The 53,278-nt window shown below is 70.6% G+C and carries 62 protein-coding genes and 1 pseudogene (1 of these 63 only partly in view); 28 read left to right on the top strand and 35 right to left on the bottom strand.

Annotated features, from left to right (window positions below):
- From AC07BS_RS01550 to AC07BS_RS01535, 4 genes are all read right to left on the bottom strand, one after another.
- On the bottom strand, positions 1 to 699 hold the beginning of the coding sequence (locus tag AC07BS_RS01550) for a pyridoxal phosphate-dependent aminotransferase (protein WP_478929332.1). 726 nt of this gene lie to the left of the window's left edge; the window shows 699 of its 1,425 coding nt (coding positions 1-699); its start codon is at positions 697 to 699; its stop codon lies off the left edge, out of view.
- Positions 700 to 982: 283 nt separating this feature from the next.
- The gene (locus AC07BS_RS01545) at positions 983 to 1,411 is read right to left on the bottom strand and encodes an arsenate reductase ArsC (RefSeq protein WP_478638699.1); all 429 of its coding nucleotides are present in this window, start codon (positions 1,409 to 1,411) and stop codon (positions 983 to 985) included.
- A gap of 20 nt (positions 1,412 to 1,431) precedes the next feature.
- Complete coding sequence (locus AC07BS_RS01540) at positions 1,432 to 2,175, bottom strand: aquaporin (protein WP_478929329.1); 744 nt, start codon at positions 2,173 to 2,175, stop codon at positions 1,432 to 1,434.
- Positions 2,172 to 2,549, bottom strand: coding sequence for an ArsR/SmtB family transcription factor (locus AC07BS_RS01535; protein WP_478638703.1), 378 nt, complete (start codon positions 2,547 to 2,549; stop codon positions 2,172 to 2,174). Before AC07BS_RS01535 ends, AC07BS_RS01540 begins: the two co-directional genes overlap by 4 nt.
- 79 nt (positions 2,550 to 2,628) lie before the next feature.
- On the opposite strand from AC07BS_RS01535, the gene AC07BS_RS01530 reads away from it, so the two are divergent.
- Positions 2,629 to 3,069, top strand: coding sequence for an ArsI/CadI family heavy metal resistance metalloenzyme (locus AC07BS_RS01530; protein WP_478929327.1), 441 nt, complete (start codon positions 2,629 to 2,631; stop codon positions 3,067 to 3,069).
- A gap of 32 nt (positions 3,070 to 3,101) precedes the next feature.
- On the opposite strand, the gene AC07BS_RS01525 is transcribed toward AC07BS_RS01530, so the two are convergent.
- Positions 3,102 to 4,277 carry a serine hydrolase domain-containing protein gene (locus AC07BS_RS01525; RefSeq protein WP_478929325.1) on the bottom strand — a complete coding sequence of 392 codons (1,176 nt, stop codon included), beginning with the start codon at positions 4,275 to 4,277 and terminating at the stop codon, positions 3,102 to 3,104.
- Between the two features lie 368 nt (positions 4,278 to 4,645).
- Here AC07BS_RS01525 and AC07BS_RS01520 point away from each other — a divergent pair, with 368 nt between their 5' ends.
- Positions 4,646 to 4,891, top strand: coding sequence for a hypothetical protein (locus AC07BS_RS01520; RefSeq protein WP_478929323.1), 246 nt, complete (start codon positions 4,646 to 4,648; stop codon positions 4,889 to 4,891).
- Here AC07BS_RS01520 and AC07BS_RS01515 read toward each other — a convergent pair.
- From AC07BS_RS01515 to AC07BS_RS01505, 3 genes and pseudogenes are all read right to left on the bottom strand, one after another.
- Positions 4,875 to 5,129, bottom strand: coding sequence for a tellurite resistance TerB family protein (locus AC07BS_RS01515; protein ID WP_478929321.1), 255 nt, complete (start codon positions 5,127 to 5,129; stop codon positions 4,875 to 4,877). The two genes, AC07BS_RS01520 and AC07BS_RS01515, sit on opposite strands and share 17 nt — an antisense overlap.
- A 54-nt stretch (positions 5,130 to 5,183) precedes the next feature.
- Entirely contained in the window at positions 5,184 to 5,618 is a 435-nt protein-coding gene (locus AC07BS_RS01510) for an aromatic amino acid lyase (protein ID WP_478929319.1), read from the bottom strand.
- A 27-nt stretch (positions 5,619 to 5,645) separates the two neighbouring features.
- A pseudogene (locus tag AC07BS_RS01505) lies at positions 5,646 to 5,745 on the bottom strand (hypothetical protein); the annotation flags it as partial.
- 217 nt (positions 5,746 to 5,962) lie between these two features.
- On the opposite strand from AC07BS_RS01505, the gene AC07BS_RS01500 reads away from it, so the two are divergent.
- A complete protein-coding gene (locus tag AC07BS_RS01500) occupies positions 5,963 to 7,774 on the top strand; it encodes a hydroxysqualene dehydroxylase (protein ID WP_478929317.1) in 1,812 nt (603 codons plus the stop codon).
- Positions 7,775 to 7,786: 12 nt separating this feature from the next.
- Here AC07BS_RS01500 and AC07BS_RS01495 read toward each other — a convergent pair whose 3' ends face one another.
- Both AC07BS_RS01495 and AC07BS_RS01490 read right to left on the bottom strand, forming a co-directional pair.
- On the bottom strand, positions 7,787 to 8,221 hold the full coding sequence (locus AC07BS_RS01495) for a VOC family protein (RefSeq protein WP_478929315.1): 435 nt from the start codon (positions 8,219 to 8,221) through the stop codon (positions 7,787 to 7,789).
- 34 nt (positions 8,222 to 8,255) lie between these two features.
- Entirely contained in the window at positions 8,256 to 8,657 is a 402-nt protein-coding gene (locus AC07BS_RS01490) for a VOC family protein (RefSeq protein ID WP_478929313.1), read from the bottom strand.
- A gap of 405 nt (positions 8,658 to 9,062) precedes the next feature.
- On the opposite strand from AC07BS_RS01490, the gene AC07BS_RS01485 reads away from it, so the two are divergent.
- Complete coding sequence (locus tag AC07BS_RS01485) at positions 9,063 to 9,581, top strand: GNAT family N-acetyltransferase (protein ID WP_478929311.1); 519 nt, start codon at positions 9,063 to 9,065, stop codon at positions 9,579 to 9,581.
- A 46-nt stretch (positions 9,582 to 9,627) separates the two neighbouring features.
- Here AC07BS_RS01485 and AC07BS_RS01480 read toward each other — a convergent pair whose 3' ends face one another.
- Complete coding sequence (locus AC07BS_RS01480; protein ID WP_478638719.1) at positions 9,628 to 10,398, bottom strand: dienelactone hydrolase family protein; 771 nt, start codon at positions 10,396 to 10,398, stop codon at positions 9,628 to 9,630.
- 152 nt (positions 10,399 to 10,550) lie between these two features.
- Here AC07BS_RS01480 and AC07BS_RS01475 point away from each other — a divergent pair, with 152 nt between their 5' ends.
- Both AC07BS_RS01475 and AC07BS_RS01470 read left to right on the top strand, forming a co-directional pair.
- The gene (locus AC07BS_RS01475) at positions 10,551 to 10,802 is read left to right on the top strand and encodes a hypothetical protein (RefSeq protein ID WP_478929308.1); all 252 of its coding nucleotides are present in this window, start codon (positions 10,551 to 10,553) and stop codon (positions 10,800 to 10,802) included.
- A gap of 101 nt (positions 10,803 to 10,903) precedes the next feature.
- Positions 10,904 to 13,975, top strand: a complete 3,072-nt coding sequence (locus AC07BS_RS01470) for an NACHT N-terminal helical domain 7-containing protein (RefSeq protein WP_478929306.1) — start codon at positions 10,904 to 10,906, stop codon at positions 13,973 to 13,975.
- Between the two features lie 149 nt (positions 13,976 to 14,124).
- Here AC07BS_RS01470 and AC07BS_RS01465 read toward each other — a convergent pair whose 3' ends face one another.
- The gene (locus AC07BS_RS01465) at positions 14,125 to 14,661 is read right to left on the bottom strand and encodes a hypothetical protein (protein ID WP_478929304.1); all 537 of its coding nucleotides are present in this window, start codon (positions 14,659 to 14,661) and stop codon (positions 14,125 to 14,127) included.
- Positions 14,662 to 14,906: 245 nt separating this feature from the next.
- Here AC07BS_RS01465 and AC07BS_RS01460 point away from each other — a divergent pair, with 245 nt between their 5' ends.
- From AC07BS_RS01460 to AC07BS_RS01450, 3 genes are all read left to right on the top strand, one after another.
- A complete protein-coding gene (locus AC07BS_RS01460) occupies positions 14,907 to 15,422 on the top strand; it encodes an EF-hand domain-containing protein (protein WP_478638728.1) in 516 nt (171 codons plus the stop codon).
- 157 nt (positions 15,423 to 15,579) lie between these two features.
- Positions 15,580 to 16,098 carry a secondary thiamine-phosphate synthase enzyme YjbQ gene (locus tag AC07BS_RS01455; RefSeq protein ID WP_478929302.1) on the top strand — a complete coding sequence of 173 codons (519 nt, stop codon included), beginning with the start codon at positions 15,580 to 15,582 and terminating at the stop codon, positions 16,096 to 16,098.
- Positions 16,099 to 16,195: 97 nt separating this feature from the next.
- The gene (locus tag AC07BS_RS01450) at positions 16,196 to 17,485 is read left to right on the top strand and encodes an MFS transporter (RefSeq protein ID WP_478929301.1); all 1,290 of its coding nucleotides are present in this window, start codon (positions 16,196 to 16,198) and stop codon (positions 17,483 to 17,485) included.
- Between the two features lie 77 nt (positions 17,486 to 17,562).
- Here AC07BS_RS01450 and AC07BS_RS01445 read toward each other — a convergent pair whose 3' ends face one another.
- Positions 17,563 to 18,114, bottom strand: coding sequence for a GNAT family N-acetyltransferase (locus AC07BS_RS01445; RefSeq protein ID WP_478929299.1), 552 nt, complete (start codon positions 18,112 to 18,114; stop codon positions 17,563 to 17,565).
- Positions 18,115 to 18,162: 48 nt separating this feature from the next.
- Here AC07BS_RS01445 and AC07BS_RS01440 point away from each other — a divergent pair, with 48 nt between their 5' ends.
- Positions 18,163 to 18,765 (top strand): TetR/AcrR family transcriptional regulator, encoded by a 603-nt coding sequence (locus tag AC07BS_RS01440; RefSeq protein WP_478929297.1) that lies wholly within the window; start codon positions 18,163 to 18,165, stop codon positions 18,763 to 18,765.
- Positions 18,766 to 18,778: 13 nt separating this feature from the next.
- Here the strand turns inward: AC07BS_RS01440 and AC07BS_RS01435 are convergent, their stop codons facing one another.
- Positions 18,779 to 19,249: a MarR family winged helix-turn-helix transcriptional regulator gene (locus tag AC07BS_RS01435; protein ID WP_478929295.1), complete on the bottom strand. Its 471-nt coding sequence runs from the start codon at positions 19,247 to 19,249 to the stop codon at positions 18,779 to 18,781.
- Between the two features lie 149 nt (positions 19,250 to 19,398).
- Positions 19,399 to 19,872, bottom strand: a complete 474-nt coding sequence (locus tag AC07BS_RS01430) for an SgcJ/EcaC family oxidoreductase (RefSeq protein WP_478929294.1) — start codon at positions 19,870 to 19,872, stop codon at positions 19,399 to 19,401.
- A 95-nt stretch (positions 19,873 to 19,967) separates the two neighbouring features.
- On the opposite strand from AC07BS_RS01430, the gene AC07BS_RS01425 reads away from it, so the two are divergent.
- Together AC07BS_RS01425 and AC07BS_RS01420 are read left to right on the top strand one after the other, a co-directional pair.
- The gene (locus AC07BS_RS01425; RefSeq protein ID WP_478929292.1) at positions 19,968 to 20,471 is read left to right on the top strand and encodes a MarR family winged helix-turn-helix transcriptional regulator; all 504 of its coding nucleotides are present in this window, start codon (positions 19,968 to 19,970) and stop codon (positions 20,469 to 20,471) included.
- A gap of 8 nt (positions 20,472 to 20,479) precedes the next feature.
- A complete protein-coding gene (locus tag AC07BS_RS01420; RefSeq protein ID WP_478929290.1) occupies positions 20,480 to 20,968 on the top strand; it encodes a hypothetical protein in 489 nt (162 codons plus the stop codon).
- Between the two features lie 79 nt (positions 20,969 to 21,047).
- On the opposite strand, the gene AC07BS_RS01415 is transcribed toward AC07BS_RS01420, so the two are convergent.
- Complete coding sequence (locus AC07BS_RS01415) at positions 21,048 to 21,458, bottom strand: GNAT family N-acetyltransferase (RefSeq protein WP_478929288.1); 411 nt, start codon at positions 21,456 to 21,458, stop codon at positions 21,048 to 21,050.
- 601 nt (positions 21,459 to 22,059) lie between these two features.
- On the opposite strand from AC07BS_RS01415, the gene AC07BS_RS01410 reads away from it, so the two are divergent.
- The 3 genes from AC07BS_RS01410 (at position 22,060) to AC07BS_RS01400 (ending at position 23,994) form a co-directional block, all read left to right on the top strand.
- Complete coding sequence (locus AC07BS_RS01410; RefSeq protein ID WP_478929286.1) at positions 22,060 to 22,635, top strand: GNAT family N-acetyltransferase; 576 nt, start codon at positions 22,060 to 22,062, stop codon at positions 22,633 to 22,635.
- Positions 22,632 to 23,054 (top strand): hypothetical protein, encoded by a 423-nt coding sequence (locus tag AC07BS_RS01405; RefSeq protein WP_478638749.1) that lies wholly within the window; start codon positions 22,632 to 22,634, stop codon positions 23,052 to 23,054. Before AC07BS_RS01410 ends, AC07BS_RS01405 begins: the two co-directional genes overlap by 4 nt.
- A gap of 103 nt (positions 23,055 to 23,157) precedes the next feature.
- On the top strand, positions 23,158 to 23,994 hold the full coding sequence (locus AC07BS_RS01400) for a hypothetical protein (RefSeq protein WP_478929284.1): 837 nt from the start codon (positions 23,158 to 23,160) through the stop codon (positions 23,992 to 23,994).
- Between the two features lie 59 nt (positions 23,995 to 24,053).
- On the opposite strand, the gene AC07BS_RS01395 is transcribed toward AC07BS_RS01400, so the two are convergent.
- The 5 genes from AC07BS_RS01395 to AC07BS_RS01375 all read right to left on the bottom strand — a co-directional run bounded on the left by AC07BS_RS01395 (position 24,054) and on the right by AC07BS_RS01375 (position 28,061).
- On the bottom strand, positions 24,054 to 24,548 hold the full coding sequence (locus AC07BS_RS01395; protein WP_478929282.1) for a S26 family signal peptidase: 495 nt from the start codon (positions 24,546 to 24,548) through the stop codon (positions 24,054 to 24,056).
- Positions 24,545 to 26,350 carry an ABC transporter ATP-binding protein gene (locus AC07BS_RS01390; RefSeq protein ID WP_478929280.1) on the bottom strand — a complete coding sequence of 602 codons (1,806 nt, stop codon included), beginning with the start codon at positions 26,348 to 26,350 and terminating at the stop codon, positions 24,545 to 24,547. The genes AC07BS_RS01395 and AC07BS_RS01390 overlap by 4 nt, the downstream gene beginning before the upstream one ends.
- A gap of 206 nt (positions 26,351 to 26,556) precedes the next feature.
- Entirely contained in the window at positions 26,557 to 27,114 is a 558-nt protein-coding gene (locus AC07BS_RS01385) for a TlpA family protein disulfide reductase (RefSeq protein WP_478638757.1), read from the bottom strand.
- Between the two features lie 34 nt (positions 27,115 to 27,148).
- Positions 27,149 to 27,691 (bottom strand): MauE/DoxX family redox-associated membrane protein, encoded by a 543-nt coding sequence (locus AC07BS_RS01380; protein ID WP_478638758.1) that lies wholly within the window; start codon positions 27,689 to 27,691, stop codon positions 27,149 to 27,151.
- Positions 27,692 to 27,863: 172 nt separating this feature from the next.
- Positions 27,864 to 28,061, bottom strand: a complete 198-nt coding sequence (locus tag AC07BS_RS01375; protein ID WP_368432979.1) for a hypothetical protein — start codon at positions 28,059 to 28,061, stop codon at positions 27,864 to 27,866.
- 858 nt (positions 28,062 to 28,919) lie between these two features.
- Between AC07BS_RS01375 and AC07BS_RS01370 the strand changes: the two genes are divergently transcribed.
- Positions 28,920 to 29,564, top strand: a complete 645-nt coding sequence (locus AC07BS_RS01370; RefSeq protein WP_478929278.1) for a hypothetical protein — start codon at positions 28,920 to 28,922, stop codon at positions 29,562 to 29,564.
- Between the two features lie 69 nt (positions 29,565 to 29,633).
- Here AC07BS_RS01370 and AC07BS_RS01365 read toward each other — a convergent pair whose 3' ends face one another.
- The 5 genes from AC07BS_RS01365 to AC07BS_RS01345 form a co-directional block, all read right to left on the bottom strand.
- Positions 29,634 to 30,290, bottom strand: coding sequence for an HAD-IA family hydrolase (locus AC07BS_RS01365; protein ID WP_478929276.1), 657 nt, complete (start codon positions 30,288 to 30,290; stop codon positions 29,634 to 29,636).
- Between the two features lie 44 nt (positions 30,291 to 30,334).
- Positions 30,335 to 31,564 (bottom strand): GNAT family N-acetyltransferase, encoded by a 1,230-nt coding sequence (locus tag AC07BS_RS01360; protein ID WP_478929274.1) that lies wholly within the window; start codon positions 31,562 to 31,564, stop codon positions 30,335 to 30,337.
- Positions 31,565 to 31,726: 162 nt separating this feature from the next.
- Positions 31,727 to 34,114, bottom strand: a complete 2,388-nt coding sequence (locus AC07BS_RS01355; protein WP_478929272.1) for an ATP-binding cassette domain-containing protein — start codon at positions 34,112 to 34,114, stop codon at positions 31,727 to 31,729.
- 117 nt (positions 34,115 to 34,231) lie between these two features.
- Positions 34,232 to 34,642: a VOC family protein gene (locus AC07BS_RS01350; RefSeq protein ID WP_478638768.1), complete on the bottom strand. Its 411-nt coding sequence runs from the start codon at positions 34,640 to 34,642 to the stop codon at positions 34,232 to 34,234.
- Between the two features lie 53 nt (positions 34,643 to 34,695).
- Positions 34,696 to 35,097, bottom strand: coding sequence for a helix-turn-helix transcriptional regulator (locus AC07BS_RS01345; protein WP_478638771.1), 402 nt, complete (start codon positions 35,095 to 35,097; stop codon positions 34,696 to 34,698).
- Positions 35,098 to 35,476: 379 nt separating this feature from the next.
- On the opposite strand from AC07BS_RS01345, the gene AC07BS_RS01340 reads away from it, so the two are divergent.
- Positions 35,477 to 35,935, top strand: a complete 459-nt coding sequence (locus AC07BS_RS01340) for a phage tail protein (RefSeq protein ID WP_478929269.1) — start codon at positions 35,477 to 35,479, stop codon at positions 35,933 to 35,935.
- Between the two features lie 28 nt (positions 35,936 to 35,963).
- Here the strand turns inward: AC07BS_RS01340 and AC07BS_RS01335 are convergent, their stop codons facing one another.
- Positions 35,964 to 36,926: a helix-turn-helix transcriptional regulator gene (locus tag AC07BS_RS01335; RefSeq protein ID WP_478929267.1), complete on the bottom strand. Its 963-nt coding sequence runs from the start codon at positions 36,924 to 36,926 to the stop codon at positions 35,964 to 35,966.
- A 92-nt stretch (positions 36,927 to 37,018) separates the two neighbouring features.
- Between AC07BS_RS01335 and AC07BS_RS01330 the strand changes: the two genes are divergently transcribed.
- The 8 genes from AC07BS_RS01330 to AC07BS_RS01295 all read left to right on the top strand — a co-directional run bounded on the left by AC07BS_RS01330 (position 37,019) and on the right by AC07BS_RS01295 (position 43,557).
- Positions 37,019 to 37,738, top strand: a complete 720-nt coding sequence (locus AC07BS_RS01330) for an NADPH-dependent F420 reductase (protein ID WP_478929265.1) — start codon at positions 37,019 to 37,021, stop codon at positions 37,736 to 37,738.
- Between the two features lie 2 nt (positions 37,739 to 37,740).
- Positions 37,741 to 37,899 (top strand): hypothetical protein, encoded by a 159-nt coding sequence (locus AC07BS_RS01325; protein ID WP_478929263.1) that lies wholly within the window; start codon positions 37,741 to 37,743, stop codon positions 37,897 to 37,899.
- Positions 37,900 to 37,906: 7 nt separating this feature from the next.
- Positions 37,907 to 39,088 carry a winged helix DNA-binding domain-containing protein gene (locus AC07BS_RS01320; protein WP_478929261.1) on the top strand — a complete coding sequence of 394 codons (1,182 nt, stop codon included), beginning with the start codon at positions 37,907 to 37,909 and terminating at the stop codon, positions 39,086 to 39,088.
- A gap of 139 nt (positions 39,089 to 39,227) precedes the next feature.
- On the top strand, positions 39,228 to 39,953 hold the full coding sequence (locus AC07BS_RS01315; RefSeq protein ID WP_478929259.1) for an FAD-dependent oxidoreductase: 726 nt from the start codon (positions 39,228 to 39,230) through the stop codon (positions 39,951 to 39,953).
- A gap of 32 nt (positions 39,954 to 39,985) precedes the next feature.
- The gene (locus AC07BS_RS01310) at positions 39,986 to 40,621 is read left to right on the top strand and encodes an FAD-dependent oxidoreductase (protein WP_478929257.1); all 636 of its coding nucleotides are present in this window, start codon (positions 39,986 to 39,988) and stop codon (positions 40,619 to 40,621) included.
- A 25-nt stretch (positions 40,622 to 40,646) separates the two neighbouring features.
- On the top strand, positions 40,647 to 41,663 hold the full coding sequence (locus tag AC07BS_RS01305) for a terpene synthase family protein (RefSeq protein ID WP_478929255.1): 1,017 nt from the start codon (positions 40,647 to 40,649) through the stop codon (positions 41,661 to 41,663).
- Between the two features lie 77 nt (positions 41,664 to 41,740).
- Entirely contained in the window at positions 41,741 to 42,832 is a 1,092-nt protein-coding gene (locus tag AC07BS_RS01300; RefSeq protein ID WP_478929253.1) for a Rieske 2Fe-2S domain-containing protein, read from the top strand.
- A gap of 272 nt (positions 42,833 to 43,104) precedes the next feature.
- Entirely contained in the window at positions 43,105 to 43,557 is a 453-nt protein-coding gene (locus AC07BS_RS01295; protein ID WP_478929251.1) for a hypothetical protein, read from the top strand.
- Positions 43,558 to 43,576: 19 nt separating this feature from the next.
- Here AC07BS_RS01295 and AC07BS_RS01290 read toward each other — a convergent pair whose 3' ends face one another.
- The 3 genes from AC07BS_RS01290 to AC07BS_RS01280 are packed head-to-tail and all read right to left on the bottom strand — an operon-like array spanning position 43,577 to position 45,674.
- On the bottom strand, positions 43,577 to 44,644 hold the full coding sequence (locus AC07BS_RS01290; RefSeq protein WP_478929249.1) for an FUSC family protein: 1,068 nt from the start codon (positions 44,642 to 44,644) through the stop codon (positions 43,577 to 43,579).
- The gene (locus AC07BS_RS01285) at positions 44,641 to 45,216 is read right to left on the bottom strand and encodes a cysteine hydrolase family protein (protein WP_478929247.1); all 576 of its coding nucleotides are present in this window, start codon (positions 45,214 to 45,216) and stop codon (positions 44,641 to 44,643) included. The genes AC07BS_RS01290 and AC07BS_RS01285 overlap by 4 nt, the downstream gene beginning before the upstream one ends.
- A gap of 32 nt (positions 45,217 to 45,248) precedes the next feature.
- Positions 45,249 to 45,674 (bottom strand): MarR family winged helix-turn-helix transcriptional regulator, encoded by a 426-nt coding sequence (locus AC07BS_RS01280; protein WP_478929245.1) that lies wholly within the window; start codon positions 45,672 to 45,674, stop codon positions 45,249 to 45,251.
- A 157-nt stretch (positions 45,675 to 45,831) separates the two neighbouring features.
- Here AC07BS_RS01280 and AC07BS_RS01275 point away from each other — a divergent pair, with 157 nt between their 5' ends.
- A complete protein-coding gene (locus AC07BS_RS01275) occupies positions 45,832 to 46,971 on the top strand; it encodes an ABC transporter substrate-binding protein (RefSeq protein ID WP_478929243.1) in 1,140 nt (379 codons plus the stop codon).
- Positions 46,972 to 47,024: 53 nt separating this feature from the next.
- A complete protein-coding gene (locus AC07BS_RS01270) occupies positions 47,025 to 47,438 on the top strand; it encodes a VOC family protein (protein ID WP_478638794.1) in 414 nt (137 codons plus the stop codon).
- A gap of 2 nt (positions 47,439 to 47,440) precedes the next feature.
- Here the strand turns inward: AC07BS_RS01270 and cobF are convergent, their stop codons facing one another.
- The 4 genes from cobF to aceA all read right to left on the bottom strand — a co-directional run bounded on the left by cobF (position 47,441) and on the right by aceA (position 51,907).
- Entirely contained in the window at positions 47,441 to 48,244 is an 804-nt protein-coding gene (gene cobF, locus AC07BS_RS01265) for a precorrin-6A synthase (deacetylating) (protein ID WP_478638796.1), read from the bottom strand.
- Entirely contained in the window at positions 48,241 to 49,521 is a 1,281-nt protein-coding gene (gene thiI, locus AC07BS_RS01260; RefSeq protein WP_478929241.1) for a tRNA uracil 4-sulfurtransferase ThiI, read from the bottom strand. Before thiI ends, cobF begins: the two co-directional genes overlap by 4 nt.
- A gap of 116 nt (positions 49,522 to 49,637) precedes the next feature.
- Entirely contained in the window at positions 49,638 to 50,513 is an 876-nt protein-coding gene (locus tag AC07BS_RS01255) for a 3-hydroxybutyryl-CoA dehydrogenase (protein WP_478929239.1), read from the bottom strand.
- A gap of 59 nt (positions 50,514 to 50,572) precedes the next feature.
- Positions 50,573 to 51,907 carry an isocitrate lyase gene (aceA, locus tag AC07BS_RS01250; RefSeq protein ID WP_478929237.1) on the bottom strand — a complete coding sequence of 445 codons (1,335 nt, stop codon included), beginning with the start codon at positions 51,905 to 51,907 and terminating at the stop codon, positions 50,573 to 50,575.
- Between the two features lie 310 nt (positions 51,908 to 52,217).
- On the opposite strand from aceA, the gene AC07BS_RS01245 reads away from it, so the two are divergent.
- The gene (locus AC07BS_RS01245; RefSeq protein WP_478638805.1) at positions 52,218 to 52,556 is read left to right on the top strand and encodes a thioredoxin family protein; all 339 of its coding nucleotides are present in this window, start codon (positions 52,218 to 52,220) and stop codon (positions 52,554 to 52,556) included.
- Positions 52,557 to 52,586: 30 nt separating this feature from the next.
- On the opposite strand, the gene AC07BS_RS01240 is transcribed toward AC07BS_RS01245, so the two are convergent.
- On the bottom strand, positions 52,587 to 53,135 hold the full coding sequence (locus AC07BS_RS01240; RefSeq protein WP_478929234.1) for a nucleoside deaminase: 549 nt from the start codon (positions 53,133 to 53,135) through the stop codon (positions 52,587 to 52,589).
- Positions 53,136 to 53,278 lie beyond the last annotated feature (143 nt).

The following is a 53,278-nucleotide window of genomic DNA, read 5'->3' as shown; positions in this document are numbered from 1 at the left end:
GGAGCTCCGGAGCTGGGAGTGCGCGTACATCTCGTCCGAGATGACGTGCATGTCCGTCTGTGTCAGGGCCCAGGTGTAGATCTTCTCCAGCAGGTCCTTGTCGTAGTTGACGCCCAGCGGGTTGTGGGGGTTGGTGAGGATGAGCAGCTTGGGCCGCACCGGCTGCCCGTAGTAGGCCCGCTGCAGGACGTCGAGGGTGAGTTCGAAGTCGGAGCCGAGGTACGCGGGGGCGCACTCCAGGCCGGGCCTCTGCTCGAAGCACCACTTGAAGCCCTGCCAGAAGGGGGCCGGGAGCAGCACCCGGTCGCCGGTGCCCAGGACGCCGGTCTTCTTCAGCGCGAAGGCCAGGCACTCCAGGGCCGCCGAGACGCCCGACGTGCCGAAGACGTCGTCGGGGCCGAGGTCGGCGCCGAAGTGAGGGCGCAGGAACGCCGCGATGTCCTCGCGCATCCGCTCCGTGCCGTAGATGGGCACGGGGTAGCGGAGGTCCTGCTCGGTCAGGCCCCTGAGCTTGCTGAACACCTTCTCGTTCAGCTGGCGGTAGAGCAGGACGTTCTCGGCCGTGCCCAGGTTGAGGAGATCGGGGAACAGCTGCTGCTCGACGGACAGGCGGCGCTCGGGATCGGCGGTACGGGCCAGCAGCGCGATCACCTCGGCCGGCGTCCGGCCGCTGATGTCACGGGAAGGCGTCGAAGGCATGGCCGTCTCCTGTCGGATCGATGGGATGGGTGCCGGGTGGGTGGCGCCGTCACGCATCGGACGCGGCTCGCCCGGCAAGCGGCTCCTATGCGGGTGCGGGAACAGTGCCGGGGCTGCGCGGGCGGGGCCTCACAGGAAGGTCGACGTCGTCATGCGAAAGACCTCCGGTCGTCGGGTCGGTCATGTCGTGACGAACAACCACAAGGTACGGGACGCTCGCTTACGACCACATGGGCGCGAACCAGCCATCCCTACGGAAGGGAGGGGCGAGCCTCGCGACAGGTCAGTTCGCGGTGGCCTCGACACCGAGCTCGGCGAGCAGGCCACGGACGCGCCGCTCGATCTCGTCGCGGATCGGGCGCACGGCGTCGACGCCCTGGCCGGCGGGGTCGTCGAGCTTCCAGTCGAGGTAGCGCTTGCCGGGGAAGACGGGGCAGGCGTCGCCGCAGCCCATGGTGATGACGACGTCGGACGCCTGGACCGCCTCGGTGGTCAGCAGCTTCGGCTTCTGGGCGGCGATGTCGATGCCGGCCTCGCGCATCGCCTCGACGACGGCAGGGTTGACGGTCTCGGCCGGGGCGGAGCCGGCGGAGCGGACCTCGACGCGGTCGCCGCCGAGGTGGGCGAGGAAGGCGGCGCCCATCTGTGAGCGTCCGGCGTTGTGGACGCAGACGAACAGCACGGACGGACGCTGGGTGGAGTTGTTGTTCACAGTGATGTCTCCTGGGGCGGTCAGGGGGTGGGGGTGGCGGCCAGGTGCGGCTCGCCGGCGGGGGCGGGCACGGGGGCCGGGGCCGGGCGCCCGAAGACGAGCCCGGTCAGAGCCAGCCCCAGAGCGGCACCGGCCAGCTGGGCGGCGACGAAGGGGGCCACGGAGGCGGGGGCGATGCCGGCGAAGGTGTCGGTGAAGGCCCGGCCGATGGTCACCGCCGGGTTGGCGAAGCTGGTCGAGGAGGTGAACCAGTACGCGGAGCCGATGAACGCGGCCACCGCGGCCGGCGCCAGGTTCGCACGGCCGGCGCGGGCCAGGCCGAGGACCAGCAGGACGAGCCCGGCAGTGGCCACGACCTCGCCGAGCCACAGGTGACCGGCGGAGCGGTCGTGGGTGGAGAAGCGGACGAGCGGGCGGCCGAACATCGCGTCCGCCAGCACCGCGCCGGTCACGGCTCCACCGACCTGGGCGGCGACGTACGCTGCGACGTCGCGCGGGCCGAGACCCCGGCCCCGGGCACCACGGCGGTCGGCGAGGTGGGCGGCGAGGGTGACCACGGGGTTGAAGTGGGCGCCGGAGACGGGGCCGAGCAAGGTGATCAGCACTCCGAGCCCGAAGACGGTCGCGAGCGAGTTGGCCAGCAACTGGAGACCGACGTCGCGAGTCAGTTCGGTGGCCTGGATTCCGGAGCCGACCACCACGGCGACCAGCAGGCAGGTTCCCAGGGCCTCGGCGGTGGCGCGGCGGGCGAGCGGGGCGGTCATGGCGCCGCTCCGGTGCTCCGCGGGGTGCGCAGGACGGAGGCCAGCCGGTCCATGGTGCCGGGCACGACCCGGTAGTACACCCACGTCCCGCGCCGCTCGCCGTCGATGAGACCGGCCTGGCGGAGCAGCTTGAGGTGGTGGGAGATCGTCGGCTGGGACAGCTCGAAGGCCGGGGTCAGCTCGCACACGCACACTTCCCCGCCCTCCCGCGAGGCGATCATCGACAGCAGCCGCAGCCGTACCGGATCACCGAGGGCCTTGAAGACTCCCGCCAGCTCCTCGGCCCGGTCTTCGGCCAGGGGCGCGGCCAGCAGCGCCGGGCAGCAGCCGCCAGGGCCGTCCTGTCCGAGGGCCACTCCATCTTGTTTCGACATGTTTCTATCTTGACGTTCTTCGATGCAAGGCGCAACATTGAATCGAAAGATATCGATACAGAAGCTTCAGGAGGCCGTCATGCCCCGTGCTCAGCTTGCCCTCAACGTCGCCGACCTCGAAGCGTCGGTGGCCTTCTACACGAAGCTCTTCGGCATCGAGCCCGCCAAGCGGCGGCCCGGCTACGCGAACTTCGCGATCACCGAGCCCCCGCTGAAGCTCGTCCTCATCGAGGGCGAGCCCGGCCAGGACACCCGCCTCGATCACCTCGGCGTCGAGGTCGAGAGCACCGAGCAGGTCACGGCCGCGACCGAGCGGCTGAAGGAGGCCGGCCTGGCGACGCTCGAGGAGAACGACACCTCCTGCTGCTACGCCGTCCAGGACAAGGTCTGGGTCCACGGCCCCGGCCGCGAGCCGTGGGAGGTCTACGTGGTCAAGACCGACGCCGACACCCTCGGCGAGAGCCCCGCGCAGAGCGGTGGCGACGCGTGCTGTTCGGACACCCTCGGCGCTACGGTCTGACGCGCCCATGACCGGCCGGCGCTCCTTGGCGATCAGCTGGTACTTGAGAAGGCCGAGTTGACGACCGCCATGACATAGGGCCGCTCGGAGGCGGTGCCGGTGGGGTTGAGGGAGTAGACCACGCGCCGCTTCAGGTCACGGGTGACGAAGACGCCGTTGGTCCACCCGGGGAGGGAACCGGTCTTGCCCCACACCGTGACGCCGTTGTCGAGTGTGATCCGCATCAGGCCGCCGGCGCTGAAGCAACTCGTTCCGTTGATGCAGTTCGTGTTGGTCCGCGCGTTGTCCGCCTTGGGCACGGTGAACACCAGCTCCTGCTGGGCGGGCGGGAGGAGGCGGCCGCGGAACAGAGCGGTCATGAACCGGTCCAGATCAGCGGCAGTGGAGATCATTCCGCCCTCGGCCCATGCCCAGGGGCTCTGCTCGGTCACCTCGTCACCACCGATGTACACGCGAGCGTGCGGTGCGGGCATGGACATGTCTTCCGGCGAGGGGAGGCTGGTGTTCCGCAGTCCCAGCGGCCGGATGATGCGGCGGGTGAGTTCGTCCTTGAAGCTTCGGCCGGTCACCTTTTCGACCAGCAGGCCGGCGACGAAGGTGTTGACCCCGTTGTACTGCTGCACCTTGCCGGGATCGGGCAGGTGCCCCGTCCCCCGGCTCGCGGCGGCGGCTGCGAACGCACGACGCACCACGTCCTGCGGCGATACGCCCTTCCGCCACCAACCGGGTCCGTCGGCCGGCCCGGGTATCCCGGCCGGGGCCGGCAGGTCGCTGGTGTGGTCCAGGAGCTCGCGCACAGTGACTTCGCCGTACGCGGCCGGGATGAGTTCGGGCAGGTAGTGCCGGACAGGCGCGTCGATGGCGATCCGGCGCTCGGCCGCCAGCTGGAGCACGACCGTGCTGGTGAAGATCTTCGTCACGCTCCCGATGCGGAAGTGGGCGCCCGAGGACACCTCCCCCGCGGTTTCGGTCCACGGCAGCGCCGGGCCGTTCGTCTCCACCCTGACCAGCGCACCGGCGACGACGGTATCGGGAAGACGGGCGAGCAGATCCCGCATCGGTGCGGGATCGAACGAGGCGGCGGCAGCGGACCGCTGCGGAACCGCGGCGGACGCCATCCCGGCGGGAACGCACGCGCCTGCTGTGAGCGCGGCGACGGTAACGCCGGCCACGGCCAGGCGGCGCGGAACGGAAGAGCGGTGGTACATCGGGCTGCTCCCAAGGGTGGGGCCACAGGGGCGGGAAGAGGTGAACCGCCGGCAACTCTGCCCGGGCGGACGCCAGATGCCGCCAGTGATCACCCTGAGCCGTCCCGGAGACGAACCCCTGAGGGCCTCCCCATCCATCCAAGGTCGCCGGGCGCTTCGCATCCTCCCCGCGGCCCGTCATGTGCATCCCCCTCTCACCTTCCAGGACCGTGCCTATGTCACAGGAATCCACCCCGGTCATCCCCGTGAGGGAGCCGGAGCCCCAGGTGAGCCCTCGGGCCGTCTGGCAGCTTCCCGCCGGAGCGTGCCGTGTCTCCGGCTTTCTCGGGCCGGACGTCCCCGCGGGCCTTCTCGACCGTGTCCTGGCCGTGCCGGCCGGCAAGCCGGCACCTTCCGTCGTGGGATCCGGAGAGCTCCGCCCGGACACCCGCCGATCCCTGTCGCACGACGAATTCCCGGCGCCCGAACTGTTCGGCGCGTCCGAAAGCGTCAGGGACGTCGTCGAAAGCGTCCTGGGTGTGCAGTGCCGCGGAATGGCCGCCGAGTACGTGCCGGCGGTCCACTACGACGGCGATTTCTTCGCCCCGCACCACGACGTCACGCCCGGCCTCTGATCGCCGCGAGCTCGCCGGCGTTCAGATCGTCATCGGCCGCACATACGCGGATGGCATCGTGGACCAGTGCGCGTGCCGAGACCGCGACCGCCTCGCTGCGCTCCAGCACGGATTCGAGCGGTTCGTCGCCTTCGTAGGTCTCCAGGAGGTCGAACAGCTCGTCGGAGCAGCCGAAGGCGGCGAAATAGCCCTTGGCCCAGTCCCGTTCCGGACGGGAAGTTGCCGCTGTCGTGGACACGGGTGGTGGCGGCGTCGAAGAGCGGGTTGTCGTTGGACGAGTTGATCTCGATGGTCAGCCAGCGGCCGGGACGTGGGGTGCGCAGCGGATGGAGTACGGGTCCCGGATGTGGCGGTCGAGTTCGGCGCAGCCGTCGCGGGTGGTGTCGGCGCCCGTCGGGGTGGCTGTGAGGCCGGAGCCGTTGATCAGGTGGTGGATACGGGCGGCGCTGGTCGCCTGGCCCGGGTGGGGTTTGTGGTCGTGGGGGAAGGGAGCGAACTGCGCGGCCGGGCCGCGGCGCGGTTCGGTGGTCAGGGCCGTGCACAACTCTGCGGCCCAGGCCAGTTCACGGGCCTCGGCGTGGGCCAGGACGGCGTAGGCGGCCATGAAGGAGGTGCCGTTGACCAGGGCCAGGCCCTCCTTGGTCTGGAGGCGTACGGGGTGGAGGCCGTGCGGTCGCAGTACTCCGGCCGCGGGCGGCGCAGTTGGCGCGGAGGAGCATGGTGCCACGGACGATGTCCGCAGGGGCGTGGGGGCCGACACCGACGCGCAGGAAGCGCAGCAGATTGCGCTGGAGTTCCTCCGCTTTGGCCGCCGGGACCTGCCGGTCGCTGCTGTCCTCGAACCCGGTCGTCACGCCGTACAGGGCGGCACCCGGGGCGATCAGGTCCTCCTTGGCTCACCCGGCGTCCCTGTTCGCAGCCGGACCATCAGGTCCTCGAAGCGGCGGAGGGCCCTGGTGCATACAGGTCCGGGTCCGAGGCAGGCAGCCGAAAGGCGCCCGATTCACCCGATGACATGGCCGGCCGCCCGCTGCCCATGCCCCGGAGCTTCGGCGGCTCGTTGTCCCGGGCGTGCCTCATTCCCCGGGATCACCGACGCGGCGTACGTTCCTGACTACGACGGGCGGCCTCGGCGGCGGCGTCGTCCTGGCAGCCGGCGCGGGGCGCGCGAACGCCGCCCCCTCCGGTCGCGGGGCCCGGCGCGTGGCCGTCCTCGGCGGGGGCGTCTCCGGGCTGAGTGCCGCCCACGAGCTCGCCGAGCGCGGCTACCGCGTCACGGTCTACGAGCGCAACGACATCCTCGGCGGCAAGGCCCGCAGCATGGACGTGCCCGGCACCGCCACCGGCGGGCGCCTTCCCCTCCCCGGCGAACACGGCTTCCGCTTCTTCCCCGGCTTCTACCGCAACCTCCCCGACACCCTGCGCCGCATCCCCCTGGCGGGCGGCCGGGGCAGCGTCCACGGCAACCTCGTCAACGCCACCGAGGAACTGACCGTCCGCGACGGAGGCCGCCCCGACCTGCGGCTGCCCTTCCGTACCGTGACCGCCCTCCCCCACACGGACCTCCTCCGACCCGACGCGCTCCTGCAGACACTCACCGGCACGCTCGACACGCTCGTCCACCTGCCGGCCACCGAGGCCGCCTACTTCGCCAACCGGATGCTGGTCCACCTCACCAGCTGCGAGCGACGCCGCACCGAGCAGTGGGAACGCGTCCCGTGGTGGACGTTCATCAAGGCCGACCGCATGTCACGCGACTACCAGCACATCCTCGGTACCGGCTCGACCCGCAACATCGTCGCCACCCGGGCCGAGCAGGCGAGCACCCGCACGGTCGCCCGCATCATCCAGGCCTTCGTCTACAACGCCCTCGGCCGCGGCAACGACGGCGAGCCGGACCGCGTGCTCAACGCCCCCACCAACGAGGCGTGGATCCGCCCCTGGGAAGCCCACCTGCGCTCCCTGGGCGTGAGCTTCGAACTCGGCGCGGAGGTGCGGGAGCTGATCTACCGCGGCGGCCGCCTCACCGGCGTCCGCCTGGCCACGCCCGGGTCCGGGTCCGGCTCCGGCTCCGGCAGGTCACGCACGATCACGGCCGACCACTACGTCAGCGCCATGCCGGTCGAACACGCCCGCGCCACCTGGGGGCCCGAACTGCGCGGCGCCGACCCGCAGCTGGCCCGTTGCGACCGGCTGCGGACCGACTGGATGGTGGGCATCCAGTTCTACCTCCACAAGCGAACGCCGATCGTCCATGGGCATGTGAACCACGTCGACACACCATGGGCCCTGACATCCATCAGCCAGGCCCAGTTCTGGCCGCGTCGCGACCTGCCCGCCCAGTACGGCGACGGGCGTGCCGCGGACTGCCTGTCGGTCATCGCCTCGCAGTGGGACACGCCCGGAATCCTCTACGGCAAGCCGGCCATCGCCTGTACCAAGCGGCAAGTGGTCGAGGAGGTATGGGCCCAGCTCAAGGCCGGCCTCAACGACACCGGCCGGCGCGTCATCGACGACGCCGACCTCCATTCGTGGTTCATGGACCCCGCCGTCACCGGCCTCGGCGGCCCGTCCCCCGCCAACCGCGAACAGCTCCTGATCCACCCGGTGGGCACCCTCTACAACCGTCCCTCAAGCCGTACGGCCGTCCCCAACCTCTTCCTGGCCGGCGACTACGTCGCCACCGACATCGACCTCGCCACCATGGAAGGCGCCAACGAATCGGCCCGCCGGGCCGTGAACGCCCTCCTCGACGCGGACGGCTCGACGGCTCCCCGCTGCCGGGTCTGGCCCCTCTACCGGCCGCCCGAGCTGCGCCCCTTCCACGACCAGGACGAGGCCCGCTACCGCGCGGGCCTGCCCAACCTCTTCGACCACGGCTGAGGTCAGCTCAGATCAGTCGAGACAGAACTCGTTGCCCTCGATGTCCTGCATCACGATGCACGACTCATTGACACCATCGGCGAGCAGCACTTGCACCCGCACCGCACCGAGCGCGACCAGTCGAGCACACTCGGCCTCGAGTACGGCGAGGCGCTCCGCACCCACGAGCCCGGTGCCGACCCGCACATCAAGATGCACCCTGTTCTTGACGACCTTGCCCTCGGGAACGCGCTGGAAGTACATGCGCGGCCCTACCCCCGACGGATCCATGCAGACGAACGCCGCACCCTGACGCTCGGGCGGCAGCGAATGACGGTGATCGTCCCACGTAGCGAAACCCTCCGGCGGTGGCGGTACGACGTACCCCAACACCTCGCACCAGAAACGAGCGACACGCTCAGGTTCCGCGCAGTCGAAGGTGACTTGGAACTGCTTGATCGATGACATCGACGCACCATAACAGGGGGCGAACCGATGTCACCTACGTCTGGTTGAACGGTGCCAGGGTGCGCAGGACGCAGAACTCGTTGCCCTCGGGGTCGGCCATGACCACCCAGCTCCGGCCGGGCCCCTGGCCCACGTCCACCGTGGTGGCACCGAGACCGAGCAGCCTGGCCACCTCGTCGTCGGTACTGCTGTCGATCGGGCTGACGTCGAGATGGAGCCGGTTCTTCACGGTCTTGCCCTCGGGCACGCGGATGAACAGGAGGGTGGGCGGCATCTGGCGGGCCCGGACCTCCTCGACGGTCGGCTCCCAGGAGCTGATCTCCACCTCGCCCTCGCTCCGGTCGATCACCGCGAAGTCCAGGACCGCGCACCAGAAGGCCGCGAGCCGCTCCGGATCGTGACAGTCGACGACCAACTCGGTGAACCTACTGGTCATGACTCCCCCACCAGACAGTGCGGACGGGGGATCAGCCTACGCCGCCAAGACAGCGCCCCGCGCCGAACGGATCGGCCGCCGGCGTACACCCGCGTCGGCGTCGGGATTGCCGGGAAGCGCAGTCTGCTGCCTATCCGAGTTGGGTAGGAATACCGGCTGCGCGCATCGCGGCTCGGTTGGATGGGCGGCGCGGCCTACTGCGACGGGCAGCCGTTTGAGCAACGAGGCCGTAATGGGCGCCGCGCCGGCGCGGCCATACCCTGCTTCGGGCGGTCCATCGGAACGTCTCCCGCGGTCGAGCTGAGAGGAAGAACCAGGCATGTTCGCAGTGATCTATCGGTGGCGGCTCCAGCCGGGCAAGGAGGGCCAGTTCACCGGCGCCCCTTCCCGCAAGACGACCGAAGCATGATGACAGGCTGCGAGGTCCGGCCGAGGACCGATGGAGACGTCGAAGCGTGTGTGCGGGCCCTTGCCGAAGTCCATCGATCCGACGGCTACCCGGTGAACTGGCCCGACCGGCCTGATGAGTGGCTGTCGCACCCCTCACCACTGGGGACCTGGGTCGCCGAACTCGATGGCCGAGTCGTGGGCCACGTGGGCTTGTCCCGTAGCGGCGAAGGCGATACGGCACCCGGCCTGTGGAGCGAGCGGAACGGGACGAGCAGGGACCTGACCGCCGTGGTCAGCAGGCTGTTCGTCGACCCGCAGGCCAGGGGGCATGGGATCGGGGCCCTGCTGATCGGCCGGGCGGTGGAGGCGGCACGACGTCATGGCCTCCACCCCGTGCTCGACGTCGTGGCGTCCGATACCGCCGCGGCAGCCCTGTACGAGCGACTGGGCTGGGAGCGGTTGGCCACGGTCGAGCAACGGTGGAGCCCCTCCCAGCTGGTGGCCGTGCACTGTTACGCGGCAGCGGCGGCTTGACGTGCCTGCGGGGCCGCCCGGGGTGAACCGGGCGGCCCCGCCGCTTTCAGCTGGCGGTGAGGTTACGGGCGAACAGGCTCAGCATGGTGTCCCAGTGACGGTCGTGCCCCGCCTTGTCGAAGGCCGCCGTGTCCGTCATGGTGAAGCCGTGCACGGTGCCGGGGTAGACCTCGCAGCTGTTGCGGACGCCGGCCTCGTCCAGGGCGGCGCGCATCCGTTCGACGGCCTCGGGGTCCGCGGCCGCGTCGTGTTCGGCGATCCCGAAGTGGACCTCCGCGCTCACCTCGGGCGTGAGCAGGTGCGGGCTGTCGGGCGCGTCCGTGGCCAGGGGGCCGGGGTGGAAGCCGGCCACAGCGGCGACCTGCCCCGGGTGAGCCGCGGCCGTCCGCAGGGCCAGCACCGCGCCCATGCAGTAGCCGACGCTGCCCACCGGACCGGGACCGACCTCCGGCTGCGCCGTGAGGAAGTCCAGGTAGGCACGGGCATCGCTCAGGGCACGCTCCGTGGTGTGCTCCTGGTACAGCGGCATGAGCTGCTTGAAGAAGGGCTCCCGGTTCTCCGCCTTCGTCAGGTCGGGGAGCTCGACCACGGGGGCGGGGCCGGTGCGGTAGAAGACGTTGGGGACGAGGACGCTGTAGCCGTGCGCCGCCAGCTGCTCGGCCATCTCCTGGAGAACGGGACGCAGCCCGATCGCGTCCATGTAGAGGAGGACCCCGGGATGGCGGCCGCCGTCGTCGGGGTGGACGAAGAAGGCATCGGCCGTACCGTCGGGGGTGGGGATTTCAAGCGTCCGCGTCGTCGTGGTCCTGTTGGGCATCAAGTATGTGGCTCCTTGTCACATCACACTGTTGGACGAGGCCACGCTAGCGGGTGTGTCCAAGTGCCGGTCCCCCGGTCCGTGGACCCGTTGCGACGTGCCGACAGCGCGCACGTCCGACGAATCACCGGACAGCGATCTACCGTCGAGGCATGAGGGAAGTCTTCGTCGTGTACGAGCTCGACAGATCACCGGCGACTCCAGTGGTCCATTTGGTGCACGCGGCCCCTGCCGCCCCGGGAACGGCGTCGCTGGGGCCGCGGACGTTCTGCGGCAAGGACACCTTCGCCATGGAAGCGGCCCCACAGAAGCCAGCGGAGCAGCCGGGCTCCCCGTGGTACGCCCCGGAGTACGCCGACCGGGTCTGCGGTACGTGCGACACCGCGATGAGTGACGAGGCCTGACGGTCGATCGCTTCTTGCTCCGAACCGCCCGCCCACCGAACACGTCCGTGCGAGTGTGTGCCTGTGCGCCGAATCGGTGGTCGGGTTCCATGGGGGGCAGGGTGAGCGTGCGCAGGCTGTTGTCGTTCTCGGACGCGTTGGTGCTGCTGGGGAGTGATCCGCCCGCGGTGGCCGCGCTGGACCGGGCTCTGGGCGGGGCGCTGAACGTGGCGACGGGTGGCGTCGGGGACGGGCTGTTGCGCATGGTCGACGCCCGGGGGCGCGTGGTCGGCCTGGGGCGCGACGCGGTACGGGGTCTGGGGCGGCGCCTGGGCCGTGCGGAGGGGCGGGCCGAGCGCACGGAGCTGTTGCACGCCGCCCACACGGTGATCGTGGTCGTCGCGTGGTTCCAGGCCCTGGAGGGTGCCGAGCTGCCCTTCGACATCGACGAGCTGGAGCTGACCCGCGGCGAACAACTCGCCCTCGCGGGAGCCTCGGAACCGGCCGACCGGGGTATGGCGTTCGCCCGTGCGCTGGCGGCGGTCCACGCACCCCGGCCCGCGCCCCACCGCCCCTTCGAAGAAATGACGGCGGAGCTGGAAGGCTGGTACGAGGAGCTGTCGGGGCGGTTCGTCGTCTTCGTCGCAGGGCTGCGTGTCTGGAGCAGTTTGGCGACGTCCGACCTCAATGCGGCACGCCAGGTGCTGGTCGACGAGCTGCCCCGCGCGGCAGTCCAGCAGTACGAGGCCCTGTACGTCCAGCTGGCCCAGCAGGCACCCGAGTTCGGGTTCTGGGTGGCACAGGTGGAGCATCAGGCCACCCGCGAGCAAGTACGGGTCGCGCTGGCCGGTGTCGAGGAGCTGCTGTCCGAGGTGGCGCGGACGTTACGTCCGCCGACCGATGTCGCGGCCGCTCTCGCCCGCTCCCACGAGGCCGCGCTCACGCGGCCGGTACTGGATGCCTCGACCACGCCTGACGGCATCCGCGTGCCGACCCTGCGGGAGATGTACCTCGACCCCGACTTCCGGGTACGCGCGGCGACCAGCACCGGTCAAGGCCCGGCGAACGAGTCCTGGTGGGAGGAGGTGCCCGTACGCCGCGACCTGACGAGCTATCTGGCCGGCGTACTCACCTCGCCCGGTGCGGCAGAGACCCCGCTGCTGGTACTGGGCCAGCCCGGCGCCGGCAAGTCCGTACTGACCCGGGTCCTGGCCGCCCGGCTGCCGTCCGCCGGTTTCCTGCCGGTCCGGGTGCCGCTGCGCGACGTACGTACCGAGGACGACCTCCAGGAGCAGCTGGAGCAGGCGGTACGGACGGCCACCGGGGAGCGGGTGTCCTGGCCGGAGCTGGTCCGCTCGGCCGGCGGCGCGGTCCCGGTGCTGCTGCTCGACGGCTTCGACGAACTCCTCCAGACCACCGGAGTCCACCACAGCGACTTCCTCGTCCGGGTCGCCCGTTTCCAGGAGCGCGAGGCCGAGCAGGGACGGCCGGTGAAGGCGGTGGTCACCAGCCGTACCGCCGTCGCCGACCGCACCCGCTACCCGGAAGGCCTCATCACCCTGCGTCTGGAACCGTTCCGGCCCGCCCAGATCCGCCACTGGCTCGGGCTGTGGAACGAGGCCAACGCGAGCCGATTCGCGGAGCGGGGGCTGCAACCACTGCCGTGGGACGCCGTCGCCCGGCACGAGTCGCTGGCCGCGCAGCCGCTGCTGTTGCTGATGCTGGCGTTGTACGACGCCACGGACAACGGCCTGCGGCGCGACGATGACGGCCCTCTCGACGAGGCCGAGCTGTACGAGGAGCTGCTCACGTCGTTCGCCCGCCGGGAGGTCGACAAGACCGCTCCGGATCTCCTGCCGGGGGACGGACTGGCGGAGGAGCGCGCGGAACAGGAGTTGGAGCGGCTTTCCCTGGTCGCCTTCGCCGTGCTCAACCGGCGCCGGCAGTGGGTGTCGGCCGCCGAGCTCGAGGAAGACCTCACGGCGCTGCTGGGCCATCGCTCCACGGAGACGTCCGGCTTCCGTGCCCCGCTGGGGGCGGCCGAGAAGGCTCTGGGCCGCTTCTTCTTCGTTCAGCGCGCCCAGTCCGTGCGCGACGGCCGGATGCTGGCCACGTACGAGTTCCTGCACGCTACTTTCGGCGAATACCTGGTCGTACGGCTGGCGCTGCACGTGCTCGGTCGCCTGCTCATGGACCGTCCGGCCCTGTCGCTCGGTGCCCGCCACGTCGACGACTCCCTGGCGTACGCACTGCTGTCGTACGCCCCGCTCTCCTCCCGGCAGATCCTGCGGTTCGGGCAGTCGTTGGCGCGGCGGATGCCCGACGGTGAACGTGAACGGCTGGCAGGCCTGCTGATGCGCGTCCTCGACCAGCACACGACACGGACGGACGACCCGCATCCGGCGTATCGGCCTGCCCGTATGCGCACGTCGTCGCGGCACGGCGTCTACGGCGCCAATCTGGTCCTGGTCGTGCTGCTGCTGAAGGGGAGCATCACGGCGAACGAGCTGTTTCCCGGCTCACCGAACCCGGCTGAGGCCTGGCACCGGCATGTCATGCTCTGGCGGTCGTCGTTCGATGAGGAGCAGTGGACCGACTTCGCGCTGTCGGTGTCGGTGCGGCGGGGCTGGACGGATACCGGACGGAGTCTGGAAATTCACCTGCGGTCGGGGGAGCTGTCTCCTCCGGAACCGTTGGACATGCACTGGCTGTACCGCTACTCGCAGGGCCTCAACGGGTGGAACCGCACCTACTGGGACGAGGTCTGGCACAAGATGGACGTGTCGGCAGGCACGAACGACTCTGTGGTGCGGCACGCTCTGGATCCGGTGATGGAGTGGCTGGGGCCGGCGGTGACCACCTTCACCGCGCCCGGCCTGGACCAGCCAGCGACGTCACTGGCCCACGATCTGCTGCGGTTGGTGATCGGCGGCAGCACGGGACTGGCGGCGGAAGAGCTGGCCGCGCTGTATCTGCGGGTGCACCGGGCCCTGGCTCTTCTGCCTGAGGACTCCCCCTTGCAGGACCCGGTGGTCGGCCTACTGGCCGACATGCTCGACAGGGATGGTTCGACGCTGCCCCGCGACACGCTTCGCCGCCTCGCCCGGCGCCCGCGGAACGTACCCGGTCCCCTCCAGGAGCGGCTGCTGCGCGCCGTCCGCGCGCACTATCCGGATCTGCCGGCAGACGCCTGATGCACGGGCCGCTCGGACTGCGTCCTGGGATCGAATTGTTCCGCCGCATCGTCCGGCGACATCGCGCTTCGGTATCGACCGCCACGTCACGCGGCAGGCGTTGTGGGTCGCGGCCGGGTCAGGTGCGTGGAACGCGCGGACGGTCGGCGTTACGGAAGGATCTCCAGCTGAACAGCGCTTCGGCGGCCTCGGAGAGTGGAGGTGAGGCAGTCCGCGGGAAGGTGCTGTGGCTCGGCGGTGACAGTCCGTCGTACCGGGTGCCCCGCGCCGCGGCCTTCGGTGACCCGGCCCGACTGCAGGACGGTCAGAACACCCGCGACGCGGACCGTGGTGGCTCGGTCGATGGCGATCAGGGACCGTCCTCCGTCGGCGTACCGGACGGTCTCCACGCCGCTTCCCTCGGCGAGGGAAACGCATGCGGCCGGGGCAGGGGACGTGTCGAAGGAGCCGGTGGCGGCGACAGTGCGGCCGGGGCCGACGGTGCACGCGTACCGCACGTCCGCGTGGTTGCGGGTCCGCCGAGGCAGGAGGGTGAGCGGTGGTTCGTAGCGGCTCGTGGCGTGGCCTGTGCACGTGACGGCCTCGTAGCCACCGTTCCCGGCCTGACCGGCCGGCGCCCACGCCAGCGACGTGAACATCAGGACCAGGGTTCCCAGGGTCACCGCCGTGCCACGCACTCCCGGCATATGTCCTCCCATGTGTTCGCACCGCTACCGCCCCTCGACTACCCCTGGCCGCAGTCCGCTACCCCGGTGCCTCGGAGCGTGCTCCCCGCGCGTACCCCACCCGGACGCGCGGTTCCGCGCGCCATCGCTGCCGCCGGATGCCACCGGTTGCCACGACCGCACAAGGCGCCGAAGCGGGACGGGTAGGAAGGGCGGGACGGCGGGACGAGTCCCCGTCGAGCTTGAAGCGAGCAGGAGGATCCCGAGTGGACCGTACGACCACCACAGCCGCCACCACCCCGACGCGGCGCGTCTTCGCCATGATGGATGCGGACGGGGACAGCGTCATCTCGGCGCACGACTATCTGTCCCGCATCGAACGGGTGGTCGCGGCGACGGGGCGCGCGGAGGACGACCCGCTCGTCGCCATCGCGCGTGGGGAGGGACTCAAGGCCTGGGGGGTCATGGACGCCGACGGGGACGGCCGGCTGACCTTCGAGGAATACGACGCGTGGGTGGACGGCGACAAGTTCGACAACGTCTGTCAGTTCGCGCTCGGCTCGCTGTTCGATCTCGTCGACACCGACGGGGACGGCGCCCTGGACCGGAGCGAGTTCACCGTCCTGCGCACCGCGCTGAACAATGCGCCCGGCAACGCCGAGGCCGCGTTCGACGCGCTGGATGCCGATGGCGACGGCCGGGTCGCCCGCGACGCGTATCTCGCGGCGATCCGCGCTTATGTCGTCGGCGACAGCTCTCCGATGGGCGAAGCCCTGTACTAGGTTCTGGACCGGCCGTCGCTGTTCCGCGGGAAGTCGCGGTAAGGGCGGCCGGAGGTTTTTCTTCTCCTCGGCCGGAACCGTCGTTGCCGGGACCGGCTTCGCGCGGGCATGGTGCTGGTGCTCTCACCGACGTTGCCCCGTTCGCGATGGAGGTTTGATGACCACCGTCTCACCCACCGGCATCGACGTCCTCTCCCGCCAGGTCATGCCGCCCGGCAACCGCCTCGCTCTCACCGCCCGGCTGCGCGTGATCACCCAGTGCCCCGAGGAGACGGTGGACCTGACCAGGGACCTCCACCGTCTCGTCGCGGCGGCCGGCGTGACCGAGGCGACCGTGCATCTGTACTGCGCGCACACCACCTGCGGCCTGCTCGTCAACGAGCTCGACGCCGGGCTGGAGGCCGACGCGGGTCAGGCCCTGGAGCGGCTCCTCCCCCACAGCAGCCACCACCCCTACGTCCACGACAAGGACCGCACCCCCGAGGAACGGGCCCACCACAGCGAGCGGGACAACGGCCACGCCCACCTGCGCACCGTGATCGCCACCCACCCCGAGCTCCACATCCCCGTCACCGACGGCACCCTCTACCTCGGCCAGTGGCAGGCGGTCATGCTCGCCGAACACGACGGGCCCCGCAGCCGCGAAGTCCTCATGCGCATCCACAACGACCTGTAACAACCCGCCTGACCGGGCACCATCGCCTCAAGTGGCCCACACACAAGGCGCTCAAGTGGCCTGCCGCACCGAGCCACTGTCCGCGTACTGTCAAGGCATGCCCAATCCGCTCCTCCCCGCCGGTCCGCAACGCACCCTCGCTCTCGCACAGTTCAGCAATTCCGTGGGTGACGGCGCCTACTACGTCACCTCGGCCCTCTACTTCACCCACGTCGTCGGCCTGGCACCTGCCAGGATCGGTCTCGGCCTCACCGTGGCCTGGGCGGTGGGCTCGGTCGTCGGGGTGCCGCTCGGCCGGGTCGCGGACCGGCGCGGGCCGCGTGGCACGGCGGTGCTGCTCGCCCTCGCCACGGCCTCCGCCGTCGCGTCCTTCCTGGTCGTACGCGACTTCCTGCCGTTCCTCGTCGCGGCCTGCCTCTACGCCACCGCGCAGTCGGGCCTGGCCGCCGCCCGGCAGGCGCTGCTGGCGGGCCTGGTCACCAAGGAAGAGCGCACCGGCGTGCTCGCCCACCTCCAGTCAACGCTGAACGGGGGGCTCGCCGTGGGCGCCGCGCTCGGTGGGCTCGCGTTGTCCGACGGGAGCAGGCCGGCGTACCTCGGGGTCTTCACGATCGACGCGCTGAGCTTTCTCCTCTGCGCGCTGCTGCTGTCGCGCCTGCCGGTGGTCGTGCCGGTGCCCGCCGTCCCGGATGGCCCGGACGCCCCGGACGGTCCGGACGGTCCGGACGCCCCGGGATCGAAGCTCGCGGTCCTACGGGACCGTCCGTACGTCGTCGTCACGCTCCTCAACGCCGTGCTGCTGCTCCGGATGCCGCTGCTCAGCCTGGGTCTGCCCCTGTGGATCACCGAGCGTACGGACGCTCCCGCGTGGCTGGTGTCCGCGCTGTTCCTGCTCAACACCACTGGTGTGGTGCTGTTCCAGGTCCGTACCGCCCGCTCGGTCCGCGGCCTGGGGACGGCGGCACGGGCCGTGCGCCGGTCCGGCGTTCTCGCGCTCGCGACCTGCGGTGTCTTCGCTCTCTCGGCCGAGCGTTCAGCGCCGGTCGCCGTCGGCGTACTGGTGGCCGGCTCGGTGCTTCTGGTCGTCGCGGAGATGCTGCAGTCAGCCGGTTCCTGGCAGATCGGCTTCGATCTGGCGCCGGATGGGCGGGTGGGTGAGTACCAGGGCTTCTTCGGTACCGGCACCACGATCGCCCGCACGCTCGGACCTCTGGTGCTCACGGGGCTGCTGATGGGGGCGGGGGCGTTGGGCTGGCTGCTGCTCGGCGGGCTGTTCCTGGCGGCGTCGTACGCGCTGACGCCGGTCACGCGGTGGGCGGCGGCCACGCGGGGTGGCGGTGTCTCCGGTGCGCCCCTCACCGTTCAGGACGCCCGGACCGCCGCCTGAACGCAGGAGGCCGCCTCCTCTCACCCCGTACGGAACGCCTGCCGGCAGGACAGCTGACCCGTCGCGTGAGGGGGTGATCAGCGCTGGTCGGCTCGCCATTCGGAGCCGAGGATCGCCCACATCTGCTTGTCGTGGCGGGCGCCTCCGTAGGGCCAGTACTCGCGCCGTACGCCCTCGAGGGTCATGCCGAGGCGCTTGGCCACCGCCGCGCTGCGGTCGTTGTCGGCGCGGCAGTGCCACTCGGCGCGGTGCATCCCGCGGGTGGTGAACGCCCAGTCCAGCAGGGTGCGGCAGGCCTGGGTGACCAGGCCGTGGCCCTCACCGGCCGGCTCGGTCCAGCAGCCGACCTCGCAGGATCCCAGGGCGGCGTTGAAGTCCGTGAACATCACGCCGCCGACGAGGGTGCCGTCGAGCCATATGCCGTAGAGGCGGGCGCCGTCCGCCGCCTGCCCCTCGGCGTACTTGCGGAGTGTGCCCCGGGCCCCGTCGAGGTCGTCGGTGACGAACGCGGGCCCGACCCACGGCCGGATGTGGTCGCGGGCCCGGTCCATGTGGGCGGCGAACTCCTCGGCGTGCGCTGTCTCGAGCGGAGCGAGGTGGGCGTTGTCCCGGAGCGGGAGGGAGAACATGATGACCCCATTCACATAACAAGCGTTACGGTTATGTACCGTAGCAGCATGCCACGCACCAAGGGGAACCACGAAGCCCGTCGCCGCGACGTCTCGGAAGCGGTCTGGCGGGTGCTGGCCGCACACGGCTTCGGCGGACTGACCCTGCGCGCCGTCGCCACCGAACTCGGCGCGACCACCGGCCTGCTCACCCACTACTTCCCGGCCAAGCGGGACCTGATCGCGCACGCCCTCGACCTGCTCGAACAGCACAGCGCCGCCCGCCCCCGGCGCGCCGCCGGGAAGGGCCTGCCCGCCGTACGGGCCGCCCTGCTCGACATCCTGCCGCTGACCGCCGAGGCCACCGACGCCAACCGGATCTGGGTCTCCTCCTGGGACGCCGCACTCGCCGACCCCGCCTTGAGCGGCGATCACGCCCGCCGATACGCGCAGAGCCGCGACAAGCTGCGCGACCTGGTCGCCACGGCCCAGGAGCTCGGCGAACTCCCGGCCGGGGACCCGGCGCGCATGGCGGCCGGCGCCCAGGCTTTCGTACTGGGGCTCGTGGTGCAGGCCCTGTTCGACCCGGCGGCGTTCCCGCCCGCGCGCCAGGCCGAGCTCGTCGACGATTACGTGGCGAAGCTGGCGTCCGCGCCGCCCCACCCGGGATAGGTGGTCGTGCGTGTCAGCGGGGGGTCGCCGTACCGCCGACATTGCGGATCATGCGCTGGAGGGCGGTGAGGACGGCCGCGTACTCCTCGTCGGTGATGCCCTCGTGGATCTCCGAGCGCAGTTCGGCGACGAGGCTGGCGATCCGGGCCTTGGCCTCGCGCCCGGTATGCGTGAGCGCGAGGCGGCCGTCGCCGTCGGCGGTGAGCCACCCGCGGTGAAGGAGACTGTCGACGGCGGCGCCCATGTCCTCGGGGCTCACCTCGTCGACGAACGCGTCCAGCAGTGCGCAGACCTGCGTACGGGTCAGTCCGTCGTCAGCGGCATCGACGTAGTTGAGGGCCCACCATTGCGGCTGACTCACGTCCGCCTGGGCCAGTGAACCGCGGACGCGCTGGAGAATCGCCCGGGTGGCGGACCAGGTCCAATAGGCGATGGGTTGGGTGGCGAGAGCGGAGACATCGAGATTTTCGAACTCTGTCGTCATGCCGGGAACGCTAAAAGGCTCAACTCAAGTTGAGGTCGACTGGGCGGCGCCCGCAACCGTCAGGACGCACTTCGAAGGCAAGATCATCGCTTCACCTTCATAACGAAGACGTCAGGGCGCGGCGGCACCTTCGATTACGTTCGCACTGGCTACCGGTCGGCCGCCGGGATGAGGCCGGGGGCGAACCTGTACGACACCGCTTCCATCAGCCGCTTGCGCCGGGTGTTCTGGAACGCGGCGACGCGCCATCGCCGGTCGCCACCCCGGACCAGCGTGTACGTCTGAACCTTGCTGAGCTTGTCCGGCCGCCGCTGCCCCTTGTAGGTGTCGCCGCGTCCGTTGACGACGGCCACGTCCGGTCCGCAGAAGCGGATGTCGAGGACCTCGTCGGCGAGCCTGGTGCCCTTGAGGAACTTCGCGAAGAGTGTGCGGTGGCTCTCCACGATGTCGCCCCTCCCCCGGTAGAAGGTGCCGAGGTAGGTGACGTAGGTGGCGTCCTCGGTGAACAGCGCGCCATACGCGTCGGCGTCGTTGCTGCCCCAGGCGGCGACCAGGCCGTCCAGCACCGCCTTCACCGCCGCGACGTCCTGCTCCCGCCCCTGCTGCTCCTGCTGTCCCTGCATGACGGATCACTCCCCCGCTCGCTAGAATCAAGCAGATACTTGAACGGAAGCAGTATCTGCATCCATGCAGCTAAATGTAGGAGGTGGTCCCGGCGATGGCAAGCACCGCAGGTGGCAAGGACGAGCACGTGATCTTCCGCCAGTACCTGGACGCGGTGGGCCTGCAGGGCCTGGCCAGCGCGGAGGCCGCGGGGCTGCACACCTCGGAGTGGTACGCGCTGAGCCTCATCGACTTCCACGGTGGCCTGGCCTCGGGCGAGCTCGCGGCCAGGACCGGGCTCACCACCGGCGCCACCACCCGCCTGATCGACCGCCTGGAGAAGGCCGGCTTCGCCCGCCGGGCGGCCGACCCGAACGACCGCAGGCGCGTAATCGTCGAACCCGTACCGGACGCCCTGCGGCGCATCGAGGACGTGGTCGGCCCCGCCCGCCGCCACCTCGCCGACGTCCTCGCGCACTACACCGCCGAGCAGCGAGCCCTCCTCTTCGACTACTTCACCCGAGCCGCACCCGCCTTCCGCGCGGCAACGGAGGAGATCCGCGCGAACGCCCCCGCCCGCCGCGGCCGGGCCCGCACCACGACACCGCCACAGAAGTGAGCGCGTCCATGGGGACCCTGAGCGAGTTGGAAGCCGGCATGGCGGGCCTGTCCACGCCGGTGCGGGTGTACGTGGCGACCGGGCGATTCACGGAACCGGACCCCGACCTGCCGGAGCTGGCGGCCCGGATCCGTACGCTGCTGGCCGTGGTCACGGCGGACGAGGCCTGGCGGCGCTTCCTGCCCGGGTACGCCCCGCCGTCCGTTCCCGAGATCTGCACCGCGCTGGAACCAGTGGAAACGCACGAGGCCGCCGCGTTCCTGGCCCGGCTCGCGGGCGTCGACCTGCTCTGGCCGAGCCACCGGCACCTACCTGTCGAGACCGCCGAGCGCGCGGCGGACCGAGTGGTGTCCCTGCTCGGCCCGGAAGCCAGCTGGTGGACCAACCACGACACCGAATGCGGCGCCGTGAACGGGCTGACCCCACTGTTCGACAGCCTGCTGGCGGGCATGGACGGCGAACACTTCGCGCTGGCCCTGCAGATCGCGGACGACTGAGCGCGGCGGGCGCTCTCCGTTGTTCGCGCGAATCGGTCCCGCCCGGGAATCCTCTCAGCCGGGACGGGTGTGCGGTTCGTCAGGCGGAGAGAGGCAGATCGGCGAGCATGACGGCGTACACCGGGGAGTCGGGGAACGGCTGGCGCTCGCCGACCTTCCGGTACCCCCAGGATTCGTTTGGCCGCACCATCAGCTCGGATACGTGGAACGTCCTGGACTTCGTGGGCGCGGGGGCCAGGTGCTCCCGCCACCATTCGCGGTCCGGGTTGGCGGCGGCCCCGTACGCGTAGCCGATCGGCTCGGAGCCGTCGTAGCCGATGACGCACGAGAAGCCCGGATGGCTGGGCCAGTGGTGCACGAACCAGGGGAAGCGCTGGACGAACGGGTCGTCGGCGCGGTCGGCGTAGGCGTCGGCGTGTACGTCGAGGAGAGTCTGGCGGATCTCGGCCGCGTCGTCGTGGGTGAAGTGCCGGACGTCGATGGTGGTCAAGCTCGGCTCCATTCGCTGCGGAAGTGGTCGCCCCACGCTCCCGCGATGGCGGTGTCCGGCGCGAGGGTGATGAGGTCGCGGTAGAAGTCGCCGAGCAGGGACCGCATCCGTCCGGCTGATCACCGCGCCGCCGACCTCCACCACGGGCCCGGCTACGAGGCCTGGGCCGCGTCCATGGCCCAGGCCACGAGCGGCTATCCGCGCTCCTGACCCAGCGTCTACGGGAATGGTCCCTCTTCCGGGCCATCAGCCTCGGCCTGCCGTGGCAGCCGGAGGCCCTGCTCGACTCATCCGACTGGCTCCAGCTCAAGGCAGCCGCCACGTCGCACGCCGTCGCCGTCGCCGTCGCCGTCGCCGTCGCCGTCACGATGCTCGCCGAGAGCGGTCGCACCAAGCGCATCCGCACCCTCGCCGGAAACAGCCTTCGCCGGCCGGTCTGAGTGGAAGCGCTCAAGAGCCCGGCGGACATCGACGTAGCAGCGCCGGGCCAAGGGCATGTGGTCTGAACAGCGCAGGGGCGCGCGGGCGGTGGGCTGAGTACCGTCCGTTCGGCAATGCGCTGTTGGTCTCCCGGCTCGCCGAGCGGATCCCGTCCCTCAGCATGGTCGACGCGTTCTACTGGATGGAGACCCGCTCCTCGGCCGTCATCCGCCAGCCGGGTGTGCGGTGGCTGGATGAGCGTATGGAACGGCAGGCGGCGCTGCTCTTCGACCGCTGCTTCCCGCATTCGTATGCGCGACCGGGGGTGCAGGGCGGCGCGGCCCGGTGGGCCGGGACCGTCGACGGGGCCGGGTTGCCCGTGGCGATGGCTGCTGACGCGTGGTCGGGCGTGGGATGCGGCTTCGTCGCCGGTATGGTCACCGCGCCGGAGGTACGTGGCCGCGGGCCGGCCCGGGCGGTGTGCGGGTTCGTGGTGACGGAGTTGGTGCGCCGGTACGGCCGCGCGGCGCTCATGATGGACGCCGACAACTCACCCGCCGTCGCCCTGCACGAACACCTCGGGATGACCAAGCGGCTCTTCCGCGCGGCCTGCACGGCTTCTGTGTGGCGACATCCCGCCGCCCACTCAGCGGCTCTCCAGCGCCGCTCAGCCCGTCCATGTCTCTGCTACGCAAAACCGCCCACACCGGACGACATGCCGCCGTGTCAGTCCCACCGTGCACAATGCGCACCGTGAGTCTGCACTACGAAGTCGTCTTCACCTGCTTCCTCCGCCACGACACCCCGGAGCCGGTCCTGGCCGCCCTGCGCTGGCATCTCGGGCTCGACGACGAGCGTCCGGTCGGCCTGGACCCCGAGGAACACGCCTATCCCCTGCTGGTCCCGGACCCGGACAGCCGCCTGCCCGGAGGAGACGTCGCCGCCCTGCGGCTCGAGTCCCGTGGCCTCGAGGCCGGCAGGGAACTCCGTTCCTGGGGGCTGCTCAGCCGCAACTACTGGCTCGATGACGCGATGGGTGAGATCGCCACCGTCCTGGACCTGCTCGCACCCCACGTCGAAGAGCCCGGATACGGCGGCTATTTCCGTGAGGAGTACGACGCCGAGCCGACCATCTTCGCCTTCCGGGACGGCACCTACGGGCCGATCACCTCCTGAGCGGCGAAGCGACTCCCGATCTTGACAAGGTCATGATCGGTTAAAGTGTCGCGCATCGCCGTGCGGCGTACGCACGGATGTACGCCTCTCGGGGGAATCTCAAGTGAACACACGTCAGCAACGGTTGGCGTCCTCTATCCGTTCCGTACCGAATCCGGTCACCGTCGCTTCCTCCCTGACCGCCCCCGGCCGGCCCGACCGCATCGTCGATCCGGTCGTCAGCGCGCTCCAGGTGGCCCGGACGGTGCTGGGGCTCGTGGCCACCGTGTGGTTGGTCATGGCGTTTCCGCTCAAGAAGGGGCGGGAGGATTTCATAGTCGGCAAGCTGGAGGACCTGGTCGTCGGCTGTGGCATCCTGCTCGCCGCCGGGTTCGTCGGAATCCTGTTCTTCATCCTCGCGGCACGCCCGCCCCTCAGCCGCGTGTACGCCAGCCGCCTCGGCGGACCTCTGCTCTCGCTCGGCGCGATCGTGCTCGGGGTGGGCGTGTGCTGGCTGATGATCGCCGCGCTCAGCGGCGACCTCATCTCCACCGCCGACGTCGGGTCGCACGACTTCCTGTTCGGGTTCTTCGGCGATGCTCTGGGGCGGATCATCACGGGGATCGTGATCGCGCTCCTCTTCATCGCGGGCGGCATCGCCTGCGCGCTCATCCTGGTCGCCGCCGTCTGCTTCACGCTCGTCGCCGCGTTCATGGCCTCGAACTCGTGCTTCCGTACCGGCGACGTGCACGAGCTGCTTCCGGCCCTCCTCTCCCCGCTGCTGGTCTGGTCGCTCTTCGCCCTCAGCCTCTTCGACGGCCCCGACGTGGCGGCCCCGCCCTCGGTGCTGTACACCTTCCTCCTCGGTGGGCCGCTGTCGGTCACGGCGATGTCCATCTGGGAGATACGGCGCCTGCGCGTACGGCACGGGGTGACCCTGCGGTCGGCGCTGGGCCGCTGAGCGGCGCCGACCACGGACAGCGTCAGTACGCGAACATCGGATGACCGGCGCCCGGCCCTCTATCGCCTCACCTGCCGGGTCAACCTGCGCATCACCGTTCCGAGGACGCGCTCCAAGGGGAAGTAGCCCACCTCCCGCGAGTCGTAGCTGATCCTGCTGTTGTCACCGAGGAGGACGAGCCGGCCCGGCGGTACACGGCCTTCCGGAGTGGTGGCCAGGGAGCGTACGTGGTGGCGGGGAACCGGATCGCCGGGCCCCGCGGCCACGCGCTTGATGAGCCAAGCCCGTCCGTGCACGGCCGTCGCGTCGGCCCCGGGCGGGACGGGCGGGCCCGGCCAGGTACCGCCGGGTGCCGGGTGCTCGGCCACCACCACCTGGCCCACGGCCGGCCGGCTGCCGCGCCGTAAGAGCACCCGGTCCCCGTCCTCGAACGCCGGGGACATGCTCGCACCGCGTACCGTCACCACGACCAGTCCGCGCGTGACCACCAGCGTGGCGGCGACGAGCGCCACGCCGCCCGCCGCCGCCAGGGCGGTCGTCGTCATGGTCTTCATCTGGACTCCTTCACGACCTCGGTCCCCTCCCCCTCCCCCTCCGCCGCCCGGTAGCCCGCCGCCTGGAGGGCGAACAGGCGGGCGTAGCGGCCTCCGGAGGCGACCAGTTCCGCGTGCGGGCCCTGTTCCACGACGCGGCCGTCCTCGAGGACGGCGATGACGTCGGCGTCCCGTACCGCGCCGAGCCGGTGGGAGATGAGCAGGCTGGTGCGTTCGCCGCGGTGGCGGCGCAGCGCGGTGTGGATCTCGTGCTCGGCCTCGGCGTCGAGGCCGGCCGACGGCTCGTCGAGGATCATCAGGTCGCGCTGGTCGCGGAGGAACGCGCGGGCGAGCGCGAGCCGTTGGAGCTGGCCGCCGGAGAGGACCACGCCCGTCTCCGGGTCGTCCTTGTCCGACTCCATGAAGAACCTCCGTGACAGCAGCGTGTCGTACCCGTAGGGCAGGGCGGCCAGCCGGGGGTGGATGCCGGCGCGGCGTGCGGCCGCCTCGATGCGCGGGCGGTCGTCGAGCGCCGTGAGGTCGCCGAGGGCGATGCTCTCCGTGGCGGTCATGTCGTAGTGCATGAAGTCCTGGAACACCGCGCCGATACGTCGCCGCAGGTCGGCCGGGTCGGCGGTGCGGATGTCCACGCCGTCCCACAGGACCGCGCCGCGTTCGGGGTCGTAGAAGCGGCACAGGAGTTTGACAAGGGTGGACTTGCCGGCGCCGTTGAGTCCGACGAGAGCCAGGACCCGGCCGTGTTCGAGGCGGAGGTTCGCCCCGCGCAGCACCCATGGGTGCTCCTCCGAGTAGCGGAACCACACGTCCCGCAGTTCGATGCCGCGGGAGAGGGGCGGGAGGGGTTCGGGCGTGGTGGGGACGGGGAGGTCGGGTCCGGCCTTCGTGACCGTCAGGTAGTGGTCGAACATCAGCAGTGCCTGGTGGGAGCGGGCCACTTCGCTGGCGAGGGTGGAGAGCGCGCCCTGGATTCCGGCCACGGCCGCCACGAACATCACCACGTCGCCGGCCGTCAGGGTGCCGGCGTGCGCGGCGGACACCGCCCAGAGCAGGCCGCCACCGGAGACGAGCGCGGCCAGCAGCTGGAGCCCCGCCATGACGAGAGCCTCGCGCCGGTCCACCGTCCGTTTGGCGGCGTCGGCGGTGCGCCGGTCGGTGAGCATGCGTTCGCGCAGGAATCCGCCGATGCCGAACAGACGGATCTCCTTGGCCGCCTCGACGCTGGACAGCAGTTCGCCGTAGAACATCTGCCGTCGCTCGACCGGGCCGATCTCCCAGAGGACGCGCGCCTTGCGCCGTGCCATGGAGACCTCGGAGAGCAGGCTGGGCACGGCCGCCGCCAGCACCAGGACGGTCATCCACGGGCTGAGCAGGGACAGCGAGCCGAGGAATCCGCCGATGGTGACGGCGCCGCGGGCGATGCCGACGGCCCCGTCCACGGCCTGGTTGGGGGTGCCGCCGCCGGAGCTCTGGGCCAGGCGGAGGCGGTCCAGGAAGCGCGGGTTCTCGAAGCGGCCCAGTCCGGCGAAGCCCTCGACCGCGCGGAAGAGGCGGTCGTCGGCCAGGAGCCCCACCCGGCGGTCGAGTTCGCGGCGGAGGTACTGGCTCGCCTGCGGCGTCACGGCGACGACGACGCCCGCCGCGGCGAGTCCGGCGCCCACGCCCACGAGGTGGGCGAGCGGGGCGTGGGACCCCAGCCCGTCCAGGAGCAGCTTGGTCAGCCAGGCGGTGACCACGGGGAGGCCGCCGGCGATCAGGGTGAGCGCGAGGTAGAGCCCGAGGGTGGCCGGGGATGCGCCGGCCACCAGCGCGGCGGCCGCGGCGATCCGCCGCGCTACGGCCGCGGGGCCGGTGGTCCGGCCGGGGGCGAAGTCCGCGGCATCGGCGGGGGCGCGGGGGCTCGGCCCAGTGGTCGGGCCCGGCCCCGGGCCCGGCGTCGGCCCTGGTCCTGGGCAGGGCGTCGGCCCCGGGCCTGGGCAGGGCGTCGGCCCTGGGCCTGGGCTCGGCCCGCTCATGCCGCTACGACGGGCGCGTCCAGGTCGACGTTGTTGCGCACGACCACGGGTCGCCCGGCGGCGTCCGACGTGACCTGGATCAGGGTGGGGAAGCCGAAGACCTGGAACGCGTCGGTCACGGCGGTGTCGCTGCCCTCCTGCACCACCACGCGGGCGACCGGTTCGAGCTCGGCGACCTGTCCCTTCGCGCGGTCGGCGGAGCCCACCACCACCGCCAGCACCTGTTCACGGCCGCCGGGCACGTTCCGGGCGTACTCGACGAACTTCGGCAGCATTTCGTGGCACGGTCCGCAGCTCGGGGAGAAGAACGCCACGAGCGTGTCGCCGGAGAGCGACGCGCGGGTGAGCGCCTCGCCGTCGGCGGAGACGGTGGTGAACTCGCCGACCTGCTCCCCCACCTTGATGACGGGAGGTCTGCTGGGGGCCCCGCCGTCGGCGACCTTGGTCAGCATCGCCGTGTGATCCCGCAGCCTCTTGATCACCCCCAGGGTGAGGACCAGGTCCAACGTACAGAGCAGTCCCACCAGCACCACTGCCGCGATCAGGACGGGCATGGGGTCGTCTCCTCCGGGGTCATCGGTTCGCGGGTCATCGGTTCGTCGAAACAGGGGACATGCGGAACAGGTCGAGGATGTCGTCGAGCACGGCGACGAGCCCGCCCAGGAGCAGGCCGGTGAGTGCCGCCAGTACGGCTCCGCCGGGGGCGGTGGTGCCGTCCCCGGCCACGGCGACCGCGCCGGTGACCGCGACGGCCGCCAGCGCGAGGTTGCGTACGAGGTGTCTCGGCCCGAGAGGGCTCGCCGAGGTGCCGAAACATCGGCAGGGTGTCCGCACGCCCTGCCGCAGGGTCAGCGCGATGCCGGCCGTGAACACCGCGAGCAGGCCCGCGGCGAGCAGGAGCCCGGCGATGGTGACCGCCGGCAGTGGCACGACGAGCGTCGCGCACACGGTCCCCTCGGCGGCCACCACCCACCGCGCCACCGACCGGGCCGAGCCCGGGGGCACGACGCGCATACCGTCCAGCGAGGACACGAACCGGTCGAAGGCCCCGTGTCCCGCCGTCTTGCCGACGGACGAGGCAAGGAACACCGCGCCGATCAGACAGCGGATACCGAGCGCCAGATATCCCACCGGTTCTCCTCCTCCGGCTTTGCGGCCGTGTCGTTCCGGTTGTCGTTCCTATTCCGGTCGGGGGCGGTCGTACCGCCGGTCGTCACGCCTGGTGGGGCGTCGTGGTGCTGGTCAACCGGCTAAGGGTGAGGCAGTGGTGCGAGCGTGGGTCTTCTCCGGGTGGCCCGCGTCGTCAGCACTGACAGACGATCGTCGGGCAGCCGCGGGAGTTGCAGCAGGCCCAGCAGGGGGCGTTGTAGCCGCACTTCTCGCTGCACTGCCAGCACGCCGGGTAGTTGCCGCAGGAGAGGATCTCGGCGGCGGCCGCGTCCACCTCGGGCACGAACTTCCCGAGCAGACGGCTGCCCAGTTCGGTGAGCTTCGCGTACATGGACATACTCCTCACTCGATCCGTAGCGGGATCGGAATCGGATCCGGGATCACATCCGGGATCGGATCCGGGATGTGACCCGGGATCGATCGGTGCGGGCGGGCTTGCGCCTCGCTCACGGCGGTGAGTCTCATGGGCCTGGAGGGCGACGGATAGTGCGGTTTCCGGCCGAGACGAGCGGCCTCGTGGGGCGTGGCGTGAAGCGGGCCTTGCCGGATTCCTCGTCCGTCGCCGGCGATGTTCCGGCGCCCGGCCGGGACAGGGGGCGCCGTGGTGGTGGTCCAGCACTCCGCGGCCCTCCGGACCGGCTCGTTCCTCCGGCGTCCGGGGGTGTGGGTGAAGCGTTGCCTCCGGATGTGCCGGTGAGGGGGCACCCTGGCCAGGGTCGGTGGATGCCACTCGTATCGGCCATGGCGGACGATGCCGACCGAGGGCGGTGCGACACGTTCCGGCCTTCGCTCCGGTTCATTCGTACACAGGTCCGACGGGGTGGTTCCGCTTCGGTGCGGGGTGTGGTAGGCCCAGCCACCCAAGTCCGGTTCAGGACTTCGTTCGCCGTCCGCTCAGCGGTGCGGAGGGTTCGTGGCGCGCGGGTATCGACGTTCCGGCGTCGTTCCTCGTAGTCCGGGCGGCCTTGGATGCCAGTGTCATGTACCGGTAGGGGGACGTCCGGCCCGGGACCGGGTCGCGAGCCATGTGCGTATACGGGGCCCCTGACCGACGCGCGGAACCTCCGCCGGACCGCCGTCACCATGGTGACGTGCCGTTCCGGGACCAGGGAGCGATATGAGGCCACCGGGGCGGGTGGCGGCCGGTTCTGGTCGGTAGTGCGGGCGGTGCGTACGGCAGACTGCCGGAATGTTCGAGATACACCCCGTCCTGGAAGTCCGGGCCTCCGAGGAGTTCACCCTCTGGCCGGTCGCCCGGTTCGACAGCTTCGGCTACCTGCCGCTCAGCGGAGCGCTCGATCCCGCCCACGTCGGCGCGGCGGTGATGCGCATCGCCGAGTGCAACGACTTCGACCCCGAGGACGACGGCCGGCCGCCGAGACCCGGTGATCCGGCCGGTGCCTTCCTCCACGGGCTGTTCACCATGGACGACCTGTTCGCCTCCGGTGGTCTACGGGTCACCGACACCGCGACCGGCGTCACCGTGCTCCCCGGCTGCTGCAACGGGCTGGAGGACTGGCGCGACTGGCTCAGGTTCCTCGACAGCGGCGGCCCGCTCGACCTCGGCCACGACCCCAGCCCGCTCGCCGAGCGCGACGGCGACGACCTGGTCCGCCTGACCGCCGACAGCGAGCAAGAGGACAGCCCTGTCATCGAGCTGCCGGTCGCCCAGTTGCGCCTCATGCTGGCCGACGTCGAACGCGACCTCACCGACTTCGTCCAGCTCACCGCCGCATGGGCCGGGCGGCATCTGCCCGACCACGCCACCGGGATCACGGCCGCGCTCGCCCGGGCCCTGGACGTGCCGGCACCGGTCGTCCCGCCCCTCGGGTGAGCCGGGCCACGACCTAGCAGAACCAGCCGTTACGACCGCCCTCGCCGGCGCCAGGGGCCGAGCGCCCCATCACTGACCGGTCGTGATGTCCAGGTGCCCGTCCGGCGAGAGGTGTGCGGAGAGGGCGGTGAGGTCCGCGATCGTCACGTCCGCCGTCAGGTCCTCGGCCTTGTGCGTCGTGGTGAGGCCGATGGTCGTCATGCCCGCCGCGCGCCCGGCGGTCAGGCCGGCCGGGGAGTCCTCGACGACCGCGCAGCGGGACGGGTCGACGCCGAGGCGTTCGGCTGCGAGGAGGAAGGGTTCCGGGTGGGGCTTGTGGTGGGTGATGTCGTCGAAGGTGATGAGGACCTTCGGGTGGATCCCCAGGCTGGTCAGGCGGGCCTCGGCCACGCGGCGGGCTCCGGAGGTCACGACGGCCCACCGGTCCGTGGGGAGCGAGGCGATGAGCTCGGCGGCTCCGGCCACCGCTGTCACGTTGCCGGCCAGGGCGTCGGCCACCTCGGCGTCCTCCAGGCGGCGGACCGCTTCCGCCACCTCGTCGGCGGGCATCAGGTCGGCGATGATCGCGGTGGCGGGGCGGCCGTGCACGGGTACGCGGGCCATCACCTCTTCGATGGTCATGCCGTACGACTCCGCCCACTGCCTCCATACGGTGCGGGCCACGGACCGCATGGAGACGATCGTGTCGTCGCTGTCGAACAGGAGGGCGTCGGCCGAAAATCGCATGGTGGGGAGCGTACCTGGCAGTCCCGTCCGGTCCGGTCCCGTGGTCAGAACCAGTGGAGGCAGTGCGGAGGGCGCTCGGCGCGGAAGAGGGCATCAGCCAAGGTGGCCGCGTCCGGGTGGTGGGCCCGGATGTGTCCGGCGCGTATGAGCGTGCTGGGGGCGGTGCCGCCGAGGTAGATCGCGCCCAGGTCGCCGATGTCCAGGGACAGGTCGGGCTCCCGGTCCGTCGGGCCGCAGTCGGCCTTGCCGTCCTGGATGGTGAGCAGGTAGCGGTCGTGTTCGCCGAGGAAGGGGTCGTCGACGTCGAGGACGAGCTCGCCGTCGGTGAACCAGCCGCGCGAGGTCAGCGCACGCGGGACGTCCAGCAGCCGCACCCAGAGCCAGTCCTCGTCGCTCACCTGGCCGGCGCGGAAGTCCGCGAGCTGCCAGCGCAACGGGTGCTCGGGCGGGAGGTTCTTGAACACGACCTGAGTGACCAGGTCATGTCCGAGGACGAACCGGGCCAGGGCCGTGGAGACGGCATCGCTGGTGGCGATGGTCTCGTCGACCGTCAGGGTGCCGGAGTCGACCGCGTAGCTGGCGTACCCGTCCGGGACGCCGTCGGCATCGCGGTGGACGGCGACGTAGCGTGGCGCCGGGGAGATCGGGGGCCGCCCCGCGCCCAGGGCCCACCAGCGGCGCGGCCGGGACAGCGCGCCGGGCTGGGCGCGGCGGTAGCGGTCGTAGACCTCTTCCAGGATCGTGCCGCACTCGGCACGCCGCAGCACCTCGACCGAGCCCGTGTCCGAGCCGATCGCCGGGGCGCCGGCCGTTCCGCGTGCCCGGGGAACGGCGAAGGCGGCCTGGTGGCGCGGCACCGTCAGCCGCTGCCCGTAGGTCGCCAGCCCGTAGCCGAACCTGCCGTAGATCGGGGCCTCGGAGGCCAGCAGCACGGAGAGGAACTCCCCTCGTGCCCGCAGCTCGGCGAGCTGATGCCGCATCATCGCGCTGAGCACGCCCTGGCGTCGGTGCGAGGGCAGAACGCCGACGACGCTCACCCCTGCGGCCGGGACGAGGATCTCACCGGGCAGGGTGAGCTCGAAGGAGAACGCGCCGGCGGTGCCGACGGGCCGCCCGTCCGCCGTCAGGGCGAGCAGGCAGCGGTCCATTTCGAGCGCCGACCACCAGGTCCCGCCACCGCCCTCGGCCGGGGTTTCCGGGAAGAGCCCGAAGGCGGCATGGATGGTGTCGACGAGGACGTCGAGATCCTCGTCGGTCGTGGAACGGATCTCCATCGCTGCGGCTGCCTCCCCGGATCGCCGGCACCACGACTCGTGGTGTCCCGCCACAGTGCAACGTCGACCCGCGGGCCCGGTCAAACGAATTACGGCTCCCGGGGCGCGCCGAGTCTCTCGGCGCGGCCCGCCCGGACGACGCCCCGTCCACCGGAAACCCGGTCAGGCCCCCACGTACGCCGCCAGGTGTTCGCCGGTGAGGGTGGAGCGGGCGGCGACGAGGTCGGCGGGGGTGCCCTCGAAGACGATCGTGCCGCCGTCGTGGCCGGCGCCGGGGCCGAGGTCGACGATCCAGTCGGCGTGGGCCATGACCGCCTGGTGGTGCTCGACGACGATGACCGTCTTGCCGGAGTCCACGAGCCGGTCGAGCAGGCCGAGGAGTTGCTCGACGTCGGCGAGGTGGAGGCCGGTGGTCGGCTCGTCGAGGACGTAGACGCCGCCCTTGTCGGCCATGTGGGTGGCCAGCTTGAGCCGCTGCCGCTCGCCGCCGGACAGCGTGGTGAGCGGCTGACCGATGGTGAGGTAGCCGAGGCCGACGTCGACGAGCCGTTCCAGGATCTTGTGCGCGGCCGGCGTACGTGCCTCGCCCGTGCCGAAGAACTCCTCGGCCTCGGTCACCGACATCGCGAGCACCTCGCTGATGTCTCGACCGCCGAGGTGGTAGTCGAGCACGGACGCGTCGAACCGCTTGCCCTCGCAGTCCTCGCAGGTGGAGGAGACGCCGGCCATCATCCCCAGGTCGGTGTAGATGACGCCGGCGCCGTTGCAGGTGGGGCAGGCGCCCTCGGAGTTGGCGCTGAACAGGGCCGGCTTGACGCCATTGGCCTTGGCGAACGCCTTGCGGATGGGGTCGAGCAGCCCGGTGTACGTCGCCGGGTTGGACCGCCGCGAGCCCTTGATGGGGCTCTGGTCGACGGAGACGACGCCCGCGTCGGCGGGGATCGAGCCGTGCACCAGCGAGCTCTTGCCGGAGCCGGCGACGCCGGTGATCACGGTGAGCACGCCGAGCGGGATGTCGACGTCGACGTCGCGCAGGTTGTTCGCCTTCGCGCCGCGGATCGGCAGCTTGCCGGTGGGGGTGCGTACCGACGTCTTGACCGAGGCGCGGTCGTCGAGGTGGCGGCCGGTGATGGTGCCGGCGGCGCGCAGCCCTTCGAGGGTGCCCTCGTAGCAGACGGTGCCGCCCGCGCTGCCCGCGCCGGGGCCGAGGTCGACGACGTGGTCGGCGATCGCGATCATCTCCGGCTTGTGCTCCACGACGAGCACCGTGTTGCCCTTGTCGCGCAGGCGCAGCAGGAGGTCGTTCATCCGCTGGATGTCGTGGGGGTGGAGGCCCGAGGTGGGCTCGTCGAAGACGTAGGTGACGTCGGTGAGCGAGGAACCGAGGTGGCGGATCATCTTGACGCGCTGTGCCTCGCCGCCGGACAGCGTGCCCGCGGGCCGGTCGAGGGAGAGGTAGCCGAGGCCGATCTCCACGAACGAATCGAGGGTGTGCCGCAGCGCGGCGAGCAGCGGCGCGACCGAGGGTTCCTTCAGACCGCGGACCCATTCGGCGAGGTCCCTGATCTCCATCGCGCAGGCGTCGGCGATGCTCTTGCGCTTGATCTTCGAGGAGCGGGCTCCCTCGGCGAGGCGGGTGCCGCCGCACTCGGGGCAGGTGGTGAAGGTGACCGCGCGCTCCACGAACGCCCTGATGTGCGGCTGCATCGCCTCCTTGTCCTTGGCGAGCATCGACTTCTGGACCCGCGGGACGAGCCCCTCGTAGGTCATGTTGATGCCCGCGATCTTCATCCTGGTCGGCTCGCGGTACAGGAGGTCGTGCAGTTCCCTCTTGGTGAACTTCCGGATCTGCTTGTCCGCATCGAAGAAGCCGGACTCGGCGTAGAGCCGGGAGTTCCAGCCGCCCCCGGTGTAGCCGGGGATGGTGAACGCGCCCTCGTTGATGGACTTGCTGTCGTCGTACAGCTGGGACAGGTCGATGTCGGAGACCGAGCCCCGGCCCTCGCAGCGCGGGCACATGCCGCCGGTGCGCTTGAAGGTCACCTTCTCGGCCTTCTGGGCGCCGCGCTCGACGGTGATCGCGCCGGCGGCGTGCACCGAGGGGACGTTGAAGGCGAACGCGCTGGGCGGGCCGATGTGCGGCGTGCCGAGCCGGCTGAAGAGGATGCGCAGCATCGCGTTGGCGTCGGTGGCGGTGCCGACGGTGGAGCGGGGGTCGGCGCCCATGCGGCTCTGGTCGACGCTGATGACGGTCGTCAGCCCGTCGAGGACGTCGACCTCGGGGCGCGCCAGCGTCGGCATGAAGCCCTGGACGAAGGCGCTGTAGGTTTCGTTGATCAGCCGCTGGGACTCGGCGGCGATCGTGTCGAAGACCAGCGAGCTCTTGCCCGAGCCGGAGACGCCGGTGAACACCGTCAGACGGCGCTTGGGGATCTCGATGCTGACGTCTTTGAGGTTGTTCTCGCGCGCGCCGTGCACACGGATCAGGTCGTGGCTGTCGGCGAGGTGCGGCTCAGGCGACTGCGTGCGCGTCGTCGTGGCCTTGCGCATGGGGGAAGTCTCCATCTGCTGTGGGGCGGACCGGTGTCGGGCGCGTGTGGACGACTGGGGCGGGGGTACGACCTGGCTGTGTACGACCGGGGGGGGTGTACGACTGGGGCGTGCGTCCTACGCCTTGCTCCGCGCCTGGATCCGCACCATGTTGCCGGAGGGGTCGCGGAAGGCGCAGTCGCGCGGGCCCCAGGGCTGGTCCATGGGCTCCTGCAGGACCTCGGCGCCGGAGGCCCGTACCCGCTCGAAGGTCGCGTCGAGGTCGTCGGTGCTGAAGACGGTCACCGGCAGGACGCCCTTGACGAGCAGCTCCTGCAGGGCGTCGCCGTCGGCCTGGGGACGCCCGGCGTGCGGTTCCGACAGCACGATCTCGAGGTCCGGCTGGGTCGCACTGCCGAGGGTGACCCAGCGGAAGCCGCCGGCGGCGACGTCGTTGCGCATCTCGAGGCCGAGCGCGTCGCGGTAGAAGGCGAGGGCCTCGTCGGGGTCGTTGACGGTGATGTGGCAGTACTGGAGTGCGATGTTCATGCCGCCCACGTTAGGCGGCGTCGACCTGGCCCGCTTCTCCGATCCTGCTCTCTCTATGGGACGCGGGTGGGGCGGGTCTGGATCTTGGCCACGCACCCGGGCATCGCGGCCACGGCCTCGTGCTCCCGGGCGCGGTACGCGCTCGGGGTCTCCCCCACCAGCTCGGTGAAGCGCGAGCTGAACGAGCCGAGCGAGGTACAGCCGACGGCCATGCACGCGTCGGTCACGCTCATGCCCCCGCGCAGCAGGGCCATCGCCCGCTCGATGCGGCGGGTCATGAGGTAGCTGTAGGGCGTCTCTCCGTAGGCCGCCCGGAACCGCCGTGAGAAGTGCGCCGGCGACATGAGCGCGTGGCGGGCCATCGTCGGCACGTCGAGCGGCTTCGCGTACTCGCGGTCGATCAGATCCCGCGCACGGCGCAGGTGGGCGAGATTGGCGAGCTCCTCCGGGGTCATGGAACGACGCTACCACCGGCCCGGCGCAGGCGACCGTTCACCGAAAGTTGCCGTTCACCTGCGGAAATGGGACGCCGGGTGGCGATCGCAGGGTCCGCTTGGCATCCAGCCATGGCCTCAGCCAGTACGACGGCGGGCGGGCCGACGCCGGCGGGCGGCCAGCGGTTGCCATTCGCGCTCGTGGCCGCCGGCTTCACCACGCTGTTGGCCGCGCTGGGCGACCACAGGTTCGGTGCGGCGTGGCGTTCGGCCGTGGGCGCGGACCGCACCGCGCACCCCCTCACGTACGCCATACGGATGGACGGTGGTCGTCGGGTCCTGGTGGAGGCCGCTGAGCGGGGAGGCATGATCCCGTCGTCTTCGCAGGGAAGGAGCCCTCATGGCCACGGGTGACAGCGCGCCCGCCAACCGCTTCTCCGTCGAGCTGGGGAAGTTCCAGGTGGAGACCGTCCTGAGCGTTTCCGGTCTCACCTACGGCGTGGACGTGGCCGAGGTGCGTCAGGTGTCGCGCCAGGGCGACCTCGTGAGCCGTGGTTCGGCGCATCCGGTGGAAAACCCTGTACCGATCGGCCCCGGGGAGGTCACGGTCATGCGCGGGCCGGAAAGGAGCCAGGAGTTCACCGACTGGATCACGAAGACCCACGACGGGCAGGGCGCGACGCGGGAGAACATCGCCATCACCATGGCCGACGGCGGGAACAGGCCGGTCACCCGGGCGCGGCTGAACCGTGCGTGGGCCAGCCGTCGGCAGGGTCCTTCGCTGCACGCGGGGGCCGGTGAACCGGCGTTGGAGAAGGTGACCATCGCCTACGAGGAGCTCACGGTCGAGGTGGTCTGAATCCGTCACCCGGTCCTGCTCCGCGGGATCAGGCGGTGGCGCGCAGGGTGCGGTGGGCGGTGGCGCGCAGGTGGCTGAGCACGTCGGGGTCGGCGTCGAGGGTGTAGTCGGCGTCGAGGCCGGCCAGGGTGCGGGCGATGCGGGTCAGGTGGTCGTCGGAGGCGTCGACGCGGCAGGTGGTGTCGTCGAGGGGCTTCAGCCGGGTGGCCAGGCCGGGGGTGCGGGCGCGGATCTGTTCGGCGGGGGCGTGGACGGTGGCGATGGCGCGGTAGCGGGTGGGGGCGGCCGAGAGCCGGGCGGCGACGAAGGCGGCGGGGTCGGCTCCGGGGACCGGGCGGGGCGCGACGCGGCGGCCGGTGGGTGTGGCGTCGGTGATGCGGTCGAGGCGGAAGAGGCGCCAGTCGTTCTTGTCGGTGTCGTGGGCCAGGAGGTACCACAGGCCGCCGGAGTCGACCAGATGGCAGGGCTCGGCCCGGCGGCCGGTGGTGGTGCCGTCGCGGGTGGTGTAGCCGAAGGCGACGATCTCGTGGTCGCGGCAGGCGACGGCGAGGGTGGCCAGGAGGGCGGGGTCGGCGCGCGGGCCCCTGTCCTCCCAGACAATGCCGGCGAGGGAGGACTGGAGGGCGGCGACCTGCCCCCGCAGCCGCCGCGGGAGGACCTGTTCCAGCTTGGCCAGGGCCTGGAGGGCGTTCTGCTCGATCCCGGACAGCCCGCTGCCGGCGGCTGTGCGCAGGGCGACGGTGATGGCGACGGCCTCGTCGTCGTCGAGGAGGAGGGGTGGCAGGTCGGTGCCGGAGGCCAGGCGGTAGCCGCCGGCGTGGCCGCGGGCGCTGTCGACGGGGTAGCCGAGGTCGCGCAGCCGGTCGACGTCACGGCGGACGGTGCGGACGGTCACCTCCAGGCGTTCGGCGAGATCGGCGCCGGACCATTCCCGGCGGGTCTGCAGCAGGGAGAGCAGCCGCAGCATGCGGGCGGTCATGTCGCTGGTCATGGATTCCATGATGGCGCGTTCAAAGGACAGGTCCTGTCCTGAAAGGACTCTACGGTGGATCTGTCCGCACGGCGCAAATCAGGAGGTTTCCCATGAAAATCGCTGTTCTCGGTACCGGTGGCGGTGCCCGCGCCCACATCGCCAAGCTCGCCGCGCTCGGCCACGAGGTGCATGTCGGCACCCGTGACCCCGAGGCCACGCTGGCCCGCACGGAGCCCGACATGATGGGCACCCCGCCGTTCAAGCAGTTCCTCGCCGATCACCCTGGCGTCACCCTTCACACCTTCGGTGACGCCGCGGCCGCCTCCGACGGACTGGTGATCAATGGCATCGACGGCCACAACGCCGTGGCCGCCTTGTCTGTCATCGCCGACCGGCTCGCCGGCAGGACGCTGATCGACTACGCCGTCCCGTTCGTCTACCAGCACGAGCCCGAGCATCCGTGGCCCACCCCGTGGGGGATCATGCCGAAGCTGGACCCGTGCGACGTCGACAGCCTCGGCGAGCAGATCCAGCGCGCCCTGCCCCGTACCAAGGTCGTGAAGTCCTTCGTCACCCAGGAGCAGACCACCGTGGTCGACCCGGCGAGCGTCGGCGGCGGGGACCACACCATGTTCGTGGCGGGCGAGGACGCCGACGCCAAGCAGCAGGCCACCGACCTGCTGAAGACCTACGGCTGGACCGACGTCCTCGACCTCGGCCCCCTGGTCTGCGCCCGCGGCATGGAGATGTACGCCCACATGCACTCGGCCATCGGCTTCGGCCTGGGCCAGCAGTTCGGCGGCCACTTCGGCATCAAGGTGGTGCGCTGACCATGACCACGAGGACTGACAGGCCCGACAGCCCTCCGAACGGCACGATCATGTGCCACGCGACGATGTGCACCAGGCCCCTCCACCAGCCGGGCGGAGAGCACTGGACCGTCATGCTCGACCCCTCCGGCCAGCCCTTCCGCATCCACGGAGCCCGCTGACACCCCCATGACCGCTCTGCCTCGCGTCACCGCGGATCAGCGCCGCGCCCGCCTCGTACGCCGTCATCTCCTCGCGCCCTCCGTGCGGGAGTCGACGACCGATGGGGTGGCGCTGGCCCTGGTCGGCCTGCACGCCACCGACCCCGCCACCGTCTACCTCGCCGCCGCGGCCCGGATGCACGCCCCGACCGCCGCCGCCATCGACCAGTCCCTCTACCACGCGCCCGACGGCGCACCGGCGCTGGAGCGCATACGGTGCATGCGCCGCACCATGTTCGTCGTCCCGGCCCGCCTGGCCCCGGCCGTACGCTCGGCGACCGTACGCGACCCCCTGCGCCACCGCGCCGAGACCCTCACCTACCTGCACGAGGCCCTGGGCTGGGACGAGCGCCGCTACCAGGTGGTGGAGCAGGCCACCCTGGAGGCCATCGCGGCCCGCGGCCGGGCGACCGCCGCCCAACTCGCCGTCGACGTACCGGATCTGCGCGAGCAGATCATCACCTTCCCTGGTAAGTCGTACGAGTCGCGTCAGCGTGTCAGTACGCCGGTCCTGGGCGTGCTGGCCGCCGAGGGACGCATCCGCCGGGACCGCCCGGCCGGCTCGTGGACCTCCGCCCAGTTCCACTGGGCACCGGCCCGCCCCTTGCTGGAGATGCCCGCCCCCGAGGCGAAGACGGAGCTGGCCCGTCACTACGTCGCGGCGTTCGGGCCGGTCACCGTGGACGACGTGAAGTGGTGGACCGGCTGGACCCTCACCGACACGCGCAAGGCCCTGGCCGCCACCGGCGCCCAGGCCGTCGAACTCGACGAGGGCACGGGCTACGTCCTGCCGGAAGACGTCGAGGATGCGGAGGATCTCGAACCCGCCGTGGCCCTGCTGCCCGGCCTCGACCCCACGGCCATGGGCTGGCGCCATCGCGACTGGTACCTCGACCCCGGCCACGCCAAGGCCCTCTTCGACCGCAACGGCAACATCGGCCCCACCATCTGGTGGAACGGCCGCATCATCGGAGCCTGGGCCCAGCACCCCGACGGCCACATCAACCACGAGCTCCTCACCGACCCCGGCCACGACGCCCGCACGGCCATCACGACCGAAGCGGAGCGCCTGATGGCCTTCCTGGCCGCCACCCGCGTCACCCCGTGCTACCGCACGCCGCTGGAACGACAATTGGCCACTCAGCACTGACACTGAGCACCAGCATTCGGCCCTTTTCCGCCGCACCGACTATGGCCTCCACATCATTTCAAGCGCACACTCGTATCGATGAGTCCGGCCGCCACGTGCGTGCGGCATCCGGGCCCTTGTCACGGTGGAGGCCGACGCAATGGCTGACAACGAGATCCCATCGCTTCTGAGCCCATCTCCCTCCGGGCAGCGGGAGGAAATAGCCGTGGTGGGCTCGGGCGCGGCGGGGCTGGCCGCCGCTTTCCGCCTCCAGCAGGCGGGGTACCGGGTGCGATTGTTCGAACAGAACAGCCGGCTCGGCGGGCGTATGCGGACTCTTCGCCACGACGGTTTTCTCATCGAGGAGGGAGCCACTCAGCTGATCCGGGGCTATGAGAGCGTCATGGGCATCGTGCACGACGCCGGATTCGACAGTGAACTCATCCCGGCCTCATCACTCCTTGGAATGCTCGATCCCGCCGGCACGACCCACAACTTCACGATCGAGCATCTTCTGCGTGATGTAGCACGAACCGACCTGATCTCCTTGAGGAGCAAGCTGGCACTTTCCGGAATCGCACGTGATCTCGTGAGGTACCGGAAACAGCGGGACGTCGAGGACCTGTCCAAGCTGTCCGGCATCGACCGTCTCTCCGCGGAACAGTACGGCCGACAACGATTGGGCGACGAGGTGTTCGACCACTTCGTCGACCCGGTCGTCCGCGGGTTCGTAGGCACCGCGCCGAGCGAGGTCTCAGCCGCCTGCATGCTGTACGCCTTCGGGTTGTTCATGCGACGGCAACCCTTCCTGGCCCTCCGTCACGGCATGTCCTCGTACGCGGATCTCCTCGGCCGCCGCTTCGAGGTCACCGTGGGGCGCAGGTGACCTCTGTGGAACAACACCGCAATGAGGTCACGGTGACCTGGAGCAGCGCGGAGAAAACGGACCACACCGCGGTCTACCAAGGCGTCGTGATCGCCACCCTGCCCAAACAGGCAGCACAGATCCATACCGGCCTCGCTCCGTGGCGCCGGGAGTTCCTGGCCACCAAGGTCGGCAATGCCACCATGACCGCGCTCCACGTGGCCATGGACCGGGTTCCCGACACCACCGCCTCGATGGTGTACGCAACCGAGCACTCACGTCACAGCGCCGTGCTCGCCGCCGGCCTGGAGCACAACAAGGTTCCGCACCGCATCCCGACCGGCAAGGCACTCGTCACCCTCTACGCCTCTTCAGCCTGGAGCCGAGAACTCATCGACCAGGACGATGACCTGGTCACACGCAGCCTGATCGAGGCAGGAAGCGCGCTGGTGCCGACCGTGGGAGACCACACGCTGTTCACCCATGTGACCCGGTGGCCCTACTCCTGGATGCAGAGCCGGCCCGGCTACTGGACGGCGATGCGGGAATTCCGGGCCCGCAGCCGACGAGAGGACTCCCTCATCCAGCTGGCCGGGGACTACTTCTGCACCTCCAGCATCAACGCCGCCTCCGCGTCCGGCGAACGCGCCGCCCGCGACTTGCTGGCCACCATGCGGAGGGGCAAATAGACCGACCCGCAGGAAGAGCGCAACCATGCCACAAGGCGTCGCATTGCACATCCCCTTCCCCAGCCGCATCAGCCCGGACTTCGACCGCGCCCGGGCCTGCCACCTCGAGTGGCCTCGCTCCTTCGGGCTGCTCCCCACCCCCGCTGCCGAGCAATGCCATGTCAAGGGCCACTACAGCGAACTGGCCGCACGCTTCCACCCGTCGGCGACCGGTACCGATCTCGACCTGGCCGTCGACCAGCAAACCTGGTACTTCCTCTTCGACGACCACTTCGACGGCCCCCACGGCCAGGACCTCGCCTACGTCAGAAAGCTCATCACCGCCCTCACCGCGGTACTGGACGCCCCCACGAGCCGGCCATCACCCCGCGACCGCGCACCACTCGTGCGCGCCTTCGGGGACTTGTGGGTGCGCAGCCGCGACGGGATGTCAGCGATCTGGCAGTGCCGCGCAGCGGGGCACTGGCGCGCCTACCTGCGTGGCCACGTCACCGAGGCTGCCAACCGACACCAGGGCACAGTCCCCTCGTTCACCGACCAGATGGAACTGCGCACCCACACCGTCGGGGTCGCCCCGGTCCTCGACCTGGCCGAACGAGTCGGTCACTTCGAGGTTCCCGAGCACGCCTACCGCAGTTCTTTGCTGACCAGGATGCGCCGCACAGCCCATGAAGTGGTCATTCTGGACAATGACCTCGTCTCGGTCGAGAAGGAGGAAGCCAGCGGGGACTGCAACCTCGTCCTGCAACTCCAACGGGAAAACGACTGGTCCCGTACCCGCACGACCGCGGTGATCACCGAAATGGTCCGGAAACGCTCTGAGCGGTTCCTCACCTTGGAGAAGCAGCTTCCCGAACTGTTCCTCCGGCTCGCTCTCGACAAGCATCAACAAGCAATCCTGCACCGGTACCGCACAGATGCCCTGCGCTCCATGATGCGAGGCGCTTATGACTGGGATCAGCGATCCGGTCGGTACTCCGCAAGTCCGGTGGTGTCCGCGCCTGGCCGGCCGAATCCGCCGGACACCACGCCGACCAGCTGAAGCCGCCGCCTCTCGGGTACCACGGGACCACGGAAGTACCTGACCAACACCCTCCGCGAACACCGAAGGCGGACATCATGCGGAAAGCATCGGGTCACGCGACCTCTCCCGACCGGCCCATCCTGCTGCCGTTCCCCAACGGCTGGTTCCCCGTCGCCTTCAGCGCCGAGCTGAAAGAGGGAACGGTGCTGCGCAAGCGGCTGGCCGGGGAGGACGTCGTCCTCTACCGGACCCGCAGCGGTCTGCTGCGGGCCGTACGACCGTACTGCCCCCACCTCGGTGCCCATCTCGGGGTGGGCGGCACCGTCGAGAACGAGACCCTCGTCTGCCCGTTTCATCGCTTCGCATACGACCCCGCGGGAACGTGTGTGGCCACCGGATACGGAACGCCGCCTCCCAGGATGAGCCTGCAACTACGGCAATCACACGAGACCGACGGTGTCATCTGGGTATGGCGGCACGCCGAGGAGGCCCCTCCCGATTGGGCGGTCCCCAATGGCACGAGTACGGGCTACTCTCCGCCGCACCTGTGCACCCACGAATACGACAGCTACCCACAGGAGTTCGTCGAGAATCTCCACGATCTCGGCCACTTCGTCCCCCTCCACGGGTACCTGGCCCACCGGATGACCGTTCCCGCGGAATTCTTCGAGCACCGCTACCACCTCGCCATGGAGGTCCGACGCGCCTTCCCGTTCCTGGGAGCCACCACGATGCACTGGGACGTCGACGGCTACGGGCTGGGATTCATCACAGCCCGGATCGCCATCCCCCGCTACCACCTCCAGATGCTCGGCGAGATGCTGATCCTGCCGCTCGACCCCGGAAAACTCCGAGTGACCTCCGTAACCCGACTCAAGCGCCCGGAAATGCGGCGGATCTCCTCACCACGCCTGCGCGCAGCTCTGCAGAGCGGGATCGAGCAGGCGTTCCTCCAACTCCTGCGGCCCGTATCCTCATGGACCAGCCGAGAACTCAATCAGGACAAGTCGATCTGGCAGACCAAGACCTACCTGGAACACCCGCGTCTGGCCAAAGGCGACGGCCCGATCACGGTCTACCGGCGATGGGCCGCGCAACTGTACAGCCACCCTGCCACCGAAACGAGGGCACCCGTAGAGCCAGGCCTTCCCAACCCCGGTGGCAAGGAGGCGCAGCCATCAGCGTGACCCTGCGCAGGCCGCGGACGCACCCGACCACCGGGCCCATACTGCCGCCACAGTGGGAAACCCGTCCTGCCCCCGTTCACTCTTCAGAGGGATCGGCGTGCCGGCGCCGCCAGGGCCGGTCGGGCCCGGGCATCGGCACAGGCCCGGCGGTGGAGCGTGGTGGGAGCGTACGGCCGGTCGGGTCAAGCGCGGATGACGCTCGCGGGGCGGCGTCTTTTCCTGTCATTGCCGGATGCGATTCCGGCGACGACAGCATCATGAAAGGTCCTCCTGTGAGCGACATACGCGTCTCCGCGACCGTGGCGACGGCCATGGCCGCGGTTCTTCTGGGCACCGGCGGCGCCCATGCCGCCCCGCCCCCGGCCTTCGCGCCCTGCTCCCTCGTGGAGCACCAGGGGGACGGCGGCCGTCACTGCGTCGAGAGCCCCCTGGCGGGCCGGCAGAACGACGACGACGGCAGGCGCAAGGGCTTCAGCGGCTACGAGGTGGTCGTCAGGGACAACAATCTCGTCCCCGCCCACGACAACGCTCAGGTCATCGTGAACTGCCCGGCGGGCAAGAAGGTCCTCGGCGGCGGGTTCTTCGGCTTCATCCCGGAGGTGCGGACCTTCCGGTCCTTCCCCCAGGGGTCCGCGTTCACCGCGTGGGTCGTCGTCGTCCAGAACGACAGCAACGTCACCAGCGCGTTCGACGCCTATGCGATCTGCGCGAAGGTCGACTGCTGACCGTTGCCGTACCCCGGAGTCACGGTGAAGGCCCGGGTTCCGGGCGGCTGTTGGGCCGGGCGGGGCGGCGCTGGGCGGGGTGGGGCCAGAGGAGGGTGACGGCGAGCAGGGTGATCGCGGCGCCGAGGATGTTGTTGCCGAGCCGCCAGGCGGCGTCGAGCACGGTGAGGGGCTCCGCGAGGCTGACCAGGAGGAGCAGGACCGGGGTTCCGAGGACGGGCCAGTAGCCGTAGTTGTACTGGCGGAACGGGCGGGCGAGGCCGCCGAGGACGGCGATGAGGGCGACGGTGGTCCAGTAGCCCGCATGGGCGCTGATCAGGAGGAGGATCGCGGCCGTCGCCGCTCCGCCGATCATGCCGATGCCGCGTTTGACCACCCGGGCCTCGGTCGCCTCCCAGGACGGGCGGAGCGTCGTCAGGACTCCGACGAGCACCCATCCGGCGTGGGGCCAGTGGAGTGCCGTGAGGAGCAGGTAGCCGGCTCCTGCGCAGACCGCCGCCTGCGTGGCGTAGCGCAGGTCCGGGCTGCCGAGGCTGAGGTGGTCGGCGATGCGCCGCCGCGGCCGGTCGACGTCCGGGCCGGTGCGGGGTGGCGCGTTCGGCGAGGCCGCGACGGGCAGCAGCAGGGCGATCAGCGCCACGGTGCCACCGAGGAGGAACGCGCTGACGTAGGCGGTGACGGTCAGGGCGTGCGGGAGGCTCGTCGCCATGATGAAGGTGACCAGGGGGGTGATGGTCACCCCGGGAACGGGGATCATCAGGGCGAGCACGACGATGCCGGCCGCGGTCCAGAGCGGGTGGTCGCCGGTGAGGATGCCGAGGACGCTGGCGGCGGTGAGCGTCAGCAGGCGCCGGCCCAGGAACATCAGGCGCCGAGGGGCGCTCCGCGGTGGGACCGCGAGGGCGACGAACCATGCGGCCAGGGCGCCGATGACGCCGGCCGTCCGGGAGCCGGTGAGCTCGCCGACGGCCGGCGGGACGGCGACGACCGCGCCGACGAGGATCCCGAACCGCCAGTGGTAGTGCGCTCCGGGCTCGCGGCGGAGGAAGATCTCCGCCGTCGTGGCGAGCGGATGCCGGTCGGTCACGGGAGGTCGGCGAGGAGGCCGGTCGTGGTCATCGTCGCGATGCCCGACAGCATGCGCACCGAGGCCTCGTGCTCCTCGGAGCTCGGGGCGGCGCACGCGTCCTCGGCGATGACGACGTGGTAGTCGCGGTCGTGGGCGTCCCGCGCGGTGGACTGCACGGCCATGACGGTGCTCACGCCGCACAGCACGACGCGCTCGATGCCCGACGCGGAGAGGATCTGCTGCAGCCGGGTGCCGTAGAAGGCGCTGACGCGCGGCTTGGCGATCACGATGTCGTCGGGGTCGACGTGCAGGTCGGGGTGGAACGCGGTGCCCGGGCCGGCCAGGTCGAGGGCGCCGAACTCGTGGGCGCGGCCGAAGACCGGTGAGTGCTTGGGCTGGTCGCGGTATCCGGCCTCGAATCCGACCTTCACCAGGATGGTCGGCCAGTCACGTTGCCGGGCGATCCGCTTCGCGGTGTTGAACCGGGCGACGACGTCCCGTTCCGCCACCTGGGGCGCGCACCGGGCGACCTTTCCGTCCGGGTGCGTGATGTCGACGATGTAGTCCAAGCCTATGAGTGCTGTGCGCATGGGTCTGTTCTCCCGTAAGGGGTTGTAAGGGGTCATTCGCGGAAGTCGGCGATGCGTTGCATCAGGGCACCGGCGGTCAGGAGCTGCTCGGTCTCCGACGGGCTCAGCACCGCGGCGGCGGCCCTCACCAGCCACTGCTCACGCTCCGCGCGGTCACGTGCGATGAGCTCTCGGCCGGTCGGTGTCAGTCCGATGACGCTGCGCCGGCCGTCGGCGGGGTCGGGCGTGAGCTCGACGAGCTCCTTGGTCTCCAGGCGCCGCAGCAGAGCGGCGAGGTTGGACCTGGCCATGCGGAGGTCGTCGGCGATGACGCTCGGGCGGGCGTCGACTCCGTGCCGGTCGACGGCCCCGAGCACCAGGACCTCGTTCATCGGGATGCCCCCGATGTGTTCCTCGCGCAGCCGCCGGTGCAGGGCCATGAGGTTCCGGCGGAACAGGTTGGCCTGGTCGATGTCCATAAAATAACTATGCCACATAGCTATGCTGCATAGCTATCCCACGAGCGCGCGTCAGTTTTATTGAAAGTTTAAGTATCGAAGGGCTAGAGTCGCTCTCGTTCTTGAAGTTTCAAGATTTCCCCTCACGCCACACATGCGCACCCCCGAAGGAGTCGATGTGAAGACCACCCGCACGGCATGGACCACCGCCGTCGCCCTCGCCGTACTCGCCGCGACCGGAGCCACCGTCGCCGCCGCCGGCCCCTCCGCTCCCCACCCCTCGAAGGCGGCCGCGAGCGAGGACGAGCAGTTGCGGCAGCTGTACAAGGAAGCCCAGGCCGAGGGCGGCCGGCTGGTGGTCTACGCCGGCGGTGACAAGCCCGGCCAGGCCGACTACCTCAAGAACGCGTTCGTGAAGCAGTTCCCCAAGATGAAGGTCGACACCGTCGTCGACTTCAGCAAGAACCACGACGCGCGCCTCGACAACCAGATCGCCGAGCACAAGGTCGTGGCCGACGTCGTCCACCTCCAGACCCTCGACGACTTCCCGCGCTGGAAGAAGGAAGGGGCGCTGGAGAAGTACAAGCCGGTCGGCTGGAACAAGGTCTACGACCGGATCAAGGACAAGGACGGCTACTACACCGGCCTGTTCTTCATCGGCTTCGCCAACGTCACCGCAACCACGCTCGGCGACAACGCGCCCGTCGAGGCCGAGGACTTCCTCAAGCCGGAGTTCAAGGACAAGCTCGTCTTCACCTACCCCAACGACGACGACGCCGTCCTCTACTACTTCAAGCAGCTCACCGACACGTACGGCTTCGACTACCTGAAGAAGCTGCGCGCCCAGAACCCCAAGTTCGTCCGCGGCACCGCCGACGCCTCCGCCCAGGTCGGCAAGGACGGGTACGTGGCGAACTTCGGCAGCTCGGGCAGCTCCAGCGGCCTGTCGAGGACCAGCATCCCGGAGAAGTCGCCCTGGGTCGCCTGGCCGCAGACCGGCGCCATCCTCAAGGACGCCCCGCACAAGGCCGCCGCCAAGCTGTACCTGAGCTGGATCCTGTCGAAGCAGTACCAGGAGAAGTCCTACGGCTGGAGCTCCCGCACCGACGTCGCCGCCCCGGCCGGCCGCAAGGGCATCTTCGACTACGCCAACATGAACCCGCTCGGCCTCGGTGAGTTCATGAGCGACCGCGCCGCCCTCGACCGCTTCAAGGCCCGCGTCAACCTCTACGTCGGTGACGTCAAGGGCGCCGACCCCGCCGACCCCGAGGGCAAGCTCGGCCTTTACCCCGTCGACCAGAACGGCACCCAGGGCTGAGCCCACGCCATCGGGGATGGCGCGTCCGTACCGCGTACGGGCATGATCACCCGATGAGCTATCTCGGACTCGTGACCGTCGTCGTACGTGACTACGACGAAGCCATCGCCTTCTATCGCGACGCCCTCGGCTTCGACCTCCTGGAGGACACCCGCCTCGGCGACGAGAAGCGGTGGGTGGTCGTCGCCCCGCCGGGGGCACGGGAAACAGCCGTGCTCCTGGCCAGGGCCGCGACCGGCGAACAGGAGGCGCGTATCGGGGACCAGACCGGCGGTCGGGTCGGCTGGTTGCTGAACACCGACGCGTTCGAGCGCGATTACGAGCGGATGCGGGCGGCCGGGGTCGTGTTCGAGGAAGCGCCCCGCAAGGAGGCGTACGGCACGGTCGCCGTCTTCCAGGACCTGTACGGGAACCGCTGGGACCTCATCCAGCTCGACCGGCCCGGCACCGGTCCGGCCCTCGGCTGAGGTCAGTCGGAGGGAGCCCCCTTGCCCACCGCCTCGATGGGGCGCAGCAGGTAGGAGTCCATGATCCAGCCGTGCCGCTCCCGCGCCTCGGCCCGCCGCTCGACGATGGTGTCGGCCACCTCGTCCAGCGGCCCGGACACCAGGATCTCGTCCGGGGTGCCGAGGTAGGCGCCCCAGTAGATCCACAGGCCCCTGCCCCGGCAGTGGGTGAAGGCCTGCTCGGCGTCCAGCATCACCACGACGTCCTCGGCCTCGCCGGGCGGGGCCTCGGGCAGCCGGCGGCCGGGGGTGATGCGGACCGGGTGGCCGACCCGGCTGACCGTGACGCGGTGCCGCGCGGCCAGGACGGAGACGCTGCTCACCCCCGGCACGACCTCGTACGCGAAGGACACCCGGCCGCGGGAGAGCACGTCGTCCAGGACGGGGAGGGTGCTGTCGTACAGCGAAGGGTCGCCCCAGACGAGGAAGGCGCCGCATTCGCCGGGCGCCAGTTCCTCGCTGATCAGCCGCTCGTAGAGCGCGGAGCGCCGGCGCAGCCAGTCGGCGACCGCCGAGCCGTATCCGGTGGCGTCGTGCGACCCGCGGTCGCGCCACGGGTCGGCGACCTCGACGACGCGATGAGGGCGCGTCACATGCTCGTCGAGCATCGCGGTGCGCAGCCGGCCGAGGTCCGATTTCTCCTGGCCCTTGTCCAGGAGGAAGAAGACGTCGACGCGGTTCATCGCCCGTACGGCGGCCAGGGTCAGGTGCTCGGGGTCGCCGGAGCCGATGCCGATGACGAGGACGTTCCTCGTGGCGTCCGTCATCGCCGGCCCGCCCCGGGCACCGCGCACGCCGTCCCCGTCCCCGTCCCCGTCTCCTCTTCCTCGCCCGGCCGCATGCATTGTGCGGCGTGCAGGAGTTCCTCGATGATCTCGTCCATCTCGATGCGCTTCTCCACTCGTTCCAGGTCGGGGACATGGGCCCGGGTGGACACGCGCCGCGGGGCGAGGAGCTCGCAGCAGTCCTCGTCGGGCAGCACGGAGACCTCGGCGGTACCGATGGCCCGGGCCTCGTCGATGATCTCCTGTTTCTCCCAGGCGAGCAGCGGGCGCAGGACGGGGAGGGGCGCGGCCTGGTCGACGGCGGCCAGGTTGGTCAGGGTCTGGCTGGCGACCTGCCCGAGGTTGTCGCCGGTGACCACGGCCTCGGCGCCCAGGCGCCGGGCCAGTGCGCCGGCCGTACGGACCATCAGCCGCCGCTGGGCCACCACCTGGAGCTTTCCCGCGCCCGCGATGGCCAGCCGCTTCTGCGCCGTGCCCAGCGCGATGACGTACAGCTCGCCGGCGGGCTGGTAGCGGTTGAGCTCGCGGGCGAGCGCGTAGGCCTTGTAGACGGAGGAGGCGTTCGTATAGGGGGCGCCGGTGAAGTGGACGAAGTCGCAGCTCAGGCCGCGACGCATGGCGCGGTGGGCGGCGACGGGCGAGTCGTAGCCGCCGGAGAGCAGGACGAGGGCGCGACCGCTGGTTCCCACCGGCAGGCCGCCCTGGCCCTTGTGGCGCAGCCACGACAGGTAGGTCTCCTGCCGTCCGACCTCCAGGGAGATCCGGACGCCGGGGTCGCGGAGATCCACGGGCAGGCCGAGGGCCTCCTGGACGACGCGTCCGACGTGGCGTTCGAGCTCGGTGGAGGTGAGCGGGAAGCTCTTGTCCCGGCGGCGGGCGCGTACCGCGAAGCTGAATTCCGGGCGGCGCGTCCGCAGCTCGCGCAGTGCCTCCACCGTCGCCGAGCAGATGTCCTCCACCGTGGTGGGGATCCGTACGGCCGGCTCCACCGCGCTGAGGCCGATGACCCGGCGCGCCCGGTCCACCAGGTCCTCCAGCGGGACCTGGCCGCCGAGGACGGTCACGTGCTGGGTGCTCTTGATCCAGGTCGACCCGCCGATCCCGCGCAGTGCGTACCGCAGGTTGTCGTGCAGCCGCCGCTCGAAGCGGTCGCGGTTGCGTCCCCTGAGGAACAGCTCGCCGGGCTTGAGGAGGACACAGTACGGGGGCTCGGGCGGACGGGGGGACCCGGTGCCCGGGGCACTCGGCTGCCAGGACACGGAATCCTCCTTCACGCGCCACGTCACGGGCCCCGGGGCGGCCGTGATGGTCCGCCCTGCCGCGGGACGAACCCGCCGCTTCCACCACATTAAGCCCCAGGGCCACTTCCCGTTCTTCAGCTCCGGCCGTAGCTGTGGAACCCCCTGCCGGACTTGCGGCCCAGCAGCCCCGCCTCGACCATGCGCAGCAGCAACGGGGGCGGGGCGTAGAGGGGCTCCTTGAACTCCTCGTACAGGGATTCCGCGATGGAGGCGACGGTGTCCAGGCCGATGAGGTCGGCGAGCCTGAGGGGGCCCATGGGGTGGGCGCAGCCGAGCTCCATGCCGGTGTCGAGGTCGGTCGCGGTGGCGAAGCCGGATTCGGCCATGCGGATGGCGGAGAGGAGGTAGGGGATCAGGAGGGCGTTGACGACGAAGCCGGCGCGGTCCTGGGAGCGGATGGCCGTCCTGCCCAGCGTGTGGGTGGCGAAGGCCTCGACGGTGTCCACGGTCGCGGCCGCGGTGTGGAGGGAGGGGACGATCTCCATCAGGGGCAGGACGGGCACGGGGTTGAAGAAGTGCAGGCCGACGACGCGGTCGGCGCGGCGGGTGGCCATGCCCAGGCGCATGACGGGGATCGAGGAGGTGTTGGTGGCGAGGATCGCCTCCGGGTCTTCGACGATCTTGTCGAGGGCGGTGAAGACGTCCGTCTTCAGCTCGGCGTTCTCGCTGACGGCCTCGACGACGAGGTGGCGGTCGGCGAGGTCGTCGAGGCTGCCGGAGAAGACGAGCCGGTCGAGCGCGTCCTCGGCGCCGGCCGCGTCCAGCTTGTCCTTGGCGACGGCGCGTTCGAGGGAGGCGGTGACGCGGTCCCGTGCGGCACGCGCGGCGGTGGCGTCCGCTTCGCAGACCACGGTGTCGAGGCCGGCGCGGGCGCAGACCTCGGCGATGCCGGAGCCCATCTGACCGCCGCCGACGATGCCGACGCGGGTGAGGGTGAGGGTGGTGGTCACGACTGTGCCTCCGATCGGGGAAAGGGGTGGCGTACGAGGTGGTGGGGGTCCGCGAGCGCCTAGTGGAACTGCTCCTCCTCGGTGGAGCCGGTGAGCGCGGTGGTGGAGGAGGCGGGGTTGACGGCGGTGGAGACCAGGTCGAAGTAGCCGGTGCCGACCTCGCGCTGGTGCTTGACGGCGGTGAACCCGTCGGCCCGGGCGGCGAACTCGCGCTCCTGGAGGTCGACGTAGGCGGTCATGCCGTACTCGGCGTAGCCGCGGGCGAGGTCGAACATGGCGTGGTTGAGGGAGTGGAAGCCGGCCAGGGTGATGAACTGGAACCGGTAGCCCATGGCGCCCAGTTCGCGCTGGAACTTGGCGATCTGGTCGTCGTCGAGGGCGGCCTTCCAGTTGAAGGACGGCGAGCAGTTGTAGGCGAGCATCTTGCCGGGGAAGCGGGCGTGGATCGCCTCGGCGAAGGCACGGGCCTGGGCCAGGTCCGGGGTGCCGGTCTCCACCCAGATGAGGTCGGCGTAGGGGGCGTAGGCCAGGCCGCGGGCGATGGCCGGCGCCATGCCGTCGCGTACCCGGTGGAAGCCCTCCGCCGTGCGCTCCCCCGTGCAGAACCGCGCGTCGGCCTCGTCGACGTCGCTGGTCAGCAGGGTGGCGGCCAGCGCGTCGGTGCGAGCCACGATGAGGGTGGGCACGTCGGCGATGTCGGCGGCGAGGCGGGCGGCGTTGAGGGTGCGGATGTGCTGGGAGGTGGGGACGAGGACCTTGCCGCCGAGGTGGCCGCACTTCTTCTCGGAGGCGAGCTGGTCCTCGTAGTGGATGCCGGCCGCGCCGGCGGCGATCATCGCCTTGGTGAGCTCGAAGGCGTTGAGGGGGCCGCCGAAGCCCGCCTCGGCGTCGGCGACGATGGGGGCCAGCCAGTCGGTGGTGTCGGTGCCGCCTTCGGCGGTGGCGATCTGGTCGGCGCGCAGGAGGGCGTTGTTGACGCGGCGCACGACCTGAGGGACGGAGTTGGCGGGGTAGAGGCTCTGGTCGGGGTAGGTGTGCCCGGCCTGGTTGGCGTCGGCGGCGACCTGCCAGCCGGACAGGTAGATCGCCTGTAACCCGGCCCTGACCATCTGCACGGCCTGGCCGCCGGTGAGCGCGCCCAGGGCGTGGACGTAGTCGCGTTCGTGCAGCTGCCGCCAGAGGCGCTCGGCGCCGCGCCGGGCGAGGGTGTGCTCCTCGCGGACGCTGCCGGACAGCCGGACGACGTCCTGTGCTGTGTGGATGCGCTCGATGCCCTGCCAGCGAGGGTCGGTCGCCCACCGTGCGGTCAGCGCTTCCGCTGTCGCTGCCGCCGTCGCCTGTGCCTGGGCCTGTGCCTGGACCTGGGACTGGGACTGGGCCTGGGCCTGGGTCATGGTCGTCTCCCGCTCGTCGCGCTCCGCATCGCCTGCCTGCCTGCCAAGGCTGTGAAGGGTGCGAAGGGAACGTCGCTGTCTCGCCGTCGGTTGGAGGTGCGGCTCGCCATGCCCTTCCGGTGGGCCGCAACACGACTCTGGCAGTGGCACTGAGTGCCATCAAGGAGGGCCGTCCGCCAAGTGTTGCGAATCTTCGTCACGCCTTTTGCGAAGCGTGCCAAGTCCTCCGGGATGCGGCGCGGTGCGACGCGGGCGTGCGCGTGGAAAGCTGAGGAGAGGGAGGGGGAGCCGTCGCGGAGAGCGGGAGAACATGCCAGTCACACCGTTGACGAGCCTTGAGGACTTCGAGCGGGCGATCGTCCAGGCCAAGCCCGTGGTCGTGGGCTTCTACACCCGGTGGGGCAGCCTCAGCCATACGATCGTCCCGGCCTTCGAGGAGCTCTCCGAACGCGGCGAATTCACCGATGCGATCGATTTCTACTGCGTCGACACCGACACGGCGCAGGACATCGTCCAGCGAGCGAAGATCGGCCCCGTACCCGCGTTCGTGATCTTCGCCGGCGGTACCGAACGCGCCGAGAGGGTGGCCCCGACCCCGGACGACTTGCGGGACCTGATCCGCGGGGCGACGACGACGGGCCCGGGGTGACGGGAACGAACCGTGCGGGGGCGGGGGCGGTCAGTACGCGTGCCGGTCCGACTTGTTCATCCAGGCGTCGTAGGCCTGGGCGCCGAGCTCGGGAAGGATCTGCTCGACCTTGATTCTCCGCTCACTGAAAGGCCTCGTGAAGTCCTCGTACTGGAAGGCGTCGTCGAATCCGATCCGACGTGTGTCGTCCAGGTCCTGGCTGAAGTACACGGCGTCTATCCGCGACCAGTAGATGGCGCTCATGCACATCGGGCACGGGGCGCCGCTGATGTAGATGGAGCAGCCCTGAAGCATCCGGGCCCGCTCGGGAACCGGGTCCGGTGAGCCGTCGGGGCGGGGCACGTACTCCAGAATGCTCTCGTTCTGGTGCTCCTCGGAAACCGAAGGAGCTTCGGGGTTGAGTCGCTGCACGGCCTTGCGGATGCTCTCCATCTCGGCGTGGGCCGTCGGATCGCTGGTCAGAAGGACGCGGTTCTGCCCGCGCGCGATGATGTCGCCATCGCAGGTGATCACCGCACCGAACGGACCGCCCCAGCCGTTCTCCACCGACTCCGTGGCGAGTCGTACCGCTTCGGCCATGAACTCTTTGTGTCCCATCACAAAATCTCCGATCGGCATCGCTGAATAAAGGGATCGGCATCGCCGAATAAGGCTGAACGTTCACGAATAAGTACGAGCACACCTGCACTGAAATGCCGGATTTGACCTGTAAGTTGTATATG

Source organism: Streptomyces sp. NPDC044063 (assembly GCF_056434285.1).
Note: the sequence above shows the minus strand (reverse complement) of the source record. Positions and strands in the feature narration are given on the sequence as shown.

Excerpts from the sequence above, each read along its gene's own strand:
- AC07BS_RS01540 (WP_478929329.1), bottom strand. The coding sequence starts at position 2,175 with ATGACCGCCCCGCTCGCCCGCCGCGCCACCGCCGAGGCCCTGGGAACC.
- AC07BS_RS01535 (WP_478638703.1), bottom strand. The coding sequence starts at position 2,549 with ATGTCGAAACAAGATGGAGTGGCCCTCGGACAGGACGGCCCTGGCGGC.
- AC07BS_RS01530 (WP_478929327.1), top strand. The coding sequence starts at position 2,629 with ATGCCCCGTGCTCAGCTTGCCCTCAACGTCGCCGACCTCGAAGCGTCG.
- AC07BS_RS01525 (WP_478929325.1), bottom strand. The coding sequence starts at position 4,277 with ATGTACCACCGCTCTTCCGTTCCGCGCCGCCTGGCCGTGGCCGGCGTT.
- AC07BS_RS01495 (WP_478929315.1), bottom strand. The coding sequence starts at position 8,221 with ATGTCATCGATCAAGCAGTTCCAAGTCACCTTCGACTGCGCGGAACCT.
- AC07BS_RS01490 (WP_478929313.1), bottom strand. The coding sequence starts at position 8,657 with ATGACCAGTAGGTTCACCGAGTTGGTCGTCGACTGTCACGATCCGGAG.
- AC07BS_RS01485 (WP_478929311.1), top strand. The coding sequence starts at position 9,063 with ATGATGACAGGCTGCGAGGTCCGGCCGAGGACCGATGGAGACGTCGAA.
- AC07BS_RS01480 (WP_478638719.1), bottom strand. The coding sequence starts at position 10,398 with ATGCCCAACAGGACCACGACGACGCGGACGCTTGAAATCCCCACCCCC.
- AC07BS_RS01475 (WP_478929308.1), top strand. The coding sequence starts at position 10,551 with ATGAGGGAAGTCTTCGTCGTGTACGAGCTCGACAGATCACCGGCGACT.
- AC07BS_RS01465 (WP_478929304.1), bottom strand. The coding sequence starts at position 14,661 with ATGCCGGGAGTGCGTGGCACGGCGGTGACCCTGGGAACCCTGGTCCTG.
- AC07BS_RS01455 (WP_478929302.1), top strand. The coding sequence starts at position 15,580 with ATGACCACCGTCTCACCCACCGGCATCGACGTCCTCTCCCGCCAGGTC.
- AC07BS_RS01450 (WP_478929301.1), top strand. The coding sequence starts at position 16,196 with ATGCCCAATCCGCTCCTCCCCGCCGGTCCGCAACGCACCCTCGCTCTC.
- AC07BS_RS01445 (WP_478929299.1), bottom strand. The coding sequence starts at position 18,114 with ATGTTCTCCCTCCCGCTCCGGGACAACGCCCACCTCGCTCCGCTCGAG.
- AC07BS_RS01440 (WP_478929297.1), top strand. The coding sequence starts at position 18,163 with ATGCCACGCACCAAGGGGAACCACGAAGCCCGTCGCCGCGACGTCTCG.
- AC07BS_RS01435 (WP_478929295.1), bottom strand. The coding sequence starts at position 19,249 with ATGACGACAGAGTTCGAAAATCTCGATGTCTCCGCTCTCGCCACCCAA.
- AC07BS_RS01430 (WP_478929294.1), bottom strand. The coding sequence starts at position 19,872 with ATGCAGGGACAGCAGGAGCAGCAGGGGCGGGAGCAGGACGTCGCGGCG.
- AC07BS_RS01425 (WP_478929292.1), top strand. The coding sequence starts at position 19,968 with ATGGCAAGCACCGCAGGTGGCAAGGACGAGCACGTGATCTTCCGCCAG.
- AC07BS_RS01420 (WP_478929290.1), top strand. The coding sequence starts at position 20,480 with ATGGGGACCCTGAGCGAGTTGGAAGCCGGCATGGCGGGCCTGTCCACG.
- AC07BS_RS01410 (WP_478929286.1), top strand. The coding sequence starts at position 22,060 with ATGGTCGACGCGTTCTACTGGATGGAGACCCGCTCCTCGGCCGTCATC.
- AC07BS_RS01395 (WP_478929282.1), bottom strand. The coding sequence starts at position 24,548 with ATGAAGACCATGACGACGACCGCCCTGGCGGCGGCGGGCGGCGTGGCG.
- AC07BS_RS01385 (WP_478638757.1), bottom strand. The coding sequence starts at position 27,114 with ATGCCCGTCCTGATCGCGGCAGTGGTGCTGGTGGGACTGCTCTGTACG.
- AC07BS_RS01375 (WP_368432979.1), bottom strand. The coding sequence starts at position 28,061 with ATGTACGCGAAGCTCACCGAACTGGGCAGCCGTCTGCTCGGGAAGTTC.
- AC07BS_RS01370 (WP_478929278.1), top strand. The coding sequence starts at position 28,920 with ATGTTCGAGATACACCCCGTCCTGGAAGTCCGGGCCTCCGAGGAGTTC.
- AC07BS_RS01365 (WP_478929276.1), bottom strand. The coding sequence starts at position 30,290 with ATGCGATTTTCGGCCGACGCCCTCCTGTTCGACAGCGACGACACGATC.
- AC07BS_RS01360 (WP_478929274.1), bottom strand. The coding sequence starts at position 31,564 with ATGGAGATCCGTTCCACGACCGACGAGGATCTCGACGTCCTCGTCGAC.
- AC07BS_RS01355 (WP_478929272.1), bottom strand. The coding sequence starts at position 34,114 with ATGCGCAAGGCCACGACGACGCGCACGCAGTCGCCTGAGCCGCACCTC.
- AC07BS_RS01350 (WP_478638768.1), bottom strand. The coding sequence starts at position 34,642 with ATGAACATCGCACTCCAGTACTGCCACATCACCGTCAACGACCCCGAC.
- AC07BS_RS01345 (WP_478638771.1), bottom strand. The coding sequence starts at position 35,097 with ATGACCCCGGAGGAGCTCGCCAATCTCGCCCACCTGCGCCGTGCGCGG.
- AC07BS_RS01340 (WP_478929269.1), top strand. The coding sequence starts at position 35,477 with ATGGCCACGGGTGACAGCGCGCCCGCCAACCGCTTCTCCGTCGAGCTG.
- AC07BS_RS01335 (WP_478929267.1), bottom strand. The coding sequence starts at position 36,926 with ATGACCAGCGACATGACCGCCCGCATGCTGCGGCTGCTCTCCCTGCTG.
- AC07BS_RS01330 (WP_478929265.1), top strand. The coding sequence starts at position 37,019 with ATGAAAATCGCTGTTCTCGGTACCGGTGGCGGTGCCCGCGCCCACATC.
- AC07BS_RS01325 (WP_478929263.1), top strand. The coding sequence starts at position 37,741 with ATGACCACGAGGACTGACAGGCCCGACAGCCCTCCGAACGGCACGATC.
- AC07BS_RS01320 (WP_478929261.1), top strand. The coding sequence starts at position 37,907 with ATGACCGCTCTGCCTCGCGTCACCGCGGATCAGCGCCGCGCCCGCCTC.
- AC07BS_RS01315 (WP_478929259.1), top strand. The coding sequence starts at position 39,228 with ATGGCTGACAACGAGATCCCATCGCTTCTGAGCCCATCTCCCTCCGGG.
- AC07BS_RS01305 (WP_478929255.1), top strand. The coding sequence starts at position 40,647 with ATGCCACAAGGCGTCGCATTGCACATCCCCTTCCCCAGCCGCATCAGC.
- AC07BS_RS01300 (WP_478929253.1), top strand. The coding sequence starts at position 41,741 with ATGCGGAAAGCATCGGGTCACGCGACCTCTCCCGACCGGCCCATCCTG.
- AC07BS_RS01285 (WP_478929247.1), bottom strand. The coding sequence starts at position 45,216 with ATGCGCACAGCACTCATAGGCTTGGACTACATCGTCGACATCACGCAC.
- AC07BS_RS01280 (WP_478929245.1), bottom strand. The coding sequence starts at position 45,674 with ATGGACATCGACCAGGCCAACCTGTTCCGCCGGAACCTCATGGCCCTG.
- AC07BS_RS01270 (WP_478638794.1), top strand. The coding sequence starts at position 47,025 with ATGAGCTATCTCGGACTCGTGACCGTCGTCGTACGTGACTACGACGAA.
- cobF (WP_478638796.1), bottom strand. The coding sequence starts at position 48,244 with ATGACGGACGCCACGAGGAACGTCCTCGTCATCGGCATCGGCTCCGGC.
- aceA (WP_478929237.1), bottom strand. The coding sequence starts at position 51,907 with ATGACCCAGGCCCAGGCCCAGTCCCAGTCCCAGGTCCAGGCACAGGCC.
- AC07BS_RS01245 (WP_478638805.1), top strand. The coding sequence starts at position 52,218 with ATGCCAGTCACACCGTTGACGAGCCTTGAGGACTTCGAGCGGGCGATC.
- AC07BS_RS01240 (WP_478929234.1), bottom strand. The coding sequence starts at position 53,135 with ATGGCCGAAGCGGTACGACTCGCCACGGAGTCGGTGGAGAACGGCTGG.